Source organism: Algoriphagus oliviformis, from assembly GCF_017254915.1.
Classification (GTDB): Bacteria; Bacteroidota; Bacteroidia; order Cytophagales; family Cyclobacteriaceae; genus Algoriphagus; species Algoriphagus oliviformis.
Genome location: NZ_JAFKCT010000015.1, coordinates 1 through 54476 on the forward strand (window position 1 = coordinate 1; position 54476 = coordinate 54476).

57 protein-coding genes, 1 tRNA gene and 1 pseudogene are annotated in these 54476 nt (G+C 46.8%); 26 read left to right on the forward strand and 33 right to left on the reverse strand.

Annotated elements, in window-relative coordinates; all coding sequences use genetic code 11:
- Nucleotides 1-749: 749 nt before the first annotated feature.
- The 15 genes from J0A68_RS21330 to J0A68_RS21400 form a co-directional block, all read right to left on the reverse strand.
- Nucleotides 750-1142: a helix-turn-helix domain-containing protein gene (locus J0A68_RS21330; RefSeq protein WP_206580288.1), complete on the reverse strand. Its 393-nt coding sequence runs from the start codon at nucleotides 1140-1142 to the stop codon at nucleotides 750-752.
- Nucleotides 1143-1277: 135 nt separating this feature from the next.
- The gene (locus J0A68_RS21335; protein WP_206580289.1) at nucleotides 1278-1583 is read right to left on the reverse strand and encodes a type II toxin-antitoxin system HigB family toxin; all 306 of its coding nucleotides are present in this window, start codon (nucleotides 1581-1583) and stop codon (nucleotides 1278-1280) included.
- Between the two features lie 367 nt (nucleotides 1584-1950).
- Nucleotides 1951-2718 carry an ABC transporter permease subunit gene (locus J0A68_RS21340; RefSeq protein ID WP_206580290.1) on the reverse strand — a complete coding sequence of 256 codons (768 nt, stop codon included), beginning with the start codon at nucleotides 2716-2718 and terminating at the stop codon, nucleotides 1951-1953.
- Nucleotides 2711-3454, reverse strand: a complete 744-nt coding sequence (locus J0A68_RS21345; RefSeq protein WP_206580291.1) for an ABC transporter ATP-binding protein — start codon at nucleotides 3452-3454, stop codon at nucleotides 2711-2713. Before J0A68_RS21345 ends, J0A68_RS21340 begins: the two co-directional genes overlap by 8 nt.
- Nucleotides 3441-4682: a nitrous oxide reductase family maturation protein NosD gene (locus J0A68_RS21350; protein ID WP_206580292.1), complete on the reverse strand. Its 1242-nt coding sequence runs from the start codon at nucleotides 4680-4682 to the stop codon at nucleotides 3441-3443. Before J0A68_RS21350 ends, J0A68_RS21345 begins: the two co-directional genes overlap by 14 nt.
- Nucleotides 4683-4707: 25 nt before the next feature.
- Nucleotides 4708-5136 (reverse strand): nitrous oxide reductase accessory protein NosL, encoded by a 429-nt coding sequence (locus J0A68_RS21355; protein WP_206580293.1) that lies wholly within the window; start codon nucleotides 5134-5136, stop codon nucleotides 4708-4710.
- Between the two features lies 1 nt (nucleotide 5137).
- The gene (locus tag J0A68_RS21360) at nucleotides 5138-5740 is read right to left on the reverse strand and encodes a hypothetical protein (RefSeq protein ID WP_206580294.1); all 603 of its coding nucleotides are present in this window, start codon (nucleotides 5738-5740) and stop codon (nucleotides 5138-5140) included.
- A 57-nt stretch (nucleotides 5741-5797) separates the two neighbouring features.
- Entirely contained in the window at nucleotides 5798-7756 is a 1959-nt protein-coding gene (gene nosZ / locus J0A68_RS21365; protein ID WP_206580295.1) for a Sec-dependent nitrous-oxide reductase, read from the reverse strand.
- 25 nt (nucleotides 7757-7781) lie between these two features.
- Entirely contained in the window at nucleotides 7782-9584 is a 1803-nt protein-coding gene (locus tag J0A68_RS22900) for a c-type cytochrome (RefSeq protein ID WP_236025710.1), read from the reverse strand.
- Nucleotides 9585-9587: 3 nt separating this feature from the next.
- Nucleotides 9588-10307 carry an iron-sulfur cluster repair di-iron protein gene (ric, locus tag J0A68_RS21375; RefSeq protein WP_206580296.1) on the reverse strand — a complete coding sequence of 240 codons (720 nt, stop codon included), beginning with the start codon at nucleotides 10305-10307 and terminating at the stop codon, nucleotides 9588-9590.
- A gap of 51 nt (nucleotides 10308-10358) precedes the next feature.
- A complete protein-coding gene (locus J0A68_RS21380; RefSeq protein ID WP_206580297.1) occupies nucleotides 10359-10790 on the reverse strand; it encodes an RrF2 family transcriptional regulator in 432 nt (143 codons plus the stop codon).
- Between the two features lie 128 nt (nucleotides 10791-10918).
- Complete coding sequence (locus tag J0A68_RS21385) at nucleotides 10919-14029, reverse strand: efflux RND transporter permease subunit (protein ID WP_206580298.1); 3111 nt, start codon at nucleotides 14027-14029, stop codon at nucleotides 10919-10921.
- Complete coding sequence (locus J0A68_RS21390; RefSeq protein ID WP_206580299.1) at nucleotides 14026-15087, reverse strand: efflux RND transporter periplasmic adaptor subunit; 1062 nt, start codon at nucleotides 15085-15087, stop codon at nucleotides 14026-14028. The genes J0A68_RS21385 and J0A68_RS21390 overlap by 4 nt, the downstream gene beginning before the upstream one ends.
- Nucleotides 15088-15093: 6 nt before the next feature.
- The gene (locus J0A68_RS21395; RefSeq protein ID WP_236025711.1) at nucleotides 15094-16302 is read right to left on the reverse strand and encodes a TolC family protein; all 1209 of its coding nucleotides are present in this window, start codon (nucleotides 16300-16302) and stop codon (nucleotides 15094-15096) included.
- 124 nt (nucleotides 16303-16426) lie between these two features.
- Nucleotides 16427-17002 carry a TetR/AcrR family transcriptional regulator gene (locus tag J0A68_RS21400; RefSeq protein ID WP_206580301.1) on the reverse strand — a complete coding sequence of 192 codons (576 nt, stop codon included), beginning with the start codon at nucleotides 17000-17002 and terminating at the stop codon, nucleotides 16427-16429.
- 134 nt (nucleotides 17003-17136) lie between these two features.
- Here J0A68_RS21400 and J0A68_RS21405 point away from each other — a divergent pair, with 134 nt between their 5' ends.
- The 11 genes from J0A68_RS21405 to J0A68_RS21455 all read left to right on the forward strand — a co-directional run bounded on the left by J0A68_RS21405 (nucleotide 17137) and on the right by J0A68_RS21455 (nucleotide 25802).
- On the forward strand, nucleotides 17137-17574 hold the full coding sequence (locus tag J0A68_RS21405) for an RrF2 family transcriptional regulator (RefSeq protein WP_206580302.1): 438 nt from the start codon (nucleotides 17137-17139) through the stop codon (nucleotides 17572-17574).
- Between the two features lie 66 nt (nucleotides 17575-17640).
- Nucleotides 17641-19977 carry a nitric-oxide reductase large subunit gene (locus J0A68_RS21410; RefSeq protein ID WP_206580303.1) on the forward strand — a complete coding sequence of 779 codons (2337 nt, stop codon included), beginning with the start codon at nucleotides 17641-17643 and terminating at the stop codon, nucleotides 19975-19977.
- A gap of 15 nt (nucleotides 19978-19992) precedes the next feature.
- The gene (locus J0A68_RS21415) at nucleotides 19993-20442 is read left to right on the forward strand and encodes an OsmC family protein (RefSeq protein WP_206580304.1); all 450 of its coding nucleotides are present in this window, start codon (nucleotides 19993-19995) and stop codon (nucleotides 20440-20442) included.
- Nucleotides 20443-20621: 179 nt separating this feature from the next.
- Entirely contained in the window at nucleotides 20622-21056 is a 435-nt protein-coding gene (locus J0A68_RS21420; protein ID WP_206580347.1) for an RrF2 family transcriptional regulator, read from the forward strand.
- 103 nt (nucleotides 21057-21159) lie between these two features.
- A complete protein-coding gene (locus J0A68_RS21425; RefSeq protein WP_206580305.1) occupies nucleotides 21160-22965 on the forward strand; it encodes a cbb3-type cytochrome c oxidase subunit I in 1806 nt (601 codons plus the stop codon).
- Nucleotides 22966-22976: 11 nt separating this feature from the next.
- On the forward strand, nucleotides 22977-23975 hold the full coding sequence (locus J0A68_RS21430) for a cbb3-type cytochrome c oxidase subunit II (protein WP_206580306.1): 999 nt from the start codon (nucleotides 22977-22979) through the stop codon (nucleotides 23973-23975).
- Between the two features lie 11 nt (nucleotides 23976-23986).
- The gene (locus tag J0A68_RS21435) at nucleotides 23987-24223 is read left to right on the forward strand and encodes a hexameric tyrosine-coordinated heme protein (RefSeq protein WP_206580307.1); all 237 of its coding nucleotides are present in this window, start codon (nucleotides 23987-23989) and stop codon (nucleotides 24221-24223) included.
- Nucleotides 24220-24492, forward strand: a complete 273-nt coding sequence (locus tag J0A68_RS21440; RefSeq protein ID WP_206580308.1) for a hypothetical protein — start codon at nucleotides 24220-24222, stop codon at nucleotides 24490-24492. The genes J0A68_RS21435 and J0A68_RS21440 overlap by 4 nt, the downstream gene beginning before the upstream one ends.
- Complete coding sequence (locus J0A68_RS21445) at nucleotides 24489-24911, forward strand: cytochrome C (protein WP_206580309.1); 423 nt, start codon at nucleotides 24489-24491, stop codon at nucleotides 24909-24911. The genes J0A68_RS21440 and J0A68_RS21445 overlap by 4 nt, the downstream gene beginning before the upstream one ends.
- The gene (locus tag J0A68_RS21450) at nucleotides 24911-25303 is read left to right on the forward strand and encodes a group III truncated hemoglobin (protein WP_206580310.1); all 393 of its coding nucleotides are present in this window, start codon (nucleotides 24911-24913) and stop codon (nucleotides 25301-25303) included. Before J0A68_RS21445 ends, J0A68_RS21450 begins: the two co-directional genes overlap by 1 nt.
- Nucleotides 25304-25325: 22 nt before the next feature.
- Complete coding sequence (locus tag J0A68_RS21455; protein WP_206580311.1) at nucleotides 25326-25802, forward strand: hemerythrin domain-containing protein; 477 nt, start codon at nucleotides 25326-25328, stop codon at nucleotides 25800-25802.
- Here J0A68_RS21455 and J0A68_RS21460 read toward each other — a convergent pair.
- From J0A68_RS21460 to J0A68_RS21495, 8 genes are all read right to left on the reverse strand, one after another.
- A complete protein-coding gene (locus tag J0A68_RS21460; protein ID WP_206580312.1) occupies nucleotides 25792-26430 on the reverse strand; it encodes an HPP family protein in 639 nt (212 codons plus the stop codon). The two genes, J0A68_RS21455 and J0A68_RS21460, sit on opposite strands and share 11 nt — an antisense overlap.
- Before the next feature lie 61 nt (nucleotides 26431-26491).
- A complete protein-coding gene (locus J0A68_RS21465) occupies nucleotides 26492-27775 on the reverse strand; it encodes a chloride channel protein (protein ID WP_206580313.1) in 1284 nt (427 codons plus the stop codon).
- 131 nt (nucleotides 27776-27906) lie between these two features.
- Complete coding sequence (locus J0A68_RS21470) at nucleotides 27907-28296, reverse strand: DUF302 domain-containing protein (protein ID WP_206580314.1); 390 nt, start codon at nucleotides 28294-28296, stop codon at nucleotides 27907-27909.
- A 25-nt stretch (nucleotides 28297-28321) separates the two neighbouring features.
- Nucleotides 28322-28939, reverse strand: a complete 618-nt coding sequence (locus tag J0A68_RS21475; protein ID WP_206580315.1) for a class I SAM-dependent methyltransferase — start codon at nucleotides 28937-28939, stop codon at nucleotides 28322-28324.
- A 405-nt stretch (nucleotides 28940-29344) separates the two neighbouring features.
- A complete protein-coding gene (locus J0A68_RS21480) occupies nucleotides 29345-30514 on the reverse strand; it encodes an ATP-binding protein (RefSeq protein WP_236025712.1) in 1170 nt (389 codons plus the stop codon).
- A 55-nt stretch (nucleotides 30515-30569) separates the two neighbouring features.
- Nucleotides 30570-31271: an anaerobic ribonucleoside-triphosphate reductase activating protein gene (locus tag J0A68_RS21485; protein ID WP_317195143.1), complete on the reverse strand. Its 702-nt coding sequence runs from the start codon at nucleotides 31269-31271 to the stop codon at nucleotides 30570-30572.
- The gene (nrdD, locus tag J0A68_RS22955) at nucleotides 31237-31398 is read right to left on the reverse strand and encodes an anaerobic ribonucleoside-triphosphate reductase (RefSeq protein ID WP_206580316.1); all 162 of its coding nucleotides are present in this window, start codon (nucleotides 31396-31398) and stop codon (nucleotides 31237-31239) included. Before nrdD ends, J0A68_RS21485 begins: the two co-directional genes overlap by 35 nt.
- Nucleotides 31382-33502, reverse strand: coding sequence for a ribonucleoside triphosphate reductase (locus tag J0A68_RS21495; protein ID WP_206580317.1), 2121 nt, complete (start codon nucleotides 33500-33502; stop codon nucleotides 31382-31384). Before J0A68_RS21495 ends, nrdD begins: the two co-directional genes overlap by 17 nt.
- A 206-nt stretch (nucleotides 33503-33708) precedes the next feature.
- Here J0A68_RS21495 and queD point away from each other — a divergent pair, with 206 nt between their 5' ends.
- The 7 genes from queD to J0A68_RS21530 all read left to right on the forward strand — a co-directional run bounded on the left by queD (nucleotide 33709) and on the right by J0A68_RS21530 (nucleotide 40132).
- Nucleotides 33709-34128, forward strand: a complete 420-nt coding sequence (gene queD / locus J0A68_RS21500) for a 6-carboxytetrahydropterin synthase QueD (protein WP_206580318.1) — start codon at nucleotides 33709-33711, stop codon at nucleotides 34126-34128.
- A gap of 97 nt (nucleotides 34129-34225) precedes the next feature.
- A complete protein-coding gene (gene ric / locus J0A68_RS21505) occupies nucleotides 34226-34960 on the forward strand; it encodes an iron-sulfur cluster repair di-iron protein (RefSeq protein ID WP_206580319.1) in 735 nt (244 codons plus the stop codon).
- A gap of 50 nt (nucleotides 34961-35010) precedes the next feature.
- On the forward strand, nucleotides 35011-36108 hold the full coding sequence (locus J0A68_RS21510; RefSeq protein WP_498371314.1) for a DUF8744 domain-containing protein: 1098 nt from the start codon (nucleotides 35011-35013) through the stop codon (nucleotides 36106-36108).
- Complete coding sequence (locus tag J0A68_RS21515; protein WP_206580321.1) at nucleotides 36101-36475, forward strand: hypothetical protein; 375 nt, start codon at nucleotides 36101-36103, stop codon at nucleotides 36473-36475. Before J0A68_RS21510 ends, J0A68_RS21515 begins: the two co-directional genes overlap by 8 nt.
- Nucleotides 36476-36544: 69 nt before the next feature.
- A complete protein-coding gene (locus J0A68_RS21520) occupies nucleotides 36545-38812 on the forward strand; it encodes a TonB-dependent receptor domain-containing protein (protein ID WP_206580322.1) in 2268 nt (755 codons plus the stop codon).
- 213 nt (nucleotides 38813-39025) lie between these two features.
- Nucleotides 39026-39580, forward strand: a complete 555-nt coding sequence (locus tag J0A68_RS21525; RefSeq protein WP_206580323.1) for a fasciclin domain-containing protein — start codon at nucleotides 39026-39028, stop codon at nucleotides 39578-39580.
- 108 nt (nucleotides 39581-39688) lie between these two features.
- Nucleotides 39689-40132: an RrF2 family transcriptional regulator gene (locus J0A68_RS21530; RefSeq protein ID WP_206569916.1), complete on the forward strand. Its 444-nt coding sequence runs from the start codon at nucleotides 39689-39691 to the stop codon at nucleotides 40130-40132.
- A gap of 156 nt (nucleotides 40133-40288) precedes the next feature.
- On the opposite strand, the pseudogene J0A68_RS22960 reads toward J0A68_RS21530, so the two are convergent.
- Together J0A68_RS22960 and J0A68_RS21540 are read right to left on the reverse strand one after the other, a co-directional pair.
- Nucleotides 40289-40393 (reverse strand): annotated as a pseudogene (locus tag J0A68_RS22960) (type II toxin-antitoxin system HigB family toxin); the annotation flags it as partial.
- A 378-nt stretch (nucleotides 40394-40771) separates the two neighbouring features.
- Nucleotides 40772-40844, reverse strand: a tRNA-Met gene (locus J0A68_RS21540).
- A gap of 324 nt (nucleotides 40845-41168) precedes the next feature.
- On the opposite strand from J0A68_RS21540, the gene era reads away from it, so the two are divergent.
- The 4 genes from era (at nucleotide 41169) to J0A68_RS21560 (ending at nucleotide 44412) form a co-directional block, all read left to right on the forward strand.
- The gene (gene era / locus J0A68_RS21545; RefSeq protein WP_206580324.1) at nucleotides 41169-42062 is read left to right on the forward strand and encodes a GTPase Era; all 894 of its coding nucleotides are present in this window, start codon (nucleotides 41169-41171) and stop codon (nucleotides 42060-42062) included.
- 2 nt (nucleotides 42063-42064) lie between these two features.
- Nucleotides 42065-43378: a ribosome biogenesis GTPase Der gene (gene der / locus J0A68_RS21550; RefSeq protein ID WP_206580325.1), complete on the forward strand. Its 1314-nt coding sequence runs from the start codon at nucleotides 42065-42067 to the stop codon at nucleotides 43376-43378.
- Between the two features lie 77 nt (nucleotides 43379-43455).
- Nucleotides 43456-43647, forward strand: a complete 192-nt coding sequence (locus tag J0A68_RS21555) for a hypothetical protein (RefSeq protein ID WP_206580326.1) — start codon at nucleotides 43456-43458, stop codon at nucleotides 43645-43647.
- Between the two features lie 132 nt (nucleotides 43648-43779).
- Nucleotides 43780-44412 carry a SprT-like domain-containing protein gene (locus J0A68_RS21560; RefSeq protein WP_206580327.1) on the forward strand — a complete coding sequence of 211 codons (633 nt, stop codon included), beginning with the start codon at nucleotides 43780-43782 and terminating at the stop codon, nucleotides 44410-44412.
- A gap of 71 nt (nucleotides 44413-44483) precedes the next feature.
- On the opposite strand, the gene scpB is transcribed toward J0A68_RS21560, so the two are convergent.
- The 4 genes from scpB to J0A68_RS21580 all read right to left on the reverse strand — a co-directional run bounded on the left by scpB (nucleotide 44484) and on the right by J0A68_RS21580 (nucleotide 48433).
- On the reverse strand, nucleotides 44484-45044 hold the full coding sequence (gene scpB / locus J0A68_RS21565; RefSeq protein ID WP_206580328.1) for an SMC-Scp complex subunit ScpB: 561 nt from the start codon (nucleotides 45042-45044) through the stop codon (nucleotides 44484-44486).
- Between the two features lie 2 nt (nucleotides 45045-45046).
- Nucleotides 45047-45430, reverse strand: a complete 384-nt coding sequence (locus tag J0A68_RS21570; protein WP_206569923.1) for a TraR/DksA family transcriptional regulator — start codon at nucleotides 45428-45430, stop codon at nucleotides 45047-45049.
- Nucleotides 45431-45688: 258 nt separating this feature from the next.
- Nucleotides 45689-45859: a hypothetical protein gene (locus J0A68_RS21575; RefSeq protein ID WP_206580329.1), complete on the reverse strand. Its 171-nt coding sequence runs from the start codon at nucleotides 45857-45859 to the stop codon at nucleotides 45689-45691.
- A 60-nt stretch (nucleotides 45860-45919) separates the two neighbouring features.
- Nucleotides 45920-48433: a lamin tail domain-containing protein gene (locus J0A68_RS21580; RefSeq protein WP_206580330.1), complete on the reverse strand. Its 2514-nt coding sequence runs from the start codon at nucleotides 48431-48433 to the stop codon at nucleotides 45920-45922.
- Nucleotides 48434-48585: 152 nt separating this feature from the next.
- Here J0A68_RS21580 and J0A68_RS21585 point away from each other — a divergent pair, with 152 nt between their 5' ends.
- The 4 genes from J0A68_RS21585 to J0A68_RS21600 are packed head-to-tail and all read left to right on the forward strand — an operon-like array spanning nucleotide 48586 to nucleotide 51618.
- Nucleotides 48586-49575: an aspartate-semialdehyde dehydrogenase gene (locus tag J0A68_RS21585; protein WP_206580331.1), complete on the forward strand. Its 990-nt coding sequence runs from the start codon at nucleotides 48586-48588 to the stop codon at nucleotides 49573-49575.
- The gene (locus J0A68_RS21590; RefSeq protein WP_206580332.1) at nucleotides 49575-50795 is read left to right on the forward strand and encodes a THUMP-like domain-containing protein; all 1221 of its coding nucleotides are present in this window, start codon (nucleotides 49575-49577) and stop codon (nucleotides 50793-50795) included. The genes J0A68_RS21585 and J0A68_RS21590 overlap by 1 nt, the downstream gene beginning before the upstream one ends.
- 32 nt (nucleotides 50796-50827) lie before the next feature.
- Nucleotides 50828-51400: an ATPase gene (locus J0A68_RS21595; protein ID WP_206580333.1), complete on the forward strand. Its 573-nt coding sequence runs from the start codon at nucleotides 50828-50830 to the stop codon at nucleotides 51398-51400.
- Nucleotides 51397-51618, forward strand: coding sequence for a hypothetical protein (locus J0A68_RS21600; protein WP_206580334.1), 222 nt, complete (start codon nucleotides 51397-51399; stop codon nucleotides 51616-51618). The genes J0A68_RS21595 and J0A68_RS21600 overlap by 4 nt, the downstream gene beginning before the upstream one ends.
- Here J0A68_RS21600 and J0A68_RS21605 read toward each other — a convergent pair.
- From J0A68_RS21605 to J0A68_RS21620, 4 genes are all read right to left on the reverse strand, one after another.
- Entirely contained in the window at nucleotides 51615-52223 is a 609-nt protein-coding gene (locus J0A68_RS21605) for an alpha-ketoglutarate-dependent dioxygenase AlkB family protein (RefSeq protein WP_206580335.1), read from the reverse strand. The two genes, J0A68_RS21600 and J0A68_RS21605, sit on opposite strands and share 4 nt — an antisense overlap.
- Nucleotides 52199-52387 (reverse strand): Ada metal-binding domain-containing protein, encoded by a 189-nt coding sequence (locus J0A68_RS21610; RefSeq protein WP_206580336.1) that lies wholly within the window; start codon nucleotides 52385-52387, stop codon nucleotides 52199-52201. The genes J0A68_RS21605 and J0A68_RS21610 overlap by 25 nt, the downstream gene beginning before the upstream one ends.
- 64 nt (nucleotides 52388-52451) lie before the next feature.
- Nucleotides 52452-53165: a 2OG-Fe(II) oxygenase gene (locus tag J0A68_RS21615; RefSeq protein ID WP_206580337.1), complete on the reverse strand. Its 714-nt coding sequence runs from the start codon at nucleotides 53163-53165 to the stop codon at nucleotides 52452-52454.
- A gap of 4 nt (nucleotides 53166-53169) precedes the next feature.
- Nucleotides 53170-54018: a methylated-DNA--[protein]-cysteine S-methyltransferase gene (locus J0A68_RS21620; protein WP_206580338.1), complete on the reverse strand. Its 849-nt coding sequence runs from the start codon at nucleotides 54016-54018 to the stop codon at nucleotides 53170-53172.
- Nucleotides 54019-54476 lie beyond the last annotated feature (458 nt).

Here is a 54476-nt window from a genome sequence, read left to right on the forward strand (position 1 = left end):
AGGTAACCTTGAAAAATTCCAAAAGCCCCTGTGGCAAAAGTAAACTGAGGTAATCCTTTTCTTCCAATTGTTTTTTTAAACAAAGAAACTCGATTCACTCAAATCCCCCAACTTTTTGGACTGATCCTGGTTTATCTGCCATGAAAAAAAGTAATGCAGTTGTAGCAATATTTGTAGCAAAAACAGGAAAGGGTTTGCAAATCGCTGATTTACAAACCCTTAATCCTTCTAAGTAGCGGGAACAGCGCTACAAACTTGTCTTGATTGTCAGTTACTTACGGAAAAACTGGGACAAAAACTGGGACAGGTTCATTTTGCTTTTACAATTTTAAATTTATTTGAATCGTATCATTTTGAACCCCTTCCAAATGTAGGCCTAATCGACGTATAACCCCATTTTGTGTTTTTGGTTTTTGAATGGTCTTTTTTCTTTTTGATGTGAAAAGCAGAAAAAGAACCTATTCTTGGAGGGTCAGATTTTAGAAAATGAACCTTTGAAATTTCTGCTTATTTGAATGTTTTCGCGTTTTTCAGAATTGAATCCATTTGAATGGTTTTGACTCTCATTTCCACTTCGTAAAATTCGTACGGTGCGAGGGGTACGAGCCGTACGAACTGTACGAATTGAGTAGCCTCCCTTTTTCTTTCTGCTGTTTGAAAAGTTTTCCATGAAACTTTCACTTAGCTAATTTTTCGGTTCTGATCCATGGTTGCAGAGATTCCAGCGTAGAATATTTTTCCGTTCCTGACTAGATGCGCACTTTTTCCTGTTTCCCATCCAGCTCATACGGTTGGATAAGCACTTCAACCGGAAGCTTTAATAAAGCAGATAGATTTCTGATCATTTCGATCGTCAACGCTCGTTTCCTATTTAAAACGAGGCTCACTGTGGTTTTACTTCCAATTGTCGGGATAAGATCTTTGTCCTTGAGACCTTTTCTGTCCATCGATTCTTTTATGGCCTCGATGGGATCGGGCAGGGCAATAGGATAATGCTCTTTTTCGTATTTTTCAATTAAAGTCACCAGCAATTCTGCCTCCATCCCTTCAGCACTGTCGGGATCTGCTTCGAAGATTTTAGAAAGCCTGGCAAGGGATTCTTCATACTCCTTTTCTGTCGTAATTGTCTTTTCCCACTTCATCTGTTTATAATTTTACTTGATGGTCAGATAGCCTGTCCCGATTTTTCTTCGGGAGAATCTCGCAGTGTCGGCATTCATACCAGTATGTGATGTTTTCGCCATACTCGATTTCATGATTTCAATTGATTTACGATTTTAAAATTGTTCAACCGTACTTGCGTCCACCTTGTCATATTCTGAGTGCGTCCCGATGAATTTAATAAACACCCATTGCCTCAAATAGCTGATTTGAACGATTAACCGATATTTATTCCGTGCAATGTTAAACACCACCCGACTGTTTTTAACAGGATCTGCGTCAGGAAAATCCTGAACCACATCCGAGGGCTTTTGCCATACAGCGTGTTTTGTGACAGCCATCCAGGTCTCAATGCTTGATTTTGAATCTGGATGCTTCTGGTAAAACTCCGTCAGATTTTTGATGGCAATAATGTTTTTCAAAGCAAGCTGTTTAATAAACGGTCGAAGATATTAAAAAGTTTTCATTATGAAAACTTCTTGCGTTAATTTCCCAATCTCTAAACATCTAATGTCGATAAATCTCACCCAGTGGACATCCTTTACAGGAAACATTGAAACGCAATTCTCAACTTTGGAAATTTCAATTCATTTCAATCGCTGCGAATTTCAATCCTCGAACAATTCGTACAGTACGAGGTGTGCGAGGCGTACGAACCGTTCGATTGAAGCATCCAAACTTTTTCTTTTTGGTGTCTGAAAATCTTTATGACGCCTCTATACGCCTATTTTTCCAGATTAATTCTTGTTTGTAGAAATTCAAGCGGAGAATGTTTTCTCGACTCCCCGATTAAAAATCCTTTTTCTTGAAGACCCGTCCCGACAGCCCTATCGGCACAACCAACCAAATCGAGAGGACCATCAGAATGACCAGCATGCCGATGCCACTGCTAAAAAACTGCTTGAAAAACGCTCCTGTATAGCCCATCAGCGCCGAGATATCCAACTGCATCAGCATCAAAATCCTGCCCAAATCCACCGGATTGAGCATGACCAGACCCAGAGTTGCTTTTTCCAAAGGATAATCCGCAAAACTGTAAATGATGTACAGTACTAATCCATCATACACCAAGGAAAAGTAAATCCACAGTGCCAGACTGATTCCGATCGCCCTGGCTTTGTCTCGGGTGAGTACGCTGGCCAAAAAGGCAAAGCCTGTAAATACCGCACTGAGAATCATTCCAACCGCCAAAAGTGTAATCAGACTGCTATCCGCCCCCCAGAGTAGCATTGGGAGACCAAATCCGAGAAGTAACGACAAACTCAGCATGAAAATCACCGCGAACAACTGACTGAGGAAAACTTGGGAGCGCTTAACCGGCTGGGCCAGCATCAGCTCGATAAATTCCAGATTATTATAAAAATGCGTGGTGGCAAAAACCGCCGAGATCAGGGGAACAACCATGATCATAACATTCATCAAGCTTAGGGAAACCTTGCTCAAATCATCCGACACTTGATAGATAGACACCGCCACCAAAATCAGAAAGGCAGTATAAATGATCGCAAATCTGGATTTGAGTATATCGTAAAGGGCGTATTTAAGCAGCTTAAGCATGAGTCATAACTTTAGTGGTTGACTTTTTTTTTAGGGTCCACTGCATGAGTTTGGCAATGGCCGGAGAAAACTTCTCCTCTGAGGTCATTTCTTTTAGGCTTTCGATGGAGTCATTGAAAAACACCTCCCCTTCGAAGATATAAATTGCCTGATCGGTCAGCTCTTCCAGATCGCTCAGGATATGGGAAGTGATCAGGATGAGCTTGCCTGCTTCCCGTTCCTTCCGAATTTTGGATTTTAGGATTTCAGCCGCAATCGGATCAAGTCCAGCGGTAGGTTCGTCCAATACTAAGACCTCGGGGTTGAAAAGAAAAGCCAAAGCCGCACTGACTTTTTGAGTAGTACCTCCCGACAAGGTGCCCATCGTCTTTTCTTTGATTTTTTCCAGTTCAAACGCCTCGACCAGATCCAGGTCATACTCCCTGATCTCAGGTCGCATGTCTTTCATCATGGAGAAGAGCTGTCCAATTTTCATATTCTGGGGATATCTCCCGATTTGGGGCATGTAGCCGACATCTTTTCGGTAGTCCTCTTTACCCTTGATTGAACGACCCTTGACGAGGATTTCACCGCTGTCCGGCAGTACCATTCCCAAGATGGATTTGATCAGCGTAGTCTTCCCGCTGCCGTTGGGCCCCATGATGGCATAACTGTTGCCCTTTTCAAAACTCAGCGTGAAGTCCTTGAGCACTTCCTGCCTGCCAAACTTTTTGGATATCGTCTTAACCGAAATCATAAGGTTTCATTTTAGGGGATTGATCGATCATCTGGTCGGGAGTCATGGTCGGAAGGATCTTTTCCATCCGATCCAGAAGCGTCACCATAAAACTCCTCCAAAGCATCACCGCAGCTGGGATTTTCTCTACTATCACACTGTACAAGTTGATCGGACGATAGGGTACATCCCCGATCAGATCCTTATTTAGGTCATAGCCTTCATATTTGTCCCAGTAGTTTTCAGTGATCGTGTTGAGCACCACCGAACCGTTAGAGCTCATGTCGAAGGTATTTTGGGTGAAATTATTGGCTTTGAAAGTGTTCTGATCACAGCTCGCCATGAGCTTGAGCGCCCAACCGTTTTGTTGAAAGGTATTGCCGGTAAATTCGATTCTACTGCTGCCCTCCATGTAGATGCCGATGGTGTTTTTGAGGAAAATATTGCCGACGATTTCGCTGTCGCTGATGTCTTTGAGCAAAATCCCATAAGCGCTGGAACCCCAGTTTTCCTCAAATCGGTTTTCCTTCATCATGACATTTTTAGTGTACATCACGGCCACACCGGCACCGTTATTTTTGAAGGTATTTCGGATGTAGCTATTGTCATGAGAAAACATGAAATGCAGCCCATAGCGCATGTTCTTTTGCACCAGATTCTCCGCTGCCTCGGTGTTGGTGACGAATTCCAGATAGATGCCGTCCCGGTGACCCGAAATCTGGTTGTTGGTGATAAATGAATCTTTGCACTTCCAAAGATGAATCCCGTTACCCACTTCAAATTCACGCAGCGCATCGGAATGGATTTGATTTCCTGAGATGGTCATTCCCGACGAATTGGAAAAATGGAGTCCAAAGAAGGCATTTTCAAGTATGTTGTCTTTGATCACACAGTTCTTGGAATCGAAAAATTTAATGGCGGCCGAATCGTCCATATTGGACTTGCCGGTGTTGATGATCTTGAATCCTTGGATTGTCACATTTTCCGCCGCGATGACCAGGATATTTCCTTTCATCTCTCCATCCAAAACCGGATAATCTTCCCCGATCAAAACGAGTGGTTTGCGGATGACGATTCCAGACTGGGGGTAGGTTCCGGCGCTTACTCTCAGCGTGTCTCCCGGCAAAGCCCGATCCACTGCCTCCTGGATGGATTGACCCGAAGCAATACGGATGACATCCGCAAATCCTACCTGAGTAGAAATCAGCCAAAGGATTGAACAAAAGAATAGGACGATAGTGCGTTTCATGGTTTGGACCCCTTATGAGGTCATTTTATTTGAACTGAGTGGTCAATTCTCCCCAAGCAAGATATACACCTCCGCTTTTTTGTTTGAATTCATTCATTTTATCGTAATCCGGAAAGGCTACAATCTGGCTTGCCATAGGGGTTTTGAACTGATCCGACTTGAGGTAAAAGGCCACATTGGCATCCAAGAGTACTCCAGGATTGAGGTAATCCGTCACCAAAATATGCTTGTAAACCTCATCATTGACTGAATCCATGTACTGCAGCATGCAGTTCACATCATCAAAAACAAATACTTTACCCTTTTCAGTCACCAGTTCAGCACCGAATTTTGGGTCCATCAGGGTCATCTTGCAGTGATGACATCCATCCTGACCATAAGCGATTGGTCTGGGATCCGCCGAGCAGGAAGCCAACAAGACCAAAAGAGTGAATATTGATAGATAGTGTTTCATTTTATTTTGAGGTATAAGGATTCTTGACAAGTGCAGGTTTTTCAAATCTATCCCGAACAATAGCCAAAATAAGCAAACCGACTCCTCCCATTATGATCCAGCTTCCGGTATCGGGACCGGAGTAGGCAAGAAAATTCAGAAGTTCCTTGTATCCGATCAGGGGTGGCTGGTAACTCATTCCTTCCACTTTGATGGCTGCTTTGGGGTCGAGGTTGTGACCATATTGGTAGCCCCATCTGTACATGTCTGCCAAAACTGCCAGACCGAAGAGGGTAATCAACCCAAAAAAAGCATACAAACTCCATCTTTTTCCAATCAGAAAAGCAAGGACCCCAACGGCTACCAACGCACCGATCACATAGATCAAAAAGGAAAACTCAGGAAACATCTCGTTGCCGATATGCCTCATTCCGATATAATGGTTGACACCGTTGATTTGATCCACATTCCCACTAAGATGATCAATCCAGATCTTCATATTCAGTCCTTCCGGATATTGCGGAGCCCAAAGGCTGATTTGCCAGAGAGGAGTAAAATAGGAAGGAATGATCAGCAATGCTGCCAGTAGAACAAGTATTCGATTGAAAAAACTAAGAGATTTCATAAAACTTGGGGTAGAAACCGCCGGCCCATTTCTGAGCCGACGGTAGGAAAAGGATGATTACTCAACTTCTCCGGTGGAAAACTTCAATGTTGTTGATGAGCCTTTTGGAGACACTCTTAAATATCCCTGCATTTCCTGGTGGAGTGCAGAACAGAAGTCTGTACAATAGAATGGAAAGACTCCAGTGCGATCCGGTACCCACTTCAGGGTGGAAGTTTCTCCTGGCATGATCAGAAGTTCCGCAGTATTTGCCCCTTTGATGGCAAATCCGTGAGGAACATCCCAGTCTTGCTCGAGATTGGTCACGTGGAAATACACTTCGTCGCCCACGTTGACCCCTTCGATATTGTCAGGTCTGAAGTTGGAGCGAATAGAGGTCATATATACATGGACTTCATTTCCTTTTCGCTCAACTCTTGCATCTGCTACACCTTTGAGTGCATAAGGGCTTTGGTTTTTCTCGATTGGGTAAAATTTCACCTGACGGTCTTTGATCAGACTGGCAGGGAATGCCTCTGCGTAGTGTGGCTCACCGATGGTCGGGAAATCCAGCAAGAGCTGCATTTTGTCACCAGAAATATCATATAACTGAGCTGAGTGCGCCAGTTCCGGTCCGGTTGGCAAGTAGCGATCTTTGGTGATCTTGTTGTAAGCCACCATGTATTTGCCATGAGGCTTGCCGGTAGGTCCGCCTGGCACACTAAGGTGACCGACAGAATAGTAAGTTGGCACCCGGTCCACTACTTCCAAAGTCTCAATGTTCCATTTTACAATCTCTGAGGAAACGAACATGGAAGTGTAGGCAAAGCCTTTGCCGTCAAACTCGGTGTGCAAAGGTCCAAGACCTGGCTTCACTACTTCTCCATGAAGTACAGACTCATACTTCAATACCGGCATACCGTTGATATCTCCTTCGAAGTCCTTGCTTTCGATCGCTGCCAGCATTTTGGTGAAAGAGAACACCGGGATGATGGCTGCCAGTTTACCACTTCCTACAATGAATTCTCCTGTTGGATCGGTATCAGTTCCGTGAGGAGATTTGGGACAAGGGATAAAATACACGATGTCTTTCAAGACAGTCGGATCAAGGGTCAGCACATCTTCCATCATGGTAGAGGTCGCTGAGTGGGTTTCTTCATTCCACTTGTTGTGGACATACTTGGCTTTTTTCTTGGTTCCCTGACCGGCTTTCACATATTCTTCAGCCTTTTTCCAGTTGACCGCCATGATGAAATCCTTGTCTTTTTGAGAGGCATTTACCTCCAAAAGGGTATGCGCCATTTCGGTATTGTAAGTGGAAAAGAAGAACCAACCATGCGACTTGTTTTTCCCCGCACGGGCCAAGTCAAAGTTGAAAGGAGGTGCTTCGATCTGGAAGGAAAGGTTCATTTCTCCTGACTCGGGATTTACTCCGATAAACGAGATGTAGCCTTTGAAATTCTCTTTGTAGGAATCGATCGAAACGTCATTATTTTCACCTACCGGCACCGAGAATCTCGTACCCGCCACCACATACTCGGTGTTTTGAGTAATGAAAGGAGAGGAGTGGTTACCGGCTGAATTCGGGATTTCAATGATTTCGACCGTTTTGAACGTATTCAAATCAACCCGGGCAATTCTCGGCGTATTGTTGGCATTGCCAAAAGCCCATCTCGCATCATGCTCCGCGTTGGTGGTAGAAATGGCGATATGGTGCAAATCGTCCCAAGGCACAAACCCCTGTGAGGTATTGAGCATCGGCTTGGATTCTTCAGAGTACCCCCATCCATTTTCCGGATTTACGGAGAAAACAGGAAGAATCTTCAAAACCCTGCCGGAAGGCAGACCGACAACGGACATTTGACCGTTGAAACCACCCGAAACGATGTTGTAAAATTCATCGTGATTACCGGGAGCCACGTAAACCTTGGAAGCTGCATCACCTGTGATTGCAGTTTGTGCGCCTTTGGGTTTACATCCAGGGGCCAATGCAACGGCTGTCAAACCAATTGCTAAAAGCCAGACTTTCTTTTCCATAGTGATAAATTGATTAAAAGTTTAATTATTTGACAGCAGCATCACGCTCGCCAGCTTTTTCTTCGTCATTTCTTCTCATGAATTCCAAGATTCCTCTGGCATCTGCCTGACTAAGGTTTTGATTTGGCATTCGGGTGAGACATTCCTCCAGAAGTTTCTGGGCGGTAGGATCCTGCTCCAGCATGACATCCACATTGGTGATCATATTCATGATCCATTCAGGCCGTCTCCGGTTGGTGACACCCTGAAATCCAGGACCTACCAATCGCTTGTCGTTCAACTGGTGACATGCGGTACATTTCATATCGACGATGGCTTTACCGGCATCTGCAAGAGAAGCATCTATACCGGTGCCGAGATCTACAGATTTGATCTCGCCGATACCTTTGGGATCTGGTGCAGCAGCTTCGGTAGCCGGAGCTGAGGAAGTCTCAGTAGAGGTAGCAGACTGTTCTGTACCTCCACCACATGCGGTCAGGAGTATCCCCAGGATTCCCGCTGACCAAAGCAGGGATTTTTTCATAGTTTGGGTTGTGATTTTTTGAAATTTGATTTTTGGGTTGGATATGTTTTGAAATGGAATTTTTTGAAATAAAACCTGGATCAGAAGGGATCCCAAACCAATGGGAAACAGGCAGGAACCCAGGAAAAGATATAAATGATAGTCTTCCATGAATCCGAGTTTTAACCAGATGAGTGTCCCCTGACCAAAGAGCAGAAGCTCAGAAATAACGAATCCTCCCAGCAGCAGAGCCCATCCTGATCGGGAAATGACTGTGTCTTCTATCCAATTCTTCTGCACCGCCAAACCTGAAATTCCCATGGTCAATACTCCCAAAAGGACCAGATGCAAGAAGCCGATCACGTACATCCGGATAGTGTAAGAAATGACTGCAATGGATGGGAAAACAAGAATCGCCTGAAGTGCTGCTTTCAAAAGCAGCGAGACAAAAGCGGAGATCAATAGAATCCTGACAATTGGTAGCAAATCCACCTTCCAAAATCCTCTGAACAAGGCTAGGATTAAAAAGGAATACGCCACCAACTGGATGAGTACAGCCAATCCGTTGATCTGAAAAGCAAGGGGACTGGGTTCGGCCCAAGTCACTGCCAAAGCGTAGGTCAGAATCACAGAGCCAGCCAGAATAATCTCCTGATACTTGGGCCAGTGAAACTGATAACCGGATCTTTCAAAATGAAGGAAAATCAAACCCAGGGCTCCCAATACAAACCAGCCGTTCAACTGAAAATGGAGAAACCATTGGATGCTCATAAAGGAGAGCTCGTGCATTTTCCCCAATTGGGCATTGATCGGACCCAAGGCCCAAAGTCCCAAGGTGGAAATCACCAAGAATCCCAATGCCAGTCGAAGGAGACGGATGCCGGTGGTGCTTTTTTCTGAATTCAACAGAATAAGTAGCCGGTAGACAAATCCATAAGAGATCAGCACATGCAAGGTCGCAAAGGAAATACTGACAGCCCCGTATCCCTGAACAGGAAAGGATGCCAGCATTCCCAAAGCAGAAACCACAGCACCGATAAACAGCCAGCCAAACTTCCGGATTTCATTTTCGGCTTTGGCAAGGCTAAAAACCATCCCGCCAGTGAGGATCAGAAATCCCCATCCCAACATGGCGATATGGGAATGAGTGTGCAGGATGTTCCGATATTCCAAAACAGGGATCTCCCAGATATGAAAAGACCTCATCAAAAGCCCAAAAACTGAAGCAATAAAAAAGAACCCGAATGCCCAATTCAACCAAATCCACCTGAATTTCAGCGGATCCGAAGGAAGGAAAGGATTCAATTTAGTGCTTTGGGCTTTCATGGATCAAGAGTTCAATTGGGCAAAAACTTGTTGGGCCACTGGAAACAAAATATTGTTTTCCAAATGGATGTGGGTATGAAGGTCATTTTCAAACTCCTGCAGCATCGCAAAGGCTACCCGGTAAGTTTGGCAGGCATCCGATGGCGGATTGTAGGTATTACTCAAAGCCGAAATCTTCCGAAACCGCTCCCCTTCGGTATCATGCTCTTCCTCCATCATGGCAATTGGATTGTCGATATGGCCAAAATGTGGGGCAGAAAGTGGGAAATCGTTCTTCAAGGCATCCTCCATGGCCTTGATATAAGGAAAAAGTACAAACTCCTCTTTTTTCATATGGACAGTCAGTGCATCAGCTGTTTCGAAAAACAGGGTTTTGATTTCTTCCAATTCTGGATGCCGATCCCCGTGAACACGGTTGATTTTGTCCAGATAAAACTTGAGCGCGGGAATGGTGTCTTCCACATACTTATGATGAACCGTGACGATATGATCCACCAATTCCTTCATCCCCATTCCCAGGTAATTTGTAGAATCTGCTGTCTGAAAAATCGGCAGCAACTCCTGAATTACCTTCTCTGTATCCAAGCCGCGCGTTTCGCAGGCCTCTGAAAGTTTCACTCCCCCTTTGCAACAAAAGTCAATTCCGAATTCGGTGAAGACCTTGGCTGTGCGGAAATTGTCCGCTACAATTTTTCCTACTTTTTTTTCAGCTAGTTGATTCATAGTCAATGTAATTAAAAAGAGTTTTTTATCCTCTATTGGTTTAATTTTTTTTTAGTACTTCAAATACGAAACTCCCTGCCTGATACCATTAGCCATATCCGCAAGTGTAGTCGTCATCATCATCCCAGTAAGATGATCCCTGATAGCTTTAAACTTATGATGGACAGCACAGGGCCGCTTTTCCGAACATTCCTGTAATCCCAATGCGCAACCGGTAAACACCGAATCACCGTCAATGACCTGGACCACCCGATGGAGCGGGACTTTTTTCCCGGATTCGGAAATTTGAAATCCTCCGTTTGGTCCCTTGATTGAAATCAAAAGATTTTCCCTGACCAAGGTTTGGAGAATTTTAGCGGTAAATGCTTCCGGAGAATTGATGGCAATTGCGATCTCCTTCAAACCGACACGCTCCTCTCCTTCTGGCAGGGTTGCCAGAAAAATCATGGAGTTGATCGCGTATTTACAGGCTTTGGAAAACATCTTTTGACTGATTTCTGCATCAAATGTAGAAGAAGAAAAATAAAAGACAAAATTATCCTTTAATATTTTTTCAAAAAACCCTGAGCCAAAATTGACTCAGGGCATTTGAAGTTTCCTATCGGGAAAAATTAAGCCGAAGTGGGAATTTTCACCATTTTCAAAACATTCACCTTTATTTTCTCTACAGTTTCATAAACTACCGGGACGAGATAAACTGTCAGAATCAAGGATGAAAGCAAGCCTCCGATAATAACCCAAGCCAATCCATTTTTCCACTCACTTGCAGTGCCACCCGCCAAAGCAATAGGCAACATCCCGATCACCATCGAAAGAGTAGTCATCAGGATGGGGCGCATCCGACCTTTTCCTGCTTCGAGGAGTGCCTCCCTTGTTCCCATTCCTTTTTCTTTCAGCTGATTGGCAAAGTCCACGATCAAAATCGCATTTTTCGCCACCAAACCCATCAGCATAATCAAGCCCAAAAGCGCAAACAAACTCAGGTTGTTCATCGATAGATTGAGTGCCAAAAAGGCTCCAATCACTGCGACAGGAATTGAAAAGAGTACCACAAAAGGATAGACAAAGCTGTCATAAAGGGCCACCATGATTAAGTAGATCAACAGGAAAGAAATCAGTAACACCCGACCCAAAGCTCCAAAGCTGTCATTTTGCCGCTTGATATCTGATCCCCAAACCATGCTGACTCCTTCAGGAAGCGGATTGTCTTTCAGATAAGCTACAACCTCATCGGCCACGGTACCGGAAGGTCTTCCCAAAGCATCCGCCGTCAAAGTTACCGCAGGCTGTCGGTCTTTTCGCTCTAGCATTGAAGGGGAATTAGCCTGGACTACCTCTGCAACTTGGGAAAGAACGATCGGCATTCCCTTGGGATTGACGAGTTGAAAGTTTTTGACATCCTCATAGGATTGGCGGTTGAAATTATCCAGCTGAATCCTCACAGGATATTCGGTTCCGACCTCGGTCAAAGTCGCATCTTCATTCCCCGCAAAGGCATTTCGAAGAGTCAAACCCAAAACAGCATTGGATAGCCCCAACCGCTGTAATTTGTCCGAATCGGGAATCACCTGATACTCGGGACTGCCCTCTTCCACAGATAATTTGATGTAATCTGCCCCGGGGATTTTTTCAAGGACCAACGCCAAGCTTTTCGCAACTTTCATCACCTGAGCTTGATCAGGCCCACTCAGTGTCATCTCAATCGGAGCCGAACGGGGAATCAAACCCAAAGCTGACATGGAAAAACTGATACTGGGAAAAGTCCGCTTCAGTTCTTCCCGTACCTCTTTCATGTATTTTTCGGTAGAAAGCCCACCTATTTCCTCTTTGTCCAGCAGCTGCACAGTAAGTTCGGACTTGTAAGGCAAGCCCACTCCCAAACTCCCGATTCCGGTTGTAGGTCCAGCCACATTACTGAAAATCGTGGATACCTCCGGCTGCTGCAAAAAAAACTGCTCGACCTGAAGTGTACGGAGGTTATTTTCTTTCACACTCGTGGACTTGTCGTATTCCAAATACAGGCGAAACTTGCCCTGGTCTCCTGTGGCGATGAGTTCCTTGCCGATGATTCCCTGCTTCATGATCGCAGCGGTCATCACAAAAAGCAAAATCAGAATCCCGGTAAAGGCCAACTTATGATTCAACACCCAAGTCAATTGTCGACCATACCAGCCGATAAAGCGATCCAACTGATGCTCAAATCCAATCAAAAACCGATTAAAGGAATTAGTCGGCTTTAAATCCTCAGCTTTCCCGATTCGAGAAGCCATCCAAGGAGTAAGTGTAAAGCCCACCAGCAAACTTGTCAAGGTGGAAGTGATCACCACCACAGAAAACTGCTTCAGCATGTCGGCCACAAAAACCTGTAGAAAAAGAATGGGCAGGAAGACCACCACATCCACTAGCGTAATGGAAAGAGCTGAAAAGCCGATTTCCATACGCCCATCCATGGCAGCGGACTTTTTGTCCTTTCCTCTGTCGAGATGGCGTTGGATATTTTCCAAAACCACTGTGGCATCATCCACCAAAATCCCGATAATCAAGGACATGGCCAGCAAAGTCATCAGATTCAGTGTATAACCCAAAAGCCACATCACCGCGAAGGCCGTCACAAGTGATGTGGGAATAGCCACCAAGACGATAAGAGAGTTTCTGAAACTTCGCAAAAAGAGCAGCATCACCAAAGCCACCAAAATCACCGCCAAGATCAAGTCAAAGACCACAGAATTTACCGCTGCGATAGTATTGTCGGTACTGTCGTCGGCTATGATAAAGGAGACTCCTTCAGCTCCATATTGGGCCTCGATTTGAGAAAGTTTTTGCCGGACAGCCTTCGAAACTTCCACCGCATTGGCATCGCCCTGCTTTTTGAGCATAAGCCCGATTCCCTCTTTTCCGTTGAAACGGCTGACAGAAGTGATTTCCCTCGTACCGTCCTTGACCACCGCCAAATCCCGCACATAAATCGGCGCACCGGGAATCGGCATTGCCACTTGGACATTTTCGATTTCTGATAAGTCATTGAACTTCCCGCTCAGGCGGACTGCATTTTGAATTTGATCGGTTTGCACATTTCCGGCAGGAACATCCAAGCCCGCCCGGTTGATAGCATCTACCACTTGCTGAAGCGGAATCTGGTAATAGCGCAATTTCTCAGGATCGACCTTCACCTGGATTTCCCGTTGCTCTCCACCCAAAACGGTAATCTCGGCTACACCTTTCAGCTGCTGTATCTGAGGGATAAACTCATCCACCATTTTCTGGTAAAATTCCTTAGACTCAAGATTGCTTGTCGAGGTAATAGACATGATCGGCAGATCATTTGGTGAAACCTTCGTCATCACAGGCGAAAGCACATCCTCAGGCAAGTCCTTGAAAATATTGTCGATGTATCGCTGCGCATCCTGCATCGCCTGATCGAGATCGACTCCATAATTCATGTTTGCGATCACTACTGAGGCATTGGGCATGGACTTGGTAATGAGATAATCAACCCCTTCCAGATTGGATAGAGCATCCTCGATTTTCTCAGAAACGGAAGACTGCACCTCATCTGGCGAAGCGCCGGGATAGCCCGTCTTGATCACCAACACCGGCTGATTGAAATCAGGCATCAGCTCGTAGGACAGATTGGTGAAGCCGATATATCCCAAGAGGATAAACAAGCTGAACAATACGATGATCAGCGAAGGCCTATGGATGGAAATGGAGGTAATGTTCATCGCTCAGAGGAAAAATTGGGTTCCACATTCGCACCTTCAAATACATTGACCAAACCACCGGTGATGACCACATCGCCTGACTTGACTCCGCTTTTCAAAATGAGCTGATCACCCACTCGCTGAGCAATTTCCACAGTTTGGAGCTTGGCTTTTCCATCCTGAATCACATAGACTTGAGGATTCAACTCAGAACCTACCAATGCGGAAGCAGGCAAAATCATACCTTTGGAATTCGCCTCGGCTTTGATCGAAACCTCACCAAACATTCCCGCCTTGACTGAAAGGTCAGCCGTATTTTCAAAAGTCAACTCTACCGGAAAGGAATTCCCGATCGATCCCCGGCTTCCGACCAAGGTTACTTTCGCAGGGAATTCACCAGAAAGAGATGCGATTTTCACAGCCTGAGAACTGCCGGATTGAAAATAGTCCAAGTCATTTTCAGGAACCTGTATCGTCAATTTTATCTGGCTGAGTTCTGTCACTTGAATCAGGGGTTTTCCCGGAGCGGCAAAATCTCCCATCTCGGTCAATTTTGCGGTGACAATTCCTGAAAATGGGGCCCGGATAGAAGACTTGTCAATTTGTTCTTTCAGCGTAGCGATTTGCACCTCCAAAGCTGCCAAGGCAAGCTCAGTCTTTTCCAGCTGAACCCCCTGAATGGCTTCATTTTCTACCAAAATCCTATACCGCTTCAGGTCTGCTTCCAAACCTCCTTTCTGCACTTCGGCTGACTTCAGTTGAAGCTGAAGCAAGGCCACATCCTGCTGCACAAGGAGCTGATTGGCACCGACTCGCTGTCCAACTTCCACGGCTACCCGAATGACTTTTCCTTGGACCTCCGCACTGATTTTACTTTCGCGAATGGGCTCGATCACACCGGAAAAGCTGCGCTCATTGCCCAACTCCCCTTCTGAGACTTTCACTGCGAAAACGGGAACCGATTGCGTTTTGTCATAGACATAAACCCGCTCTTGGGCTGTTTTCTTATTGGAAACCAGCTTTATAGCCACCATTGCGACCAAAGCCAGAGGGATGATATAGATGAGAATCTTTTTCATTTTTGATCAATTGAGAAGGGTGGCAGATGATTTTTTAAGTTCGAGCGTAGCCTTGAGGTATTCGACCATCGCGTCGAGATAGGATTGTTGGGCAGTCCGCAGAGATTGGTCAGCAAGCAGGATATCGGTCAGCGTAGCCAATCCCTCCTGTTGCAAAAGGATGGATTTGGCATAAATCGACTCTGCCAGCACAATCTGGGCCTTGGTGGTCTCGATTTGCTTTTTGGCAGTAGCCTGCTGACGCAAAGCGGACTGATACTGAACCTGAGTTTGATCCGCTACAAAAGATTTTTGAAGTTTTGCATTTTCCAGTTCCAGCTCCTTTTGATGGATTTTTTTGGAAGTGACTGTCCCGTTGAAAATCGGAAAACTCACTTGTGCTCCGATAAAACTCTGGGGGTAAAAATCCAGAAAAGACTCCGGCGCACCATTGTAACCAAAGCCGGTAGTTCCATAATTGGCAACCAAATTCACACTGGGAATTCTGGAGTTTTTGATGGCTTTCAGTTCCTGACCAAGCACTTTTTCCCGGATCTCCTGAATCCTAAAATCGGAAGTCAAGCCTGCATCAGGCGCTTCTGATTCCTCCATGTGGACTTCAGCGACCACATCCATTTTTTGGTCGAGGGGTAAGCCGATAGTCAATTTGAGTTGCTGAAGAATAATCAAGTACTGACTCTGGAGCTGAAAAATCTGGGATTCCAACTGCTGATTTTGAAGGATTACCTTATCCAGATCAGTGCGGCTAGCCATTTTTTGTTCATAAAGAAGCCGAACAGTCCGCTCCAGTTTCACTCCATTCACTTGGTTGGCTTGGAGAAAAGCCAGCTTGTTTTTCACAATCTGCGCATTGTAATAGAGATTGGAAACTTCCAGATGAATCTGCTCTTCGGTTCTGACTCGCTGCCATTCGTTGAGCTCCTGATTGGATTCCGAAAGCTGAATCCCGGCCATGACTTGAGGGTCATAGATGGGCATTCGCAGATTCAGATTTCCCATAATCGTATGAGGCACCCCAAACTGCAACGCTCTATACACTCCCTCCGGACCCCCAAAAGCTGCCTGTGGAAGCATTTGATAGGGCAACTGAGTGGAATATCTGTAGTCTCCGGAAGCCATCACTTTGGGCAACAACTGACTGCGGGACTCCTGATTTCTATATTCAGCAGCCGATACCTGATTTTGTGCCATTTGCAAGGCTCTGTTATGCTGCATGGCTGTATCCAGACTTTGCTTCAGGGTCCATTCCTGTGCCTGTATCCCCCAACTCAGAAAGAGAAGGAATACAGCAAGGAAAATTTGTTTGTGAGTACTTACTAACATTTTGGAGAAAATTTTTTTAATCCTTTATCACAGTTAAAATCGATTGGATCAATTGAGCTCCCGCAGTATTGAGGTCAAAATTGAATCCGGACACTCTCCATTTGAACATCTGAAGGCGAAATGCCCCCAGTACCAAGTGCACCAAATGCTCGGCAGAAACATCCTTCTTAAACAAACCTTTCGCTTGACCTTCAGCAATCAAAGGCCTCAAAAACCCTGCTTTCGTCTGCATCAAAGCCAAAATGGCCTGATTGATTTGGTCACTTTCTTCCCAAAGTCCATCAGAAAACACAGCGACTACAAAGTGAGGGTGCTGCGTAAAAAAGGCAAACTGACTGGCAAATACTGCCTGAAAACGATCCTCCACAGGTAGACTTTGATCCAAGGATGAAAGCCTGGAAGCCATATTTTCTCGGAGATATTCCAGCAAAGCCAAGATAATCGCCTCCTTGCTCGGAAAATGCCGATAAATCGCGGCCTCAGAAAATCCCATCTCAAAAGCCAACTTTTTGGTGGTCAAGCCTCCGATGCCCGATTCAGTCAGGATTCTGCCTGCCGCATCGATGATTTCTTTTTGTCTTTCGGAGATCATTTTTTATTGTTAGTTAGTATTTACTAACAAAGAAAGCACATGATTTTTAGAAATACAAGAGCTCATTTATTTTTCTTAGGTTTTGAATTGAAAAATGAATTGATTTTATTTCGGACAAAATACTCTTAATACGAATGAAAGCACTTTCCCAAGTAGGCAAATATGGATTAAGGGCCATTCTGTATTTGGTTGCCAACCCTTCAGAGGGACAGTATATGAGTATCCGGCAGATCTCTGACAACTTGAAATTATCCTTTCATTTCATTACCAAAATTTTCAGGGAACTCACTGAAAAGGGAATACTCATCTCCTACCGAGGTCCTTCGGGCGGAATTGCCCTAGCCAAGCCCGCCGACCAAATCATGCTGATTGACGTGGTCAAAGCCTTGGAGGGAGAAGACTACTTTGACAAGTGTCTCATTGGATTGCCGCATTGCGGAATAGCCAAGCCTTGCCCGGTGCATGAGTTTTGGAAAGAAACAAAAATCCAACTTCAGAAAAACTTTGCCGAAACCAGCCTGGCGACTTTGGGTGAAAAAATCAGAACCCAGGAGGTCAGGCTTGACGAGTGACCTTTTTTTACTCTTTATTAAGATAAAATACTCTTAAATAGGAATTAATAATTTACTCCTTTGACTATGAAACCCGAACCCAGCCTACTCACCTATTTGATGAAGCCAAAAAACTGGTGGCTTCCCTTCCTTCTGATCTTTGCGGTCAGCATCACAGGACTGATTTTCATCGGATATCAAACCCATGAGGAGGCTCCACCAATTCCGGATTTTGTCAGTGAGTCAGGCCAGGTGATCATTTCCAAAGAAGGTATCCTAGCCGGTCAGGAGGTATTTCATCGCTATGCCCTGATGGAATATGGGAGCATGTTTGGAGATGGTGCACTCCGGGGGCCGGACTTTACAGCCCAAACCCTGCACGTGACTTCGGATGCCATGAAGGAGTTTTACAGGGTGGACACTAAAGCGGAATTAAACGAGCTTGAAAAATCCGGCATTGAAGAAAATGTCAAAAAGGAAATCAAAATCAACCGATACGATGAAGCAAGCAATCAAGCAAAAGTTTCCTCAGCCCAGTTTTTCGCAATTGAAGAAGTCAATAATTTTTATCAAAAGGTCTTTCGGGATTCTGATTTTCCGGAAGCCTTCAAGCCCGTGGGCTATCTGACAGATCCTGAAGAAATCCGACAATTAAGCAATTTTTTCTACTGGGGAGCTTGGGTCTGCAGTGTGGAAAGACCCGGCGAAAACTACAGCTATACCCATAATTGGCCTTATGACCCCGATTCTGGAAATACGCCCACTCCGTCAACCATGCTCTGGAGTATCATCGGACTTTTCGGATTGGTGTTGGGATTGGGGGCCGTGATGTATTACTATGGGCAGTTTGAACAGCTGGACGAGGAGTATTATGCGAAAGGAGCCTCGGAAATGGTCACCGAGGATCGACTTAGAAAATTCCATCCAACTCCTACCCAACGTGCCACTTTCAAATTCTTCTACGTTGCGATTCTCCTCTTTTTAATCCAAGTACTTGCCGGTGTACTCACGGTGCATGATTTTGTAGGATTCACCACGATCCTCGGAGTGGATTTGCAGGCCTTGATTCCGATGACCATTTCCCGAAGCTGGCATGTGCAGCTATCCCTTTATTGGATATCTGCCTGCTGGATTGGTATTTCTTATTTCATCTTACCCCTCCTTGCCAAAGGCGAACCCAAAGGTCAGGTCAAATTGATCAACCTATTGTTTGCGATATTTTTTGTGATGGTCGCAGGATCGGTAGTCGGCATGTATATGGGACCTCAAGGCATGCTGGGCACCATGTCCAGATGGCTGGGTCACCAAGGTTGGGAATTTGTGGAATTGGGGAGAATTTATCAGTACATGCTCTTGGTCATCTTTGGGCTTTGGGCCTGGACAACTTACCGGGGTTTGAAAGCTGTGGTTCAAAAAGCAAAACCCTGGGAACTTCCAAACTGGCTGATCTATGCTGTTGTCTGCATCTTGATCTTGCTGGTTTCTGGTTTTGTCGCCAGTCCCGAGACCAATTTTGTGGTTGCTGATTTTTGGAGATGGATGGTGGTTCACATGTGGGTAGAGGCATTCTTCGAAGTCTTCACCACGATCATTGTTGGCTACATGATGGTGATGATGGGTTTGGTCAACCGACAGGCAGTTACCAAAGTGGTTTATTTGGCGGCCCTTCTTTTTCTGGGCTCGGGTTTACTTGGCATCTCTCATAATTTCTATTGGAATGCCAAGCCAGTCGGCACCCTTGCTTTAGGATCTGTATTTTCTACTCTTCAGGTGGTTCCACTGATACTGCTCACTTTGGAGGCCTGGAGAATGCAAAAAATGCCCTACATCCTCTCCAAAAAGAACCCAAATGGGGAGCGATCCTCACTTTTCGCCATGCCGGGAGTGTTCCTTTTCCTGCTTGGGGTGAATTTTTGGAATTTCTTTGGTGCAGGAGTATTTGGCCTGATCATCAATCTTCCCATTGCCAACTATTACGAGCACGGTACTTACCTCACAGTAAATCATGGGCATGCGGCATTGATGGGGGTTTATGGGAATCTTTCTATTGCAGGAATTCTTTTTGCCCTGAGATATCTCGTGGAACCCAAAGCCTGGAACCCCAAACTTGTCACCATTTCGTTCTGGTCCATCAATTTTGGATTGGTTCTGATGGTCATCCTGGATCTGTTTCCGGCAGGCATTCACCAGCTCTTTACAGTCATGGACAAAGGATACTGGTTTGCCCGATCCCAGGAATTCATTCAAAGCGCTCCTTTTCAAACCATGACCTGGCTGAGAATCATCGGCGGATCGGTATTCCTGCTGGGAGGAGTCCTGCCGCTCACCTGGATTGTGCTGAAAAGTGCCCTCAATCTAAAACACAAACGGCCAATTGTCCTGAATCACTTCTTTAGGGAGAAAAAGGAAATCGAAGTTTATTAAATCAAACCCCAAATTATGCATCAACCTACACACGACTATCTGGTTCATCTGGAATGGAACCATGGACGTATCGGACAGCTCAGCAGTCCCGAACTCGAAACATTCATCGAATGTGCTACTCCTCCGGAATTTCCACATGGAGTACCGGGAATTTGGTCACCCGAACACCTGTTTACCGCAGCGGTGAGCTCCTGCCTGATGACTACATTCCTGGCCGTGGCCGAACATTCGAATCTTAAATTTGAAAAATTCAGCTGCAAAGCCAGTGGACTTCTGGCTAAAGTGGATGGAAAATGGATGATGACAGAGATCCACCTCTATCCGGAATTGATCCTTTCTCCGGAAGAAAAAGAGGAACGGGGATTGAAAGTGCTGGAAAAATCCGAAAAGGCCTGCCTGATCTCCCATTCGATCAAATCCGAAATCAAACTATTTCCCAAAGTCTTACACTACGCCTTGAACTAAGGCTAATCAGAAGTAATAAAAGTCAAGAAAAGTGCGGGTTTCCATCGACCCGCACTTTTTTTATGGATAAAAGCTCCATCAAGTCTCCATCCAAAAAAGCATAATATACAATTTTTTTATTTTCGATAAATTTGTCGGAAATGAGTTTTGTCATATTTTTGGCCAATCAATATCCTGATATGTTTTCCAAAGCCTGTGAATACGGAATCAAAGCCATGATCTATGTGGCCACCCAATCCCTCAAAGGAGAGCGGGTCAAAATCGGCGATATTGTGGAAAAAGTAGGCTCACCTGAAGCTTTCACAGCAAAAATTCTGGGAGACTTGGCCAAAAACGGCTTGATCGAATCCCTTAAAGGTCCTTATGGAGGCTTCTATATCCGACCCGATCAAATGGAATCCACCAGGATTATCCAAATCGTCTCGGTAATCGATGGAGATTCCATCTTCTTGGGATGCGGGCTTGGACTGAGCGAATGCAATGCCCAAAAGCCCTGTCCAATGCACTCCAAGTTTGTAAAAATCAGATCTGAATTAAAAAACGCATTAGAATCTACCACTTTGCTGGAATTGGCAAATGGAATCAAATCAGGCCAAACTATTTTGGTCCGTTAGGTCTCATTTTTTTTTGAATCTATTTTCGACAATTTTATCGGAAATAGATTCAAAAGCCAATCCTTGAATTGATTTCAGCATTTCGAATAATACCTGCCTCAATATGAAACGCACTACACTTCTTTTACTGGTTCTGGGTTTGGGATTAAGCCAATCCCAGGCTCAAACGGTCCCCAACCCTGCCATCGAACAATGGTGGTCCAGTCCGGGAATCATCGGAACCGCCCTACTCATTGCCTTAGTTTCTTTAGTTGCCATTCTCATCATCGGATCCCGGCTTTCCGCGCTTTTCCAAGGCCTTCAAAAAAGGGCTGAATCCAGAAAAAAGGAAACGCTAAAGTCCGAATTGGTGAATTGGGAGGAAGAAGATTTGGACTGGATTTTGGAAAAGCGGAAAGCCGCAAAAAAATACCAACTGACAGGCACCGAACTTACAGGAAAAGGCAACTCCGATGACAGTCGGGGATTGATTGCCAAGGTCACCCATGATCCTGAAAATCCCCTGGTGGATGAAAAGAAAAAGGAAACCCTCCGCATGGAAACACCCAAGCCCCTCAGAAACTTAATGATCTGGTACTTGGGAGCAGCGGTGTTTTGGTTGGTTTTTGGAACCCTGGTCGGCCAATACGTCGGAATGAAATTTATCTGGCCTGAAATGGATCAAATCTCCTGGTTATCCTTTGGCAGACTCCGGCCGGTCCACACCAATACGGTATTCTGGGGTTGGGCCTCCATGGCCATGGTAGGTTTGGGATATTTTGTCATTTCCCGCACCTCCAACACCGGTATTTTCAGCTACAGCCTGGGAAAAATCGCCTGGTACCTCATGAATTCTGCCGTCGTATTGGGCAATTTTCTGCTCATGAGCGGCGTAAATAACGGAGGCGGAGAATATCGGGAATACATCTGGCCAGTGGCTTTGCTCTTTGCCTCCGGGTTAATTTTGACCTTTTTCAATTACTATAAAACCGTTGCCGCCAGAAAAATCTCCGAAATCTATATCTCCAATTGGTACCTCTTAGGCGGACTAATTTGGACCATAACTCTGGTAGTGATTGGGTACTTGCCGAGTTTCCAAGATGGCCTCGGAGAAACTGTGATTCAGGGATACTACATGCACCAGGGAGTCGGAATGTGGTTTATGACCTTTACGCTGGGCTTGACCTACTATTACCTTCCGACTTCTCTGAACAAACCGATTTATTCCTATTCTCTGGGTGTGCTGGCATTTTGGACACAGATGCTCTTTTACACGCTGATTGGCACCCATCACTTTGTTTTCAGTCCTTTGCCTTGGTGGTTACAAACCGTTGCGATAGTCTTCAGTGCGGGGATGTTTATCCCGGTGGTCTCGGGAACAACCAATTTCCTGATGACCATGAAGGGAAGCTGGAGTGCCATTTCCAAAAGCTATGTGCTGCCCTTTTTCCTGGTTGGTGTGGTCTTTTACTTTGTCGGATCTGCACAAGGAAGCCTGCAAGCTTTCCGTCTGACCAATTTCATCTGGCACTTTACGGACTTCAATGTCGCCCACTCGCACATGACCATGTACGGGATCATCACTTTCATCCTCTGGGCCTGCATGTATGCGATTTTACCCAAAGTCACAGGTAAAGAGCCGCCTGCATTGGGTGTCGGGATTCACTTCTGGTTGGCTTTCGTGGGACTTTTCGCCTACATGATTTCACTGATGACGGGAGGAACACTCCGTGGGCTCAGTTGGATTGAGGGAGAATCCTTCATCAATTCTGTGATTTTGATGCAGCCGTTTTGGGTTTGGAGAGCAATCGGAGGCTCCATGATGTTTGTCTCCCACCTGATTTTCGCCTACAATTTTTATGAAATGGCAAAAAAAGAGAAGCCTCTTCCTCACAAAATCTCCGCTCCCCTTTCATCCGTCCACGCCTAATTGACCTGACCATGTTTGATTTTCATAAAAACCACAAACTGCTAGTTGCGACAGCTTTCCTGGGATTTGCCATGCTGAGTACAGTCATTGCCGTCATTCCAGCGCTCCAAATGCAAGAAGTGAAGCCGCTTCCCGGAATGGAAGAATTGAATTCGGAGGAATTGAAAGGCCTGCAAGTCTATGTCTCCGAAAATTGCATGGCCTGCCACACCCAACAAGTCCGGAATATTGAAATGGACCAAGTTTGGGGTGAGCGGCCTTCCTTGGCTTCAGATTATTATTACAGCAAACAGCGGATGGATCTTTGGAGGCAATCCCCCTCACTCTTGGGAAGTGAACGGACCGGACCGGATCTGACTGAGGTCGGGAAAAGACAACCCGGAAAAGAATGGCATCTTCTGCACCTCTACAATCCACGGATTGTAGTCAAAGAATCCGTCATGCCAAGCTATCCCTGGCTTTTCGAAGAAAAATCCAAGGCAATGGTGACCCAAAAGGATGAGGTGGTGCCAGTTTCGGCTGAACTGCTCAAAAATCCCAATCATCAGTTGGTCGCCAAACCGGAGGCTTTGGCACTGGTGGCCTACCTTCAGTCCTTGGTTCAGGCGGAATTGGGACAAAATCTCGGTCCGGACTTTATCCCCTCCACACGAAAGAAACAAGTACCAGCCTCCGGAGCAGAATCCCTCGGCCTCGATGGACTTCAGCTTTATTCGGAAACCTGCTCAGCCTGCCATCAGCCTACCGGAGATGGAATTCCGGGCGCATTCCCTCCTTTGGCCGGAAGCGAAATCGTCAACGATCCAGATCCCTCTATCCTGGTCCAGATCATTTTATCCGGATACGATGCACGGCCGGAATTTGGTGCCATGCCGGAATTTGGAAGCCTGCTCAGTGACGAAGAAATAGCCGCAATTGCAACTCATGAGCGTAGCAGCTGGGGCAATCAGGCTCCTGTGGTCACTCCCGAGCAAGTCGCAGAAATCCGAAAATTTATCCTCAACCAATAAATCTACCTCACATGCAACCTTCAGAAATTTACCTCGAGTCCCTCATCACTTCCACCCCTCAGGAAGGAAGGGATTTGGCCATCAAGTTGGCCAGAAAGTCCATCGCGGCCATTCAAACCGATCCCGAAACACGAAAAAATCTGAGAGCAAATTATGCTCAGGACACTGCTCAACTGATCGCCTCGGCACAAGTCATAGCGGTGGAGTTTCAGACCATCGCCATGGCGAATAACTACTGGAAACCATGAAAGCTTTATTGATTTGTTTTTTGGCATTCTTCGGGTCGGTATTATCGGCCATCGCTTGCGATGTCTGCCAAAGAAACCAGCCCAAACTCCTCCAGGACATCAGCCATGGGACAGGCCCACAGGCTCAAAGTGATTATTACATCATTGCCGGAGCGGTGATTTTGGTCCTGCTCACCCTGCTTTATAGCCTGAAATACCTACTCCGTCCAGGTGAGCAAAATCCCGGACACATCAAAAATTTCATACTAAACCATCATCCCCAGCTATGAATGACAATCGTAAAATCCGGGTGTTTCTTGACGAGGATCCTGCGCCTTTTGCTGAATTCAGCCCACCGGTCAAGTTTGTCCTTGACACCACCAAGATCCCGGATGGCAAGCACCAACTCCGGATCGTAGCCCAATCTACCACTGGCAAAGAAGGAGTGAAAACAGTCCCCTTTGAGGTGAGAAACGGTCCTTCCATCGCCGTGGTAGGACTTCAGGACGGCGATGTGGTGACTGACCAAGTCCCTGTGACCATCAATTCTTACGGGAGCGAGCGCAATGACTTCTTTCTGATCCGAGGCTCAGAAACTCCCAAAGGAATCCCGGCCTGGGTCTGGGCGACACTGATCTCCTTTGTTGGTTTTGCCCTGTTTTACTTTATCATGTACTGGAATCCAGATCATTACAAATCCTTCTTCTAATGAACAAATCAGACATCATCGACCTGAGCGACATTCAGGTTTTGGTAGATACCTTTTATGGAAAAGTCCGACAGGACGACTTATTGAAAGACATCTTTGAAAACGTCATTCAAGACCGCTGGCCGGAGCATTTGGAGAAAATGTACCGGTTTTGGCAAACGGTCCTCCTCGACGAACACACCTACCAGGGAAGCCCATTTGTTCCACACGCTCATTTGCCTGTGGAAAAAGCCCATTTTGAACGCTGGATTCAACTTTTCTTCGAAACTGTAGATGAGATATTCTCAGGAGAAAAGGCCGAGCGGGCCAAGTGGCAAGGGGAACGAATGGCCGAAATGTTCCATTTCAAAATCAATTATTACCGAACTTCCACAGTAGATCCCATCTTGTAGTCAAACTCAATCCCACTTCACCATGGAAAAAAAAGCACCCCTCAAACGCGACCCTGCACTCCGGCACCTCAGCCATGACCACCATCATGGGCTCTTGCTTTGCTGGAAAATCCGACAGGGATTCAAACTGGGCATCGAGCCGGCACGAATGAAAAACTACTGCGAATGGTTTTGGACCTCCTATCTCAATCCACATTTTGAAGAGGAAGAAAAAGTCATTTTCCCCGTGCTCCCGGAAGACGACCCGCTGATCAAGCAAGCCTTGACTGAGCACAAGCGACTTCGTAAGCTCTTTTCCTCTTGGGAAAATCCTGAGAAAACCCTCGGCCAAATCGAGGAGGAACTGGAAAAACACATCCGGTTTGAGGAGCGGATTCTTTTCCCGGAAATTCAGAAAAAAGCCACAACTGAGCAATTAGAGGCGATTGCCGCACATGGTAAGCGGGAAAAGTTTGCGGAGAATGAGGAGGATCCGTTTTGGGTCACCCCTATAGTTTAGCCTTTGGAGTTTCAAGATTCGGTTTCGAGGATCTTAATGTTCTAATCCAAAATTTCTTGGTTTTGAGATATTTCGTAAACCTTGAATTGGTTGGATAAACACGGTTTTTGGTCATGTTATTGAACACCAAGGCCACCAAAAGTAAAATCAAACTACCGCTTAGCACCGGAGAAATCACATACCAAAACCCCAATGCTTTGATTTTTTCAGTTCCTATTACTGCAATTAGCGCTGTAGCACCACCAGGAGGATGAAGAGTTTTCGTCACCTGCATCAATACGATTGAAAAAGCCACCGAAAGGGATGCTGCAAGCCAAAAGATATCGGGGAAAACCTTGAACATGATCACTCCGACAATCGCCGAAATCACATGTCCTCCCACCAAATTTCTCGGTTGGGCAAGCGGGCTTTGAATTGCACCGTAAACCAGAACTGAAGAAGCCCCAAAAGAGCCTATCAGGAAAATATTTTCTTCCCGAGTCAAAAAGTGGGTTTGGTAGTAAGCAATTGTTCCGATACCGACAAAAGCTCCCAAAAAAGACCAAAACTGTTCTCTAAAATCAATCAGTGTTTCCCGATAAAGGATGTATTGGGAAATCCGAAACGCTCGTTTGATGCGCTTTTTCAAGGTAAAATAGGTTTGAAAGGGGAAATATGGCTAACAGTAATTCAGATTGGCAAAGATCGGATTAGGTAGGTTCTGATTCAATCTTTTTCAGCTGCGAATGGATAAACGGAACTCTCGGCGCCAAAAAATATCCTGTCAAACTGGCAATCAAGATGGGCACAAAATGACCAAAGCCTGTTAGCACGCTCAGCAAAATCGTGGTACTGACGGGCGTGCGGGTAACGCAGGCATTCACAGCTGCCATACAACTCACCCAAGTCAATGTGGGATTGAGCCCGGGAAAAAGCTGACAAAGTGCCAATCCCAGACAGGTACCCACAAAAAACAAGGGAATGATAAAACCGCCCCTCCAACCTGAAGTTACTGTGACAGAAATAGCCAAAATCTTCATTGCTATGATCAGCAACAAAGTTTCCCAGGACAAATTAAGTCCGATCACTTCATTGATTTCGTGGTGGCCAAAATATCGTGTAATCGGGAATCCATATCCAATAAGACCCAAGATCAAACCTCCCAAGGTTGTTTTGACATAAATCGGCATCGATACCAACTCAAAGGCTTTTTTGCACCCCTTGGTACAAAAGATAAATATCCAAGCCACCGCTGATCCCAGGACCGCGATTCCAAAAGCATATCCAAAATCAAAAATCCCCTCGTAGCTGTATTGGGGAAAATTCCAGGTTGGCCCCAAGCCTAAATGTATGATCAGGGCAAAAACGATGTAGCTAAAACAACTCGCTACCAATGCCGGAATCACAGCTCGGTAATATTCAAGCATGTGCTTGTGGTGTAAAATCTCCACGGCAAACAAACTTCCTCCTAGGGGAGCACCAAACAAAGCTGTAAATCCTGAAGCCATACCAGCGATACTGTAGGTTCGGAGCTTCTCTCCTTTTAATCTAAAAATCTTCCCCAACCATGTTCCTGTTGAGCCCGTCACCTGAACCAAGGGTGCTTCAGGCCCCAAACTCCCACCTGCAGCCACGCAAATCAGGGAGGAAAGGATCATGGAAGGATTGTTTTTGGGATTAAGCTTACCCTTGTTGAAGCGAATATTGTTGACTATTAAATGTATCTCTCCCGGATCGCCGATCCAATGGATAATCAGTCCGGCAATCAGCCCCGCAATAGTCATCAGCGGAACAACTAACCAGCCTTCGAATCCCGCTAATGCATGCATAAGTGATTCCAAGGTAATCCAGTAAACTCCCGCGATGCTGCCACCGATCAGTCCCAAAAGAGCCCATAGCCAAAAATCCCTCCCGAACAAAAACGGGCTAAAGCGAATGGGTTGATCGAGTACATTGGCGTATTCGATGAGTTTGCGTTTTTGCTTGATTTTCAAAACTTACCTGATTGATCAAGCTTGCAAAATAAACCTATAAGAACTCCAAATCGAAATAAAAAAGGTAAAAGATGGAGCAATTACTCCTTATTTCAATCTTTAGCGTCAAAAAAACGGGGAACCCGTTAAAATCAGAGATTTTCAAGCATACTCATTAGCTTAGCCCGGACTTCTCCAGCGAGGGATTCAATAGCGGGATTTTTGACCACAGACATCGCTGCCGCAGGATCCATGATTGTAACTTCATAGTCGTCATCTCCAACACTTCTGATGGTGACATTACAAGGCAAAAGTGTACTCACATGCGGCTCGGCAGTTAGGACTTTATCAGCAAAGACAGGATTGCAGGCACCGAGAATCAGGAATGGGGGATAGTCCTTGTCCAGCTTCTTTTTCATGGTGGCCTGAATGTCGATTTCGGTCAGGACTCCGAAGCCTACTTCCTTGAGGCCAGCTTCAACTTTGGTTCGAAGAGAGGCCAAATCGTCGGATTTCAAAACTTTGGATTGATAGTATGTCATGGGATTTAGCAGTTTATAGGAATGATTATCTTCTTTGGAATAGACAGACGGAATAGTTTTGTGCGCTTCCCGAGGGAGTAATATGATCGTAATTCAGGCTTTCGATAAGTTCAAATTCATGACTGAAAAACTCCTCCAATTCATGGATATCGTATTGCTGAACGGGTAGTCCGCTACAGGTTTTGGGACCTGATTTGGAAAAGGTCATCATAAGCAGGTAACCACCCGGGGCAATCGAACACTCCACGAGACCTCGGTAAATTTGCTGTTCTTGGGGATCGATAAGAAAATGAAAAACTGCCCGATCATGCCACAGGTGAAATTTTCCTTCTGGCTCAAATTCAAGAATATCAGATGTTATCCACTGCACCTTGGAAGCGGATTTACCGAGACGGTTTTTGGCTTTTCGCAGCGCTGAATCAGAAATATCCAAAACGGATACGTCTTCAAATCCTTCCTCCAATAACCAATCCACCAAGACCCCATCTCCGCCTCCCACATCGATGATCGGAGAGTTTTTGGAAATTTTGGCCCGGGAGATTAAGTCAATCGAAACCTGAGGCTTGGTCTGAAACCATCCCACTTGGGTCGTATCTTTGGTTTGATAGACTTTTTCCCAATGGCTTTCTTCGACTTTTTCCATTTCCGTTTTATAAACAGAGTAAAACTGGATAAAAAAGTCTTTTTAATCAGTGACTTGGGTTACAGATCGACCTATTCAGACTAATAGTCTAGGAATGGATTGATGAAAAATAAAATTCAAGTAAAAATAAGAGGGGAAAAAGACTGTTTTCCTCTTATTCCTAACAAAAATGTCAGAATAGATAGATTGGAATCCATCTATTTTGACATTCTAAAAAATAAGAGCTTTCATGTGTTTATAATTTTTTTTTAGCGGCCACATAGCCTGTCCCGAACTTGATTCGGGAGAATACCCTGGATAATCATTTCCCTGTATGAGAAGCTTTTTTCATGGGCATTTCATCAAAGTTCAAAAGAGGAAGAAACTAAGGCACTGAGCTTCATTCCAAGCTGAAATGGAGTTTAACTACCCTAAAAGGCTCACAAATTCTCTGAAATTTTCCTTGGTGATCACTTTAAAATCTGCAGAATAGGCGTCTTGAAAGGCAGAAGGTATTTTGACTTTTGCAGTTGGATTCCATTTGAATTCGAATGCCGACAACTTCCCGTCTGCCTCTTCCAAATAATCTATCTCTTGTTGCTGCTTAGTCCTCCAAAAGTATGTGTTGGCATAGACCCTGTGATAATGATTGCGTTTGAGCCTTTCGGTCATCAGAAAATTTTCCCATAAAGCGCCAATATCATTTCTAAACTCAATCGGATTAAAGTTTTGGATAATAGCATTCCTTATTCCATTGTCATAAAAATAGATTTTCCGATTAGTCTTGATTTCATTTCGGAGATTTCTACTAAACGAAGTCAATGGATAAACAATACAAGAAAGCTCTAGCAAATGAATGTAATTAGACACCGTGTTTTTATCCACTCCAGTCAATTGCGCCAATTCATTATAACTAACCTCATTGCCGATTTGAAAAGCCAAAGCTTGGAGTATTTTTTCCAAAGCATCAGGTTTCTTGATGTTTGCAAAGGATAGAATATCCTTGAAAAGGTAACTCTGTGTGATCTCATTTAAGATCTGACGCTCCTCACCCCGCTGATTGATGACATCAGGGTAAAAGCCATAAATCAACCGGCTTTCAAAATCGCGAATGGCATCGATATACCCCACGGACTTTTCATATTCTTCGTAGGAAATCGGATAAAGAGAATACTCAAATTTTCTTCCGGTGAGAGGTTCATTCGTATTATTTCTTAGTTCGAAGGCAGAAGAACCACTGAGGATCAATTGGACGTGCTTGAATTGGTCATGGATTATTTTGGCAGTGAGGCCAATATTCTCGATTCGCTGCGCTTCATCAATAAAAATGATTTTGGAACTCCCTATTAGCGTTTCTATTTGTTTGGTATTAGGATTAGTCAGCTGCTGTTTGATTAATGGATCATCTCCATCAAGAAACAAAAATTCTCTATCCCTTAGGATTTCTTGGATAAGGGTCGTTTTCCCAACCTGTCTTGCTCCGATCAGCATGATGGTTTTTCCCTTGAATAGCTGGTCAGATATCCTTTTCTTGAGAATCCTTTCTATCATAAATTTTACCAATTCACCAAAAGTAATGCTTTTCAGTGAATTCATTCACCAAAAGTTAGGCTTTTTGGTGAATAGGACTGTTCAGGCATCAATCTAGCCCTCAATTCCTCCAAACTCCTGATTCGATTTTTACCCCTTGCATTTTACTTTCTCCCAGCTCTCCGATGGTTTTTTTATCTCCCCGGAAATGCTGCAAATAATAGGTCCCCGAAAACCCCTTTTCCCTCAGCCAATTCTCCATTTCTTTTAGGTCTTGATAGTCCAAAAGATCAGGGTGAACCGTGGTCCGAACCTCAAACCGAATTGAGGAATCAAGGAGAATTTCCAATGATTTTTCGAAGGATTTGAAAAGATCGGAACGGGTGATTTTCCAGTAATTCCCCGTCATTCCCTTGAAGTCCAAGGCAACAAAATCCACAAGATTTTCCTGAATCAGAGTTTCCAAAACATCTGGTCTGCTGCCGTTGGTGTCGATTTTTACCTCAAAACCCATCTTTTTCACCTCCCGGGCAAAGGGAATGATCTGCGGGTGAATCGTACACTCTCCTCCGCTAAAAACCACTCCTTCTAATAATCCCATCCGGGAAAGCAAAAACTCCTGCACATCACCCCAACTCAGTTTGCCTTTCCCGAAAACGATCTCCGGATTATAGCAATACCCGCAGCGCATGTTACACCCGGCAAACCAGAGGATGCAGGCGGTGCGATCGGGAAAATCCAGCATAGTAAAAGGGGAGATACTGAAGACAGGTCTCCCCCTTTCCAGGCTACTCGACGAAGTGTTGGCGCTGCTTGTGTTCACCTTTTTTTCCGATGTTGAAGCTTTCGACTGGTCGATGGTAACCCATCACGCGGGTGTACACCAAGCATTTGGTGCGTTTTTCCTGATTCAATTCAAGAAGAGTCTGGGGTTCAAGAGTTGTTTGCATAATTGGAAGGGTTTTGGTTTAAGTCATTCAAAAGGGCTTCGTCACATTGTGGACAGTATTCATGCTCTCCGTTGAGGTAGCCATGAACCGGACAGATGCTGAAAACCGGGGTAACAGTGATGTAGGGCAGTTTAAAGTTGGAAAGGACTTTTTTGACGAGTCGGCGACAAGCCTCTGGCGAAGAGATTTTCTCCCGCATGTAGAGGTGAAGTACAGTACCTCCGGTGTATTTGCACTGCAAGTCATCCTGCAGCATCAGGGCTTCGAAAGGATCATCGGTATGGTCCACCGGAATCTGGGAACTGTTGGTATAATAGATGTTTTCGCCCATCCCAGCCTGGATAATATCAGGGAAGCGTTTTTTGTCCTCCTTGGCAAAACGGTAAGTCGTGCCTTCCGCCGGAGTAGCTTCCAAATTGTAGAGATTGCCGGTTTCCTCCTGAAATTCCTTCATTCTGTCCCGGATATGTTCGAGCAGTTCTGAGGTTAAATTTTGACCAAAAGTCCCGGTGATATCCTCTTTTCCTCCCGTAAAATTCAGGATCATCTCATTAAGCCCATTGACTCCGATGGTGGAGAAGTGATTTCGGAAATGCTTCAGATAACGCTTGGTATAAGGGTAAAGGCCGCGGTCGTACATTTCCTGAATAAATACCCGCTTCTTTTCCAGGGTGGACTTGGCGAGTTGCATCAGTTTATCCAGTCGCTCGCAGAGTCCGGCCTTATTTCCCGCAAAGAGATATCCCAGCCTCGCCATATTGATCGTCACCACACCGATGCTTCCAGTCATTTCCGCACTGCCGAAAAGTCCATTGCCTCTTTTGAGGAGTTCGCGGAGATCCAATTGGAGTCGGCAGCACATGGAGCGGACCGCATTGGGTTTATAGGCAAGGGGATTTTCGACCTTTTGGCCATTTTCGTCAAAAGTATATTGACTGCCAATAAAGTTTTGGAAATAAGAAGAGCCGATCTTGGCAGTGTTTTCAAACAGCAGGTTGGTATTTTCTCCATACCAATCAAAATCTTCCGTGATATTGACCGTGGGAATCGGAAAAGTAAATGGCTGTCCGTTGGCATCCCCTTCGGTCATAATGGTATAATAGGCCCGGTTGATCAGATTCATTTCGGGCTGAAAATTCTTGTAGGTCAATTCTTCCAGTGAACTTACCCCCCGCTTATTGGCCTTTTCCATCAGCAGATCGGAATCTATTCCCGTGAATAGATGCAGGTCATTTCGAGTGGGCATCTGGTCTTTCAGATCCTCCGGTACCACCCAATCCAGGGTCACATTGGTAAAAGGCGACTGCCCCCAGCGTGCCGGGACATTAAGATTATAGACAAAGGAGCGGATCGCTTTTTCGATTTCTTTATAGGAAAGTTGGTCTTTGAAAACATAGGGAGCCAAATAGGTATCAAATGAACTGAAAGCCTGAGCACCGGCCCATTCGCTTTGGAGAATTCCCAGGAAATTGGCCATCTGACCCAGGGCTTCTCGAAAATGCGAGGGCGGACGGCTTTCCACCCTACCCCGAACGCCATTGAATCCTTCATTTAGCAAGCCTCTCAAACTCCAGCCGGCACAGTAACCCGTCAGACAATCCAAGTCATGGATATGAAGATCTCCATTCCGATGCGCGTAGCCTTCCTCCCTGGTATATACCCTGTCCAACCAATAATTGGCAATGATCTTACCCGCCACGTTGTTAACCAGTCCGGCATTCGAATAGGAGGTATTGGCATTGGCATTGATCCGCCAGTCCGTTTGCTTGACATATTCCTCGATGGTCTGGGTGCTGTCCACGTAGGTCGTGTCCTCGTTCAATCCGGCCACATGTTCCCTTTGGAGTTTGCGGGTATGCCGATAGAGCATAAAGGACCGCATGACCTCAAAGTGACCTGCATGATAGAGTTCCTTTTCGATCAAGTCTTGGATTTCCTCGACTGCCCAAGTGGTTTTGGTTTCCAACTTTTGGATCACTGATTGGAAGACTCCGGAATCGTATTCCTTTTGGACACTTTGAAAGCCTTTTTTCAAGGCATCTTCGATTTTAAATGGGATAAATGGAGCATATTCTCCATTGCGTTTGATGACGTATTGATCCATAGACAGCGAGGTTAGAGACAGAATGACGAATTGAATTTGGGTATAAAAGGATGATTTTATCTTTTTTGAAGGGGTAATTTTACTCAGTTTCAAGCCTGATCTAAATCATACTTTTTTGTCCGAAATAAAACCTAGTCCAAAAACAATTCATTATTAACACCTGCTATTTTTATCCCTTTATTCAAAGGCGTCTATCCTCAATCACCATGATCTCCATTACCAAGAAAATTGAATTCGAAGCTGCCCATCGAATCAGCAATTACCCAGGCTCATGCAGTGAAATCCATGGACACACTTACAAACTGGAGGTCACTGTTTCGGGAGAAATCAATCCGGAAACTGACATGGTGATGGATTTCAAAAATCTGAAGGAAATTCTTCAAAAAACTGTAATCGCCCATTTTGACCATACTCTGATTCTTAAAAAGAGTACGGAAAATCAAACCATTTTTTCTTCCTATTTGGGGAAAATCACCTGGATGGAATCGGAACCAACGGCAGAACAAATGCTGGTTTGGATGGTGTCTTCCATAACTCCTCGCCTACCCTCCGGAGTCTCCCTCCAAAAACTGAAATTACATGAAACCTCAGGGAGTTTTGCCACCTGGAAAAATATTAAAGGATAAATTTGTCTTTTATTATTGATTGCTTATTTTTGACCTATCAAATGAGCTTTTACTCATTTACAGGATTCAAAATGAGGATGGAATACATCCTTGAAACATGGAAAGCATCGCCAAATTCCCGATCAGGGAAATCATTTCGAAGGATTACCGATCCGCACTGGTGTTCAGAGCATTTGGAATTGATTTTTGCTGCATAGGGGATCTGACCCTCCAAGAGGCCTGTGTCCGAAAAAATTTGGATCAAAAAGACTTGGTTGAAAAACTGGAAGAAGCTTTTGCCCTTCCAGATGAGGAAATCAATGATTTCCATAGCTGGCCATTAAACCGGTTGTCGAATTACATAGAGACAAAATACCATGGTCTCATTCGGGAACGGGTTCCTGTGATTCAGAAATTTCTAAAGCAGATAGTGAAGGTTCACGGAACCTTTGAACCCAACCTGAAAAAAGTCAAATCCCTTTTTGATCAATCCACAAGTGAACTTCTGGATCATATGCAACGCGAAGAATTGATCATTTTTCCATTTATCCGAAAAATCGTCGCCGGAGGCAAAAGCAAGGATCTTCTGTTGGGACCTTCCTTTCAAAATGTGAAGGAGACTATCTTTTCCCTTATGAAAGAACATGACCAAGAGGGGGAATATCTGGAAGAAATCCGGAGTCTGACCAACAACTACAGCCCTCCTGATTATGCCTGCAACACATACAAAGTGGCATTTGCCTTACTCAAAGAATTTGAAATAAGCATGCATCAGCACATTCATCTGGAACGTGACATTCTTTTTCCCGGCGCAATCCAACTGGAAAACCAAAGCTCCATAATCAGGAATTAAATCAAGATCCAATGCGTCCTCTCAGTCCAAAGCCTTTTCTCCTTCTTCCTATGGTCTTACTGGGACTTCTTGGAGGAATTGCGGGAGGTTGGATCCGATTGGGCAGTCCAATTATCCCCATAGCGGAAAGTGGGATCAACCACGGACTACTGATGGTCGGGGGATTTTTGGGCACATTGATTTCTATCGAGCGTGCAATGGTCATGAAAAAAAAGGCCTGGCTGTTCATTCCCTTTTTATCCGGGATTTCCGCGATTTTCTTCCTGATCGGTCAAGACCAAGTGGGTATGTTTTGTCTTTTGGCTGGATCGCTTGGACTGAGTGTGATCATGCAATTCCAAGTCATCCGCCACCCGCATTTCCACAGCATCCTGCTTTACTTGGGCGCCGTGAGCTGGTTTATCGGCAATTTCTTTGCCTGGCATTTTGGGCTGATAGCTGCCGGAAGTACCTGGTGGATCGGATTTTTGTTATTTACCATTGTGGGCGAGCGGCTTGAGCTAAGTCAGTTTCTGCCTGTTCCCTCTTGGTCTAAAAAGGTCTTGGGCGCCCTTCTGGGATTGTTTTTCATCGGATTGATCCTGCCTTTTCATGGAGCTGGCAATGAAGTCATGGGCATGGCGGTCCTGTTGATTTCCGCCTGGTTGCTAATCTTTGACATGGCCAAAGTTGCCGCAAAGAAAAAAGCCCAATTCCGCTATATCGGCATCGGACTCCGGGTCGGTTACCTCTGGCTGGGAGCTCAAGGTTTGATTTTGCTCTTGATGGAAAACCACCCGCTCTTTTACGATCTGGTGCTCCATACGTTCTTTTTGGGATTTACATTTTCTATGATCTGGGCTCATGCCCCGATTATTTTCCCGACCATTTTTGGCATCCGGGAGACTCCTTACCATCGAATCCTTTGGTGGCCTTGGATCTTGTTTCAGGTGACACTTTTGGGAAGAATCGGATTTGGCTTGGCCGAAAATTTCGAATGGAGAAAAATCATGGGAATCAGCAATGGCTACCTCATCCTGTTGATGTTCGGGTTCATGGTTGCCATTGTGATATGGAAAATCAAATCTCAGCCGGAAAGAGTTGCTGAGTGTGACTTAAATCACCATGCCATAAAATCCAATAATTCAATTTCGCGGATTGATGCCTAAAGGCCTCCTACATATTGCCTGCGCCTTACTGATTCTCCTAAATGGGATGGGATATTCCATTATCCAAGCCCAATTCCTGCTGCAGAGAAAAGAAATCACCGCTATTTATTGCATCAATAAAGACAAACCGGAGCTGCAATGTGAAGGAAAATGCGAGCTCAGCAAACGACTCAGTGAAGCAAAAAACAATAATTCCAATACGGAGGAGGTAGTCCTGAAAGAACTTTCCTTAAGCTACATTCACCAGCAGCATCCTTTGTTGATCCAGCCGGATATGACGATTCCGACAGTAAAGACTCTGAGCTCCTATCAATTTTGGGTTCCCTCAGGAGATTCAGAAGACTTTTTCCATCCGCCCACCGGCTGATTCCTCTTTTTTGGTGGACTTGCTGATCAGCCAGTCCGGAAAATCCCCAGTTCACAAAATCAAAATTTTATGAAGACTTCACTACAGGCTTCAGCAAGGATATTCTTTGCTCTGGTCATGCTATATCTATGCAATTCTTACACTTACGCCCAACAATCCTCTACCATTCAGTTTCTGGATCAGCGGTCCAAAGAACCCATCATCGGATTAAGTTACCGGTATGGCTTTCAAAAGGGGATTTCTGACGAAAACGGAACCATCACCCTACTTCAGGACTCGGAATCCTGGCTTTTGCTCAGCCATATCAGTTACGGCACCTGGGACCTGGATCCCAAAAAGGTCAATGAAGCAATACAGTCAAAGCAGGCTTTCCGGGAAGAATCCATCCATGGTCTCCAGCCTGTCTCAGTTATTTCTTTAAAAATGTCTGAGGAGAAAGACCAAAAAATCGTCCTTTCAGACCAAGAAAGACTCAACCACGATGCTGGAGCTATTTTGGCTTTGAATCCGGTGGTTTCGGGAATCCGAAAAGGTGGAAGTTTCGCTTTCGACCCTGTCATGCGGGGCTTCAAATACGACCAACTCAATGTGGTCATCAACGGGATGCAATCGGCCAATGCTGCCTGTCCAAACCGGATGGACCCTCCCACTGCCCAAGTGGCCCTCAACCGAATCCGTGAAGTGGAAATTCTCAAAGGTCCACATGCCCTGAGGTATGGAATCGGCTTGGGTGGAACGATCAATTATATCCAGGAAAACCCGGATTTCACCAGCGAATCAGGGATTTATGGAAGACTTTCGTCCATGTTTGAATCCAACGGGGATGTCTGGAGAAATGAAGGGCGAGTCGGTTTTCACGGATCCAACTATGATGTCGGAGTATTAGGAAGCTATGCTGCAGGAAGTGACTACATGGATGGAAATGGAAATCCGGTTGCTTCTGACTTCAAACGAGGAACTTTGGGAGTTTACGCAGACATACAGGCGAGTTCCAAGGACTTGTTGCAGTTTTCAATCAACCGAAATTTCGCCAGAGATGTGGATTTCCCTTCCCTGGGAATGGATCTGAGAACAGACGATACCTGGATGGGAAGTCTGAAGCATACCCGGACTTTCACCGGGCAATCCTTAGTCCTGTGGACCAATTCGGTCTATTTTACCAAAGTAGATCACCTGATGGACAACCTGTTGAGAGAAATGAATCCCAGAATGATGAACGCAAGCACTCCTGCTATTACCCAAAACTGGGGATTGCGTACTGAGGGAGAATGGAAACTTGCAAAGGGAAGACTTTTTTCCGGATTGGACTATAAATCAGAAGCGGCGGATGGTACCCGGACCCGGGAAATATTGATGGGCCCAATGATGGGGAAAATCTTCTATGACAACCTATGGCAAGACTCCGAGATTAGCAAAACCGGCCTATTCGCAAACTATAGCTATCCTATTGGTAGTACTGTGGTGACGGCATCTGGCAGACTCGAGATTAATCAGGCTGTGGCAAATAATCCTGCAGAGGAATTCACCCAAATTCATCCGGAGGTTGAAAACACCCAACTCAATCCCTGCATCAGTATCGGTGCCCAAAAAGATCTGGGAAAAGCATTCAGCCTCGGAATCTGGGCAGCAGGAGTACGACGAAGCGGAAGCTTGCTCGAGCGCTACATCAACTACCTCGCTGTGGGACTGGATCCTTGGGAAATGGTGGGTGATCCTCAAATCAACCCTGAAACCAACTATGAACTGGACTTGGTTTTGGGTTACGAGCGTGAAAAAATCGCAGTGGAACTGACTCTGTTTGGTTCTTATTTGGTTAATTACATCACTTCAGTAAAGACAGATTTAAAGCCGAGATTAGCCACCAGTCCGGGAGTAAGGCAATATGTTAATCTGGATGAAGCCTTCAAAACCGGAGCAGAACTGGCATTTAGACAAAAAATAAGCTCCCTCATCAGCCATTCTCTCCAATTGGCCTATACCTATGGCAAAGATTTGGGTATGGACTCCCCCCTCCCTGAGATCGCTCCCCTCGATATTCGCTACGGACTGATGGGACATTTTCTGGATGGGAAACTGCATACCGGAGCCAATCTTAGGTTTGTGTCCGATCAAAACCGGGTTTCTGAATCCTTTGGAGAAGGAACTACTCCGGGATTCACTCTCGTGGATTTGGATGCAAGCTACCCAATCGGGTCTAAGATCCTGATCAAAGCAGGTGTTCAGAATTTATTGGATGAGACTTACTACGAGCATCTGAGCAGACCGATCGGCACTGACAAGACTCCGATGTATTCTCCCGGAAGAAATTACTTCGCGATGGTCAGCTTCAATTTCTAAAGATCTCATAATTCACAAAAGACGGCTTCAAGAAAAGCCGTCTTTTTTCATGGAAAAGAATGATCAAAATCAGATTAAATATTAAAGGACTTTTTTGTCTTTTATTTTAATGTGGTTTACTTTTATTCATTGAAAATCAGCGAAAAGTCGCTGCCTGATTAAGAGTATCGAAATCCTTTCCAAGATGTAATTGAACCCATATCCAAAAAGACTATGAAAAAGTTGTTTTATCCCCTGATGGTTGGTTTAGCATTCGTAGGAATTTCCTGCGGTGGCTCCTCTAGCGAAAATCAAAACACCGAAACGGTAGGCGCTGCTCTGACAGCCGGCCAATCCGGAGTGGTGGACGACGAGTCTAACCCAAACGTTGTCCAGGTTGCAGTTGGTTCTCCTGACCACTCTACCTTAGTGGCTGCTTTGAAAGCGGCTGATTACGTGGATGCCTTGACCAATGTAGGCCCATTCACCGTGTTTGCTCCAACCAATGCTGCCTTTGACGCACTTCCTGCGGGCACCTTGGACGATCTGGTAAAACCGGAAAATCAGCGGAAACTCCGGGACATCTTGGAGTACCATGTGCTCCTTGGCGTTTACAAACCGGAAGATTTTGTGAACGGAAGAAATCTGGGAACCGCAGATGGCCGATCTGTCACTGTGGCTGTGGCTGAGGATGGATCAGTGACCATCAACGGAGCAAAAATCATCGGAACGGTGTCAGCTTCCAATGGAATCATCCACGTGGTTGACCAGGTGCTGCTTCCCAAATAAGATAATGTTTATGGTTTTCTAAAAAAGAAAAGGCCGGATTGAACTTTGATCCGGTTTTTCTGTTTACAGACCGAATATCGACACTATCTTCGGACATTATCATCCTGTATGTTCTCACAAGCGACCAAGTATGCCATCAAGTCTGTCATCTATATTTGGACCCAAAGTATGGAAGACAAAAAAGTAGGAGCTAAGGAAATCGGGACTGAAATTGATGCTCCCGAGGCCTTTACAGCGAAGATTCTCCAGACATTGGTGAAAGCTAAAATTATCGGATCACAAAAAGGTCCCAACGGTGGCTTTTATACCGATGAATCCCATACAAAGGTCACCTTGAAAGACGTAGTGAGAGCAATCGAGGGAGATGAACTTTTTGCCGGGTGCAGTTTGGGACTTCCCAAATGTTCTGAAAAAAACCCTTGCCCCCTGCACTTTGAAGTAGTGGCGGTGAGAAAACAGATTGACCACATGCTGACTTCAAAAAGCATTAAATTATTGGCAGTAGAAGTAATCAAAGGAACTTCCAGATTGAGCGATCTGAAGCTTTTATAAAGAGTCCTTTTGAGAACAGCTTCATTCTTGCTTCTATAATACTTTCAGATAGCCTGTCCCGATTTTTCTTCGGGAGAATCTCGCAGTGTCGGCATTCATACCAGTATGTGATGTTTTCGCCATGCTCGATTTCATGATTTCAATTGATTTACGATTTTAAAATTGTTCAACCGTACTTGCGTCCACCTTGTCATATTCGGAGTGTGTCCCAATGAATTTGATAAACACCCACTGCCTCAAATAGCTGATTTGAAAGATTAACCGATATTTTTTTCTTAAAAATTCAGTGCTTTAATTTCAGCTAATTCGAATCTATTTGAATGATTTGGAATTGTCTTCTTACCTCTCAAAATTCACCAAATGCTTCCATTTCACTTAGCATCGGCAATTAGTCGACACAAAATAAAAGCTGACGGCTGGACTCCCCTCTCTTCCAATCGGGTAATTCCTGTTGAATTCAAGTTCAATTAAAATGGATTCAAAAAATGAAGAATGAATCAAAAACTGGGACAAATTCTGGGACAAAAAATGGGACAAGTTTTAGCTATTCAAAACCAATTGGAATTAACGCGAATCCACAACCTGTATCAGAAATCCTATAAAACACAAAAAGCCGATCATTTCTGACCGGCTTCGTAGTAGCGGGAACAGGACTCGAACCTGTGACCTTCGGGTTATGAGCCCGACGAGCTACCAACTGCTCCATCCCGCGATATTCCGTTTGCAAGTGAATCTTCCGACGTACTACCTCCCAATAGCCATCGGGATGATCCATCCCGCGATATATCTTTAAGGCTTTGCCTTTATTTTCTTTTTTGACCCGCCCTTGTGGCGAACGGTGATACAAAAGTAGGCCTTTAATCTTAAAAAGCAAAACTGCTGCTAAAAAAATATGCAATACGCCTTGGCAAACCCTCTATCGAGTCCATCCTGACCTCAAAAGCGACCTGCACTTCACCAAATTATATTCTGCAAAGCCATCCCGCGACTGCCGCTTTGTCTAAAAATCACCTACCTTTGTGGAAATTTCAAAAAAATGAGCGCCCCAACCCACAAAGCCGGATTTGTCAACATCGTAGGAAAACCCAACGTAGGCAAGTCGACGCTCATGAATATCCTGGTGGGCGAGCGGCTCTCCATCATCTCGTCCAAAGCCCAGACCACACGCCACCGCATACTTGGCCTGATCAATACAGACGAGTACCAGATCGTGTTTTCCGATACGCCGGGCATGCTAAAGCCCAAATACGAGCTTCACAAGAACATGATGAGCTTCGTAAACCTTTCATTGGAAGACGCCGATGTCATCGTCTTTGTCACGGATCTCTACGAAACGGAGGAGGAAATCGAGGAAGTCATCGCCAAAATCAACGAGTCGGGAATCCCGGTATTGCTGGTCATCAACAAAATCGACCTGGCCAAAGAAGGCCAACTCGAAGAGGTCACCGCCTACTGGACGGCCAAGATCAAGCATGAGACAGTCATCCCGATTTCGGCCCAGGAAAAATTCAACACCGAAAGAATCCTTCAGGAAATCGTCGACCGCCTGCCGGTACACCCGCCTTTTTACGACAAGGAGGAACTAACGGACCGCCCCGAGCGGTTCTTTGCCTCCGAGATCATCCGGGAAAAAATCTTCAACAACTACAAAAAGGAGATTCCCTACAGCACGGAAGTCTCCATCGAAGACTTCTACGACGAAGAGGCCATCATCAAGATCCGCGCGACGATCTTTTGTGAGCGCGACAGCCAAAAAGGCATCATCATCGGGGAAAAGGGTAAGATGCTGAAGAAAGTCGGCATCGAATCCCGGGAGGAGCTGGAGAAGTTTTTCGGAAAGAAAGTCCATCTGGAGACCCACGTGAAAGTAGAGCAGGACTGGAGAAAAAATAAACTGAAACTTAAAAAATTTGGGTACGACCCATCTTGATCATGGCAAATATTGTAGCAATAGTAGGTAGGCCAAATGTGGGCAAGTCCACGCTTTTCAACCGACTGGTAGAAGAACGCAAGGCTATCGAAGACAACATGAGCGGGGTCACCCGTGACCGCCACTACGGACATGCGCAGTGGGCGGGCAAGTTTTTCTCCGTGATCGATACCGGCGGGTATGTGACCGGATCCGACGACGTATTCGAGGCAGAGATCCGCAAGCAGGTAAAACTCGCCGTGGAAGAGGCCGACGTGATCCTCTTTGTCGTGGACTGCATAGACGGACTGACTGACTTGGACTCTGAGTTTGCCAATGAGCTCCGCAGCACCACCAAGCCGCTCTACATCGTCGCCAACAAAGCCGACAACAGAGAAAAAGCGATGATGGCGCACGAATTCTACGCACTGGGCATCAGCGACTTCGAAATCTACCCCGTCGCCTCCGCCAGTGGCAGCGGAACGGGCGAGCTTTTGGACGAAGTCATCAAGCACTTCGAGGACGAAGGCGTGGAGGATCCCGATGCGGGCATTCCAAAAATTTCGATTCTGGGCCGACCCAACGTCGGCAAATCGTCCTATTTGAACGCCCTGCTAGGACAGGAGCGATCTATCGTGACGGACGAAGCCGGCACGACGCGGGATGCCATCCACACACGCTACAAGCTCTTCGGCCAGGACTTCATCATTACCGACACCGCCGGGATCCGAAAAAAGGCCAAGGTGAAGGAAGACATCGAGTTTTACTCGGTCATGCGCTCCCTACGGACCCTGGAAGAATCCGACGTGGTAATCATCATGGTGGACGCCACCCGCGGTCTCGAGGCCCAAGACATCAACCTGATCTCCCTCGGCATCAAAAACAACAAGGGCATCATGATCATGGTCAACAAGTGGGACCTCATCGAAAAGGACCACAAAACCATGAACAAAATCAAAGAGGAGATGCTGGACAGACTTGGGGAACATAAGTGGATCCCGATCATCTTCACTTCGGTCACCGAGCGACAGCGGATCTTCCAAGCCATCGAGCTGGCCGTCAAGGTATTTGAAAACAAAACCAGAAGAGTATCCACCTCCAAGCTAAACGACGTGATGCTCCAGGAGATCGAGAAGTACCCTCCGCCAGCCTGGAAAGGAAAATACATCAAGATCAAGTACGTGACCCAGCTGCCGACCAAAAACCCGGTTTTCGCGTTCTTCTGCAACCTGCCCCAATACATCAAAGACCCCTATACCAGATACTTGGAAAACCGCATCCGTGAAAACTTTGATTTCGAAGGAGTTCCGGTAAAAATTGTTTACAAAAACAAATAAAAAATATTTGAGCGGCCCCTTGTAGAATTGAAAACAATACTAGTACCTTTGCTTCGTAATTAAGAAAACCATAACAAATGAAAAAGGTATTTGCAATTTTCGCAATCGCTGGCTTGATCGCTACTGCTTCTTGCGGTAACAAAACAACTGAAGAGACTGTAGTTGAAGAAACTGTAGTTGTTGAAGAGACTCCAGTTGTTGAAGAAGCTCCTGCTGTAGATTCTACTGCAGTCGTTGCTGACTCTACTGCTGCTGCTCCAGTACAGTAATCAATCCCGAAAAAGGAAAAATCCAAGAGTCCCGAGATCGGGACTCTTTTTTTTGCCCTTTCCGCTCGACAAACTTTGCTCGGTGACCAGACTCGGTTTACATTCGGAAATAGACTCCCTATCTCGACGCTCGTGAAGCAGACGGACCCCAAACAGCAACTACGGGCGATTTTCGAAAAGCACCTACCGCCCGCATCCATCCCCTATTGCCTCGATCTTTGGGAAAAGATCCCTTTTTCCTTCAAAGTCCAAAGACCCCGGACATCCAAACTGGGCGACTTCCGCTATCGCAAAGACCGGAAAATACAGACCATCACGATCAATTCGGACCTAAACCCCTACCAGTTTCTACTGACCTACATCCACGAGGTCGCGCATCTTCATGCCTTCGAAAAACACGGCTTTGGCCACGCCCCCCATGGGCCGGAGTGGAAGCGGGAGTTTCGAAGCCTCATGGCGCCCGTGCTTACAGACGGCGTATTCCCAATAGACATCCTCATCCCACTCCGCCACCATATGGCCAATCCCGCAGCCAGCTCGTCCAGGGATCTCTTTTTGATGAAAGAGATGAGCAAATACGACGCAGCCTCCGCAAGCGGCAGCGATGAGATCTTCCTATCAGACCTCACGCCGGGAAGGCAGTTTATTCTTTCAGGCCGGCAATTTCAGAAAGGGGAAACCCGTAGGACTCGTGTGCTGTGTGAGGAAGTGGGCTCGGGGAGAAAATTCCTTGTTTCCAGACTGGCCAAGGTGAAGCCGGTGTAAAGAAAAAGTGAGTGGTGAGTGGCTATTAAAAAAACGACTGATCACTGCATACTGAGACTGCCCACTGAACGCTACTCCCTTTCCTCTCCGATCTGGTTTTCGGGCTGGGAAAAATCCTTGGGCTGGGGAAGGTCTTTGATGGAATTGATCCCGAAGTACTCCATAAACTTGTCGGAAGTACCGTAAATGAGAGGTTTGCCGACACTTTCGGACTTTCCCTTGATTTCGATCAGCTCCTTTTCCAAAAGCTTCTGCACGGAATAGTCGCAGTTGACTCCGCGGATCTGCTCGATCTCTCCCTTGGTAATGGGCTGCTTGTAGGCAATGATGGACAAGGTCTCGAGCTGGGCACTGGAAAGCCGCTTTTGCGACTGTTGCTTGAGCAGGATGCTGATACTGGCCTGATAGGCTGGCTTGGTCAAAAATTGGTAGCCTCCCCCCAAATGCTCCAGGGAAAACGCAAAATCCTCCTCGTTGTATTTCTTCCTGAGATCGTAGATGGCCGACTCAATGTGATCGAGGGGAACTTCTGCGGCAAACATCTCACTGAGGCACTTGGAAATCTCCCCCACTGCCAGAGGCTCTGGGGCACAAAAAATGAGCGCCTCGATATGCCGGTGCAGAAAATCCACGCTTATTTTTTGGCGAGTTTGGCCTCGATGGAGTGCATGGTGTGGGGCACGGCCTTCAGTCTTTCTTTCGAGATCAACTTGCCAGTGTCCACGCAGATGCCATACGTTCCGTTTTTGATGCGGATGAGGGCATTTTCGAGATTGATCACAAACTTCTGCTGACGGGCTGCCAGCTGGCTCAGGCTCTCCCGCTCCAGCGTATCCGCTCCATCTTCCAGCAGTTTGGAGGTAGATGCCGTGTAGTCCGTCCCGCTGTCATTTTTCTTGCTTAGGCTTTCTTTCAAAGAAGACAGCTCTTCTTTTGCGACAGCAAGTTTTTGAAGAATGATCACTTCAAACTCCTTCAGTTCCTCCTGAGAATAGGCGGTTTTTTCTTCCAAGCTCATGATAATGACGGGTTATAATTAAAAACTTTGACGGATTATTGGTGGTTTGGTTCTCTAAAATACGCCTGACTTTGGTATTTGCAAAAATTAAAAAATCCGCCAATCCTGAAAAACGAGCCTCAACAGAGTCGATTCAAACGACAATTACACCCCTATCATTTCATAATCAAGAGCTTACAAAAACCTCCTATCAACTAGGGTCAGCGTATTATTCTTTTGGTCGTCACCGTCCCCTAGCTTGCAAAAGCGAAAAAACCGTCAGGCGACGGCTTTTTCGGCTTGGAGCATCTTTTCCAACCGCCTTTTGAGCACAAGCTCATCGGCTTCCAGGCGATACTTCATCCTTAGATACTGCTGTACTTCCTTCAGGCTTTTGCCGTCCCGAAGCACGAGTTCCCGCAGGGCTGCTGAAATCAAATCCGGTTCCATGGTTTCAAGGTTTTCTCCAAAATACCCAAAAAGAAGGTCAAAGTCCACGAATAACCCAAATTAAAACTGGGTTGCGACTACAATGGTCTTTTTGACAACCTTCGTTCTCCCTCCGGGCTCAAATAGCTCCACAAGCAATACATAGTATCCCGGCTTGGCCATCTTGCCCGAAGCATCAGTCCCGGCCCAGGTCAGCAGGCCGCTTGTCCCCAAGACCTGGTTTTGTGCCAGCGTCTGCACCCATTGTCCCGAGGAAGAAAAAATCCTAAAGATCCCCACCCAGCCGCTTTGCCCGATCTCATAGCGGATACTCGCAAAGGACGGCCCAGAACTGCCCAAGGGATCAAAGACCTCCGGGTCGATCTGGATCATTTCCTCTTCGAATTCCCCGGAAATCGACTGGGAATTTTTTCTGCCCGGCGTGGCGTAGTCTTCGTTTCCCGACGCAGACTGCCAATTCATCCCCACAGCTGCGGGCGTCATAGGGGATATCCGCTCCAGAGAGACTCCTTTTGGATCCCGTAGCAGGGGATGGTGCATCTTCTCGTCGTAGGCAAAAGACTCCACCGTCTCGCCCTGCGCGGAAAGCAACACCACGACGCCCCCAGCGATGGGGTAGCTCGGCAAGGCCGGAATCTGTACGACATCACCCTGCGCAGACTTGGGATATACCAGCTTCAGCGCTGCGGCATCGGTCGTGACGGCAAGGTGACCTTCCGGTGCCAATAGCGTCCCAGCGCGGCCGAAGACCTTGCCTTGGTCTGGCCTGCCGTCTTTGTCCAGATTGGCAAGCGACCAGCCTTCCAAGTTGAGGTAGCGACCGCCCGTGTTTTTGATCTCCACAAACTTAGGTTCGCCCGTGCGGGGATTGAAAAGCACCTCATTGATGATCAAGTCGCCCGTCTGGGGAATCTCAGCCAAAACCAACCTGGCCTTCAGACCAGCAAGTGCAGAGCCGAAGCAGTCCCGAAGGCCCGAAAGCTCCAGTTCGTAGGGCTGGCTTGCCAAAGCCGGAGCTTGGAGCAACACCCTGACTTCATTTCCTCCCGCAAATTCGACTCGATCCACGATCAACCGGGGAGAAAAAATGAAATCGTCCGCAGTCAGGGCTGGCAAGATAGGCTCAGAAAAGACCAATCGAATCTCCAGAGAATCTTTGAAAAAGCCGGCTTCCAAAACCGGGGCAGACCGGCTGGACTCGGCATCAAAAACAGAATTTTGCGATCCGGGGGTACCTCTGCGGGAGTCGATGGAGGCTTTCAAAAAACCAGAATTGTCGCACAGAAAATGGGGATTGACTACCTCCAGGCTATAGCCTCCACTGGCGAACTCGCTCCCGCCCCAGCTCGCTGTGGTGTAGGAAATGCGGTCGATCAACAGTCCTACTGGGCTGCTGAGGCTCGCCACATCCCCTGAATTCAGCAGCGTAGGCCAGTTCTTCACGGGCAACACCTTTCCAAACTCTCTGAACTGCGCCGCTTGGGCCTCGGGAGCCAAAATCAGGTACTCCCCCGGTCTCAGCCAATATTCCCCCAGTTGGGTGCTGGCACGGGAATTGGAAAGCGTCAAGCCAGCAAGCCTGTACTCGCGATCACCTGCATGAAAGAGCTCTATATATTCCGCATTGGGCAGGTGCTGGTCGGCACGGGGAGCCGGCATGAGCTCATTGATGACCAAAGACTTGGCTTCAAACGCGGTGGGATCAGAAAAAACGAAATTGACCAGCGTGTCCCGAAGGAAATTTCCCTCCAGATCCGGAACTTGCCCAAGCGCAAGGGAATAGACCTTTCCCTGCTCCAAGCTTTCTCCAAAATCCAAAACGGCGACAGAATCCTGCACTAAGCTGACGCTTTCCGGATTACGTCCGTTCAACTCATAGGCGATGGGGAAAATGGCGAAAACCGGATCGACTTTCTCCGAAAACCCCAGCAAAACGGATTTTTCTCCATAGCCCTTCACTTCCAACACTTCAGGCGCAGTCTGATCGCGAACCAAATCGCCAAACTCAAAGTCATCCATCACCCAGCGCGCCGCCGTCCCCGAGCCCGGCCCATAGCGAACCTCCAGCTTCATTACTGCCCCTTCCCCGGATCTCAGCGCTTCGGGAAGCTCTAGGGAAAACCTGCGGTATTCCTGGTTTTCGTTGGGAAACTCGGAGTCCGTGCCAATCTGGACAGGTGTGCTGAACGTCCCATCCAAGCTTTCTCCCCAAGAGTAAAAAAGCAGAACCGGGCGGTTACCGCTACCATTCCTGATCGACTTGGCGTAAAAGGCCAATTCGGGGTTTTCAAACTCAGCGGGACTCAGGCGCACCCAGATCTTGGCGTCAAAAGTACTGAGGGCCTGCACGGCGAGGGCCCTTCCTCCTCCCCGACCCTGCCCAGCCAGCTGAAAAATACGGGAAGAACCGCCCGAAACCTCACTGCCATACCAACGGGGAAGAAACTCCGCGGGAAAGCTGGCCAGCTGAAAGTCCGACTCAAAATCTTGGCGCTGGGCAAAGCATCGCTCCGCCCCCATCCAAAAGAAAAGTGGGAAAAGCGAAACAAAGCCTTTGAAAAAGAATCGCCGCATCGGAAAAAATCCTAAAAAGCCTTACCTAAATATATAAAACTAAAGAATTCCTTTTCCGTAGGAGATCAAAAACAATTGAAAATTTTCGGACACATGCCTGAAAAAGAGCACATAGTCCTTACTTTTGCAGACCAAAATTAATTTACAATCCTATGAAACTGGCTGTAGTAGGTGCTACCGGACTGGTTGGTACCGAAATTCTCGAAGTGCTCGACGAGCACAACTTCCCCTATGACGAACTTCTCCTGGTCGCTTCCGAGCGCTCCGTGGGCAAACAGATCGAGTACAAGGGTAAGAAACACACCGTGATCGGCCTGGCTGATGCGGTGGCAGCCAAACCGGAAATCGCCATTTTCTCCGCCGGCGGCAGCACTTCCCTGGAGTGGGCTCCGAAATTTGCCGAGGCAGGTACCACAGTGGTGGACAACTCCTCCGCTTGGAGAATGGATCCTACCAAAAAGCTGGTCGTACCGGAAATCAACGCCAAGGAACTTACCGCTACTGATAAAATCATCGCCAACCCCAACTGCTCCACCATCCAGATGGTGCTGGCTTTGGAACCGCTCAGAAACCGCTACGGCATCAAGCGCGTGGTCGTGTCCACCTACCAGTCTGTGACCGGCACGGGCAAGGCCGCCGTGGACCAGATGATGGCGGAGCGCGCCGGCACTACGCCTGATATGGTGTACCCGCACAAGATCGACATGAACGTCCTGCCTCATATCGACGTCTTCCAGCCAAACGGCTACACCAAGGAGGAGATGAAGATGATCAATGAGACCAAGAAAATCTTCAGCGACGACAGCATCCAAGTGACCTCCACCACCGTGCGCATCCCGACCATGGGTGGCCACTCCGAGGCGGTCAACGTGGAGTTCAAAGAGGATTTTGACCTCGCGGAAGTTCGCTCCCTGCTGGAGGCGACTCCCGGCGTGGTCGTACAGGACGATCCTGCCAACTTCGTCTATCCTATGCCGATCAACGCGCACAAGAAAGACGAGGTCTTCGTAGGCCGACTGAGAAGGGACGAGTCCCAGCCCAACACGCTCAACATGTGGATCGTGGCAGACAACCTCAGAAAAGGCGCGGCGACCAACGCCGTGCAGATCGCAGAATATCTGTTGGAAAACAAGCTCGTTTGATGAATCTCAGCGAATCCAATAGCGCTGACTTCAGAAACTTTGTGCAGGATCACCTCAGCGGAGATCCTGCACTTTTGCTTTTAAAGTACCAGGGCAAAGTAGCCTTTGACCTCAAAGCTGCCGTGCAGCAGATCTCCGCCCGGCAAAAGGCGGCGAAAAAGCTCCCCGAATGGGCAGGAAACCCGGTTTTGCTCTTTCCCGCTTCCATCTCTCTAGAGCAAAGCTCCTCCGAAGAAACGGCCCGGTTCAAAGCCGAGGGACTTCATGGCAATACGATGATCGACCTGACCGGAGGCTTCGGCGTGGACTTCTACCATCTGAGCGAGGGCTTCCAGAAAGGCATCTACTGCGAAAGACAGCCCGAACTTTTTCAAATCTCCAAGCACAATCTCGAGCACCTGGAACCCTCCAAGCGTTCTGAACCCTTGGAGGGTTTGGGGAGAAAATATGAGTTTGTAGAAGGAGACGGATTGGATTTTTTGGAAAAAACCGATACCCAATTTGACCTGATCTACGCGGATCCCGCACGCCGCGGCACAGGTAACCAAAAGCTTTACCGGCTGCAGGACTGCGAGCCCGACGTGGTCGGCGCTTGGGAGCTGATGAAAAACAAAAGCAGACGCATCCTGCTCAAAGTATCCCCCATGCTGGACATCTCACAGGCATGGCTGGAGCTTCCCGATATCCAGAAAGTAACGATCGTCTCCGTCAAAAACGAGGTGAAGGAGCTTTTACTTTTTTGGGAAAGAGGGCAGGAAGCATCTGAAAACCGCATCGAAATCCGGGATTTGGGAAGTGCCATGCCTGGATTTGACTTTTCCCCCAGTGAGGAGGAAAAGGCCCAGGTCAGGCTGGGAGAAGCGGAAAAGCTCCTGATCGAGCCGCTGAGCGGCATCTTGAAAGCGGGAGCCTTCAAACTTTTCGGAGAGCGCTTTGGCTTGAAAAAGCTGGAAAACAACAGCCACCTCTACACGGGAACTGAGCTCCCCGGGGACATTCCCGGCCGTGTGTTTGAGGTGATTCGGGAGATTTCTCCCAAAAAGCAGGAAATCAAATCGCTTTTCCCCTCAGGCAAAACCAATGTCATCTGCCGCAACTACGTGACGGGCGCGGAGGACCTGAAGAAAAAGCTGGGTCTCAAGGATGGCGGCGAAGACTTCCTGATCGGCACAAAGACGGGGAGTGGGTACAAGGTTTTTTGGTGTCGGCGTCTGGCCTAGGCTATTTTCGCTTTTTTTTGGCAAATTCGGGCATGGCTCAAAAGCGGCTTTACATCATCGCAGGTTGCAATGGGGCGGGAAAAACCACCGCTTCCTTCCGGGTTCTACCCGAACTTCTGGATTGCAGGGAATTTGTGAATGCGGATGAAATAGCCCGAGGGCTCTCGCCTTTTCAACCCGAAAAAGTCGCCCTCGAAGCAGGGAGAATCATGCTTTCCCGCATTGCGGAACTCATGGAAAAAGGTGAAGATTTTGCCTTCGAAACCACTTTGTCCACCAGGTCTTACACGGGCATTGTCAAAAAGGCCAAGAAAAAGGGATATTACGTGTCCTTGATATTCTTTTGGCTAGAATCGCCAGAATTAGCTATCGAAAGGGTGAAAAAGCGGGTTTCAGAAGGGGGGCACCACATCCCTCCTGAAATCGTGACTAGGAGGTATCAAAGAGGGATAGAAAACTTGTTTAAACTCTTTTTCAATGAAGTTGATTATCTATTCATATTTGACAACTCAACTCCTGAGCCTAAACTCGTTGCTGAAAAAAGAGCGACAATCAATATTCTCGACAAAGAAAAATACGAACTCATTAAATCCTATTCCAAATGAGTGAAGACGAAAAAAACACTTTAGCCGAAAAGATAAAAAGTGCTATTCTCAATTCTTCGGAAGACTTTCTCCTGATGAAAAAGAGGCTGGGCCAGGACATCGTCGCACAGATCGACGGAAAGATCGTCACCCTGCCTCCCGACTATTTTTTGGAAAAGAGAAAAAACAAGCAAACCGACTCTGAAAGCAGCGACCCAGTTTCCAAAAAGCCGCTCTAGCCCACGATTGTCCGAAACGTCAGATTTACCCTGGGCGAGCTCACACGCTTTGTCGGAGGCAATCGGTGCAGCCAATACGTCTGGGTCGTGCCCTTCATCACCAGCAGGCTGCCGTGCTCCAGGATGAGCTCTACCTTTTCTTTGGTTTGCTTGTGCTTAAAGGCAAACTTACGCTCCGCACCGAAGCTCAGCGAGCCAATCGCCCCGTTTTTCTTCAGATCCGCCTCTCCGTCGCTGTGCCAGGCCATGCCCTCCTCACCCGTATGATACAGGTTGAGCAGGCAGGAGTTGAAGGTCTCGCCCGTTTCGGCCTCGATCAGCGTTTTCAGTTCCAACAGTTCTTTGGTCCAAGGCAAGGCATGCTTGGTGGTGTTTGAGTAGGTGTACTCAAAGGCCCGCTCTCCATACCAGGCGACCTTGCGCTTGGTGATGATCTTTTTGCCAAAGATCACGGCTTCGTCATTTTTCCACTCGATGGTCTCCAGCAGCTTTTGGCAATAATAATCAGCTTTCTCAGGGGGCATCAGCTTCCCATAGTAGTTTACCGTGCCGTCATAGGGCAGCCAGTTTTTTGTCTTGTCTATGGCTTGGTTGAATAGATCCATTGTTTGTATTTTTCCTTCATGCAGTGCTCACAAGGGCGAAACCCGTTTTCAATCGCTTCTTTTTCTGACCGAAAAAACACCCGGTTTTCCCGTTTCATTCGTTTGCCCGAGGTGCAGGACAGCTTGCCGTAGATCCTCAGTTTGCTGTTTCCGGCAAAAGCCACTTCGTATCAAAACCCGCAGCGTCAAGTCATCCGTCTCGCAGTGCTCTCGCATCTTCCAGACTCGTTAGCTGGTCGCGTCGTGAAAGATGATCCCCAAGGTATGGCGGCTGCCGCTTTTCACCTCGCTCACCCCATGTTTCATATTGACGCGGTAATAACCCTTCGATCCTTTCTCCGGTTTAAAATTCGTCGTAAAGATCAGTAGATCGCCTTTCCTCGGCTGAAGTACCATCGCTTTGGACTGAGCCCTTGGTACCTGCTGGGTGAGCACAAACTCCCCGCCGGTGTAGTCCTGACCCGGCGCGTCCAGAAACAAAACGACCTGCATCGGGAAATAGACCTCTCCATACAGGTCCTGGTGCAGGGTGTTAAACCCGCCTTCGCCGTACTTCAGGATCAGTACGGTCGCCTTTCGCTGGCCTGCTTGGTGGCATTGATGGAGAAAGTCGCCGTGTTCGGCCGGAAACTGAACGTCGACTTTCAAAGCCGAAAACCAGGTATTGGCAATGGGCGCGAGACGGGCGTACATTTCGGTTCGGATCGTTTGGATAAGGGCTGGCAAAGGGTAGTCAAAATACTTGTACTCCCCGAGGCCAAAGCGATGTCGGGCCATGACGACCGTTTTGCGATACTGGCCAGAACTTCCGTAGCCCGCTTTCAAGGCCTCGCATTGCGCATCCGTCAGGAGTTTCGGCAGCATGGCAAATCCGTTTTGGTGCATCTCTTCTGTCACCCCGCCCCAGTCGGCATGGTCGATTCTTTGGATTATATTTTCCATAAGATCAGCCCTCGGAATTGCTTCTCACCCCTTCCCAACCAATAATCGCAGCCTTCCTAGTCGGCCCCCACATGTATCCGCCAAAGTCACCCGAAGATTGGATCACGCGATGGCAGGGGATAAGAAAGGCGACCGGATTGCTGCCAATGGCCGTCCCCACCGCCCGCGATGCCTTGGGATTGCCGATCTGTTCGGCGATGTGGCCGTAGGTTTGGAGCTTGCCCATGGGAATCTTGAGCAGGCTTTCCCAGACTTTCAGCTGGAAGTCCGTACCCCGCAGGTGGAGCTTGATCTCGCTGAGTTTGCTCCAGTCGTTTTGGAAGATGAAAAGCGCGTGCTGCTGGTGGAGATCAAGCTTTTGGCAAAAGTCCGCGTTTGGAAATCTTTGCCTTAGGTCTTCCAAGCCTTTTTTTTCATTTTCCTCAAAGGCCATCGAGCAGACGCCTTTCGCCGTGGACGCGACGATCAGCTGCCCAAAGGGACTTTCGGCAAAGCTGTAGTTGATCTGCAAGTCTTTGCCTCCGTCCCGGTACTCCGCGGGACTCATGCCCTCGATGTTGACAAAGAGCTCATGGAGTCGGCTGGAACTGGAAAGCCCCGTCTCGTAGGCGGTATCGAAAAGCGAAGTCTGCGAGTTTTGCAGCAGGCGCTTGGCATGCTCGACGCTGATGTATTGGAGGAATTTTTTGGGACTGGTGCCCGCCCACTCGGTAAATAGGCGCTGGAAATGCGCCGGGCTGAGGTGAACCTGCTCCGCCACTTCGTCCAGGCTAGGCTGGGTTTTGAAGTTGGCACGGAGGTAGGCGATGGCCTCGGCGATACGCTGGTAATTGAGATCTGTCTGGGTTTCCATGGCTTTCAAATTTATGGGACAAATCTTCAAAATCCCCAGAAGCGATGAAATCCGAAACTTGCGGTGTTTGAAAAGGATCGGTCCTAAGGGGGGCAAGCTGTCATCCCGCTGGGACTGCTTTCGCAGACGAACCCGGTCAGTACCGTAGGCACGACAGCTTGGTAGAAATCCAACACGATATCCTGTCAGAATGCCGTAGGCATGATCCAGAAACAAATCCCGATAAAAGCCCAAATCCTGGATTCGTTCATTGGATCGTCCCGATGGGACTCTTGAGACGACAAACATCTATTTGCTACCGAGCTATCGTCCCGATGGGACTGTTTTTACAGACGAACCCGGTCAGTACCGTAGGCACGACAGCTTGGTAGAAATCCAACACGATATCCTGTCAGAATGCCGTAGGCATGATCCAGAAACAAATCCCGATAAAAGCCCAAATCCTGGATTCGTTCATT

Coding starts and splice junctions, on each gene's coding strand:
- J0A68_RS21330 (WP_206580288.1), bottom strand. CDS start 1,142: ATGAAGTGGGAAAAGACAATTACGACAGAAAAGGAGTATGAAGAATCC.
- J0A68_RS21340 (WP_206580290.1), bottom strand. CDS start 2,718: ATGCTTAAGCTGCTTAAATACGCCCTTTACGATATACTCAAATCCAGA.
- J0A68_RS21345 (WP_206580291.1), bottom strand. CDS start 3,454: ATGATTTCGGTTAAGACGATATCCAAAAAGTTTGGCAGGCAGGAAGTG.
- J0A68_RS21350 (WP_206580292.1), bottom strand. CDS start 4,682: ATGAAACGCACTATCGTCCTATTCTTTTGTTCAATCCTTTGGCTGATT.
- J0A68_RS21355 (WP_206580293.1), bottom strand. CDS start 5,136: ATGAAACACTATCTATCAATATTCACTCTTTTGGTCTTGTTGGCTTCC.
- J0A68_RS21360 (WP_206580294.1), bottom strand. CDS start 5,740: ATGAAATCTCTTAGTTTTTTCAATCGAATACTTGTTCTACTGGCAGCA.
- nosZ (WP_206580295.1), bottom strand. CDS start 7,756: ATGGAAAAGAAAGTCTGGCTTTTAGCAATTGGTTTGACAGCCGTTGCA.
- J0A68_RS22900 (WP_236025710.1), bottom strand. CDS start 9,584: ATGAAAGCCCAAAGCACTAAATTGAATCCTTTCCTTCCTTCGGATCCG.
- ric (WP_206580296.1), bottom strand. CDS start 10,307: ATGAATCAACTAGCTGAAAAAAAAGTAGGAAAAATTGTAGCGGACAAT.
- J0A68_RS21380 (WP_206580297.1), bottom strand. CDS start 10,790: ATGTTTTCCAAAGCCTGTAAATACGCGATCAACTCCATGATTTTTCTG.
- J0A68_RS21385 (WP_206580298.1), bottom strand. CDS start 14,029: ATGAACATTACCTCCATTTCCATCCATAGGCCTTCGCTGATCATCGTA.
- J0A68_RS21390 (WP_206580299.1), bottom strand. CDS start 15,087: ATGAAAAAGATTCTCATCTATATCATCCCTCTGGCTTTGGTCGCAATG.
- J0A68_RS21395 (WP_236025711.1), bottom strand. CDS start 16,302: ATGCAGCATAACAGAGCCTTGCAAATGGCACAAAATCAGGTATCGGCT.
- J0A68_RS21400 (WP_206580301.1), bottom strand. CDS start 17,002: ATGATCTCCGAAAGACAAAAAGAAATCATCGATGCGGCAGGCAGAATC.
- J0A68_RS21405 (WP_206580302.1), top strand. CDS start 17,137: ATGAAAGCACTTTCCCAAGTAGGCAAATATGGATTAAGGGCCATTCTG.
- J0A68_RS21410 (WP_206580303.1), top strand. CDS start 17,641: ATGAAACCCGAACCCAGCCTACTCACCTATTTGATGAAGCCAAAAAAC.
- J0A68_RS21415 (WP_206580304.1), top strand. CDS start 19,993: ATGCATCAACCTACACACGACTATCTGGTTCATCTGGAATGGAACCAT.
- J0A68_RS21420 (WP_206580347.1), top strand. CDS start 20,622: ATGTTTTCCAAAGCCTGTGAATACGGAATCAAAGCCATGATCTATGTG.
- J0A68_RS21425 (WP_206580305.1), top strand. CDS start 21,160: ATGAAACGCACTACACTTCTTTTACTGGTTCTGGGTTTGGGATTAAGC.
- J0A68_RS21430 (WP_206580306.1), top strand. CDS start 22,977: ATGTTTGATTTTCATAAAAACCACAAACTGCTAGTTGCGACAGCTTTC.
- J0A68_RS21435 (WP_206580307.1), top strand. CDS start 23,987: ATGCAACCTTCAGAAATTTACCTCGAGTCCCTCATCACTTCCACCCCT.
- J0A68_RS21440 (WP_206580308.1), top strand. CDS start 24,220: ATGAAAGCTTTATTGATTTGTTTTTTGGCATTCTTCGGGTCGGTATTA.
- J0A68_RS21445 (WP_206580309.1), top strand. CDS start 24,489: ATGAATGACAATCGTAAAATCCGGGTGTTTCTTGACGAGGATCCTGCG.
- J0A68_RS21450 (WP_206580310.1), top strand. CDS start 24,911: ATGAACAAATCAGACATCATCGACCTGAGCGACATTCAGGTTTTGGTA.
- J0A68_RS21455 (WP_206580311.1), top strand. CDS start 25,326: ATGGAAAAAAAAGCACCCCTCAAACGCGACCCTGCACTCCGGCACCTC.
- J0A68_RS21470 (WP_206580314.1), bottom strand. CDS start 28,296: ATGACATACTATCAATCCAAAGTTTTGAAATCCGACGATTTGGCCTCT.
- J0A68_RS21475 (WP_206580315.1), bottom strand. CDS start 28,939: ATGGAAAAAGTCGAAGAAAGCCATTGGGAAAAAGTCTATCAAACCAAA.
- J0A68_RS21480 (WP_236025712.1), bottom strand. CDS start 30,514: ATGAATTCACTGAAAAGCATTACTTTTGGTGAATTGGTAAAATTTATG.
- nrdD (WP_206580316.1), bottom strand. CDS start 31,398: ATGCAAACAACTCTTGAACCCCAGACTCTTCTTGAATTGAATCAGGAA.
- J0A68_RS21495 (WP_206580317.1), bottom strand. CDS start 33,502: ATGGATCAATACGTCATCAAACGCAATGGAGAATATGCTCCATTTATC.
- queD (WP_206580318.1), top strand. CDS start 33,709: ATGATCTCCATTACCAAGAAAATTGAATTCGAAGCTGCCCATCGAATC.
- ric (WP_206580319.1), top strand. CDS start 34,226: ATGGAAAGCATCGCCAAATTCCCGATCAGGGAAATCATTTCGAAGGAT.
- J0A68_RS21510 (WP_498371314.1), top strand. CDS start 35,011: ATGGTCTTACTGGGACTTCTTGGAGGAATTGCGGGAGGTTGGATCCGA.
- J0A68_RS21515 (WP_206580321.1), top strand. CDS start 36,101: ATGCCTAAAGGCCTCCTACATATTGCCTGCGCCTTACTGATTCTCCTA.
- J0A68_RS21520 (WP_206580322.1), top strand. CDS start 36,545: ATGAAGACTTCACTACAGGCTTCAGCAAGGATATTCTTTGCTCTGGTC.
- J0A68_RS21525 (WP_206580323.1), top strand. CDS start 39,026: ATGAAAAAGTTGTTTTATCCCCTGATGGTTGGTTTAGCATTCGTAGGA.
- J0A68_RS21530 (WP_206569916.1), top strand. CDS start 39,689: ATGTTCTCACAAGCGACCAAGTATGCCATCAAGTCTGTCATCTATATT.
- era (WP_206580324.1), top strand. CDS start 41,169: ATGAGCGCCCCAACCCACAAAGCCGGATTTGTCAACATCGTAGGAAAA.
- der (WP_206580325.1), top strand. CDS start 42,065: ATGGCAAATATTGTAGCAATAGTAGGTAGGCCAAATGTGGGCAAGTCC.
- J0A68_RS21555 (WP_206580326.1), top strand. CDS start 43,456: ATGAAAAAGGTATTTGCAATTTTCGCAATCGCTGGCTTGATCGCTACT.
- J0A68_RS21570 (WP_206569923.1), bottom strand. CDS start 45,430: ATGAGCTTGGAAGAAAAAACCGCCTATTCTCAGGAGGAACTGAAGGAG.
- J0A68_RS21575 (WP_206580329.1), bottom strand. CDS start 45,859: ATGGAACCGGATTTGATTTCAGCAGCCCTGCGGGAACTCGTGCTTCGG.
- J0A68_RS21580 (WP_206580330.1), bottom strand. CDS start 48,433: ATGCGGCGATTCTTTTTCAAAGGCTTTGTTTCGCTTTTCCCACTTTTC.
- J0A68_RS21585 (WP_206580331.1), top strand. CDS start 48,586: ATGAAACTGGCTGTAGTAGGTGCTACCGGACTGGTTGGTACCGAAATT.
- J0A68_RS21590 (WP_206580332.1), top strand. CDS start 49,575: ATGAATCTCAGCGAATCCAATAGCGCTGACTTCAGAAACTTTGTGCAG.
- J0A68_RS21595 (WP_206580333.1), top strand. CDS start 50,828: ATGGCTCAAAAGCGGCTTTACATCATCGCAGGTTGCAATGGGGCGGGA.
- J0A68_RS21600 (WP_206580334.1), top strand. CDS start 51,397: ATGAGTGAAGACGAAAAAAACACTTTAGCCGAAAAGATAAAAAGTGCT.
- J0A68_RS21605 (WP_206580335.1), bottom strand. CDS start 52,223: ATGGATCTATTCAACCAAGCCATAGACAAGACAAAAAACTGGCTGCCC.
- J0A68_RS21615 (WP_206580337.1), bottom strand. CDS start 53,165: ATGGAAAATATAATCCAAAGAATCGACCATGCCGACTGGGGCGGGGTG.
- J0A68_RS21620 (WP_206580338.1), bottom strand. CDS start 54,018: ATGGAAACCCAGACAGATCTCAATTACCAGCGTATCGCCGAGGCCATC.